The sequence below is a fragment of the Parapedobacter sp. genome, assembly GCF_053550995.1.
The window spans coordinates 1-51,941 of sequence record NZ_JBMQOC010000086.1 but is presented as its reverse complement, the minus strand read 5'-3'; the positions used below and the strand labels follow the sequence as shown (position 1 = coordinate 51,941).

The 51,941-nt window shown below is 48.2% G+C and carries 41 protein-coding genes; 16 read left to right on the top strand and 25 right to left on the bottom strand.

Annotated features, from left to right (window positions below; all coding sequences use genetic code 11):
• The 12 genes from ACO1NT_RS12060 to ACO1NT_RS12005 form a co-directional block, all read right to left on the bottom strand.
• Nucleotides 1–2,765 (bottom strand): SusC/RagA family TonB-linked outer membrane protein (locus ACO1NT_RS12060; RefSeq protein WP_449048882.1); only part of this gene is annotated, 2,765 nt, incomplete at its 3' end.
• Nucleotides 2,766–3,123: 358 nt separating this feature from the next.
• Nucleotides 3,124–4,203: a FecR family protein gene (locus tag ACO1NT_RS12055; RefSeq protein ID WP_449048881.1), complete on the bottom strand. Its 1,080-nt coding sequence runs from the start codon at nucleotides 4,201–4,203 to the stop codon at nucleotides 3,124–3,126.
• A 101-nt stretch (nucleotides 4,204–4,304) separates the two neighbouring features.
• Nucleotides 4,305–4,892, bottom strand: a complete 588-nt coding sequence (locus tag ACO1NT_RS12050) for an RNA polymerase sigma factor (RefSeq protein WP_449048880.1) — start codon at nucleotides 4,890–4,892, stop codon at nucleotides 4,305–4,307.
• A 155-nt stretch (nucleotides 4,893–5,047) separates the two neighbouring features.
• On the bottom strand, nucleotides 5,048–6,934 hold the full coding sequence (locus tag ACO1NT_RS12045; protein WP_449048879.1) for a DUF4838 domain-containing protein: 1,887 nt from the start codon (nucleotides 6,932–6,934) through the stop codon (nucleotides 5,048–5,050).
• A 29-nt stretch (nucleotides 6,935–6,963) separates the two neighbouring features.
• Nucleotides 6,964–8,946 (bottom strand): beta-galactosidase, encoded by a 1,983-nt coding sequence (locus ACO1NT_RS12040; protein WP_449048878.1) that lies wholly within the window; start codon nucleotides 8,944–8,946, stop codon nucleotides 6,964–6,966.
• A 36-nt stretch (nucleotides 8,947–8,982) separates the two neighbouring features.
• Nucleotides 8,983–10,191: a beta-galactosidase gene (locus ACO1NT_RS12035; protein ID WP_449048877.1), complete on the bottom strand. Its 1,209-nt coding sequence runs from the start codon at nucleotides 10,189–10,191 to the stop codon at nucleotides 8,983–8,985.
• A 194-nt stretch (nucleotides 10,192–10,385) separates the two neighbouring features.
• Entirely contained in the window at nucleotides 10,386–11,636 is a 1,251-nt protein-coding gene (locus ACO1NT_RS12030) for a DUF4998 domain-containing protein (protein ID WP_449048876.1), read from the bottom strand.
• Between the two features lie 33 nt (nucleotides 11,637–11,669).
• A complete protein-coding gene (locus tag ACO1NT_RS12025) occupies nucleotides 11,670–12,908 on the bottom strand; it encodes a DUF5000 domain-containing lipoprotein (RefSeq protein WP_449048875.1) in 1,239 nt (412 codons plus the stop codon).
• Between the two features lie 30 nt (nucleotides 12,909–12,938).
• A complete protein-coding gene (locus ACO1NT_RS12020) occupies nucleotides 12,939–14,849 on the bottom strand; it encodes a RagB/SusD family nutrient uptake outer membrane protein (RefSeq protein WP_449048874.1) in 1,911 nt (636 codons plus the stop codon).
• Between the two features lie 14 nt (nucleotides 14,850–14,863).
• Complete coding sequence (locus ACO1NT_RS12015; RefSeq protein WP_449048873.1) at nucleotides 14,864–18,271, bottom strand: TonB-dependent receptor; 3,408 nt, start codon at nucleotides 18,269–18,271, stop codon at nucleotides 14,864–14,866.
• A 247-nt stretch (nucleotides 18,272–18,518) separates the two neighbouring features.
• A complete protein-coding gene (locus ACO1NT_RS12010; protein ID WP_449048872.1) occupies nucleotides 18,519–19,649 on the bottom strand; it encodes a FecR family protein in 1,131 nt (376 codons plus the stop codon).
• A 75-nt stretch (nucleotides 19,650–19,724) separates the two neighbouring features.
• Nucleotides 19,725–20,312, bottom strand: coding sequence for an RNA polymerase sigma factor (locus ACO1NT_RS12005; RefSeq protein WP_449048871.1), 588 nt, complete (start codon nucleotides 20,310–20,312; stop codon nucleotides 19,725–19,727).
• A 325-nt stretch (nucleotides 20,313–20,637) separates the two neighbouring features.
• Here ACO1NT_RS12005 and ACO1NT_RS12000 point away from each other — a divergent pair, with 325 nt between their 5' ends.
• From ACO1NT_RS12000 to ACO1NT_RS11965, 8 genes are all read left to right on the top strand, one after another.
• A complete protein-coding gene (locus tag ACO1NT_RS12000; RefSeq protein WP_449048870.1) occupies nucleotides 20,638–21,741 on the top strand; it encodes a PKD domain-containing protein in 1,104 nt (367 codons plus the stop codon).
• Between the two features lie 27 nt (nucleotides 21,742–21,768).
• On the top strand, nucleotides 21,769–22,599 hold the full coding sequence (locus ACO1NT_RS11995; RefSeq protein ID WP_449048869.1) for a helix-turn-helix domain-containing protein: 831 nt from the start codon (nucleotides 21,769–21,771) through the stop codon (nucleotides 22,597–22,599).
• 69 nt (nucleotides 22,600–22,668) lie between these two features.
• Nucleotides 22,669–23,241, top strand: a complete 573-nt coding sequence (locus ACO1NT_RS11990; protein WP_449048868.1) for a DUF417 family protein — start codon at nucleotides 22,669–22,671, stop codon at nucleotides 23,239–23,241.
• A gap of 188 nt (nucleotides 23,242–23,429) precedes the next feature.
• A complete protein-coding gene (locus ACO1NT_RS11985; protein WP_449048867.1) occupies nucleotides 23,430–24,002 on the top strand; it encodes an RNA polymerase sigma factor in 573 nt (190 codons plus the stop codon).
• Between the two features lie 42 nt (nucleotides 24,003–24,044).
• Nucleotides 24,045–25,184 carry a FecR family protein gene (locus ACO1NT_RS11980; protein WP_449048866.1) on the top strand — a complete coding sequence of 380 codons (1,140 nt, stop codon included), beginning with the start codon at nucleotides 24,045–24,047 and terminating at the stop codon, nucleotides 25,182–25,184.
• Between the two features lie 385 nt (nucleotides 25,185–25,569).
• Nucleotides 25,570–28,902 (top strand): SusC/RagA family TonB-linked outer membrane protein, encoded by a 3,333-nt coding sequence (locus tag ACO1NT_RS11975; protein WP_449048865.1) that lies wholly within the window; start codon nucleotides 25,570–25,572, stop codon nucleotides 28,900–28,902.
• Between the two features lie 93 nt (nucleotides 28,903–28,995).
• A complete protein-coding gene (locus ACO1NT_RS11970; RefSeq protein ID WP_449048864.1) occupies nucleotides 28,996–30,417 on the top strand; it encodes a SusD/RagB family nutrient-binding outer membrane lipoprotein in 1,422 nt (473 codons plus the stop codon).
• Between the two features lie 29 nt (nucleotides 30,418–30,446).
• Nucleotides 30,447–31,349, top strand: coding sequence for an endonuclease/exonuclease/phosphatase family protein (locus tag ACO1NT_RS11965; RefSeq protein ID WP_449048863.1), 903 nt, complete (start codon nucleotides 30,447–30,449; stop codon nucleotides 31,347–31,349).
• Here ACO1NT_RS11965 and ACO1NT_RS11960 read toward each other — a convergent pair.
• From ACO1NT_RS11960 to ACO1NT_RS11950, 3 genes are read right to left on the bottom strand one after another with little or no spacing between them, the layout of a single operon-like run.
• Nucleotides 31,292–32,218 (bottom strand): metallophosphoesterase, encoded by a 927-nt coding sequence (locus ACO1NT_RS11960; RefSeq protein ID WP_449048862.1) that lies wholly within the window; start codon nucleotides 32,216–32,218, stop codon nucleotides 31,292–31,294. The genes ACO1NT_RS11965 and ACO1NT_RS11960 overlap by 58 nt on opposite strands.
• A 9-nt stretch (nucleotides 32,219–32,227) precedes the next feature.
• Nucleotides 32,228–33,937 carry a GMC oxidoreductase gene (locus ACO1NT_RS11955; RefSeq protein ID WP_449048861.1) on the bottom strand — a complete coding sequence of 570 codons (1,710 nt, stop codon included), beginning with the start codon at nucleotides 33,935–33,937 and terminating at the stop codon, nucleotides 32,228–32,230.
• A 2-nt stretch (nucleotides 33,938–33,939) separates the two neighbouring features.
• A complete protein-coding gene (locus tag ACO1NT_RS11950) occupies nucleotides 33,940–34,491 on the bottom strand; it encodes a gluconate 2-dehydrogenase subunit 3 family protein (RefSeq protein WP_449048860.1) in 552 nt (183 codons plus the stop codon).
• 324 nt (nucleotides 34,492–34,815) lie between these two features.
• Between ACO1NT_RS11950 and rhuM the strand changes: the two genes are divergently transcribed.
• Nucleotides 34,816–35,781 (top strand): RhuM family protein, encoded by a 966-nt coding sequence (gene rhuM / locus ACO1NT_RS11945; protein WP_449048859.1) that lies wholly within the window; start codon nucleotides 34,816–34,818, stop codon nucleotides 35,779–35,781.
• A gap of 7 nt (nucleotides 35,782–35,788) precedes the next feature.
• On the opposite strand, the gene ACO1NT_RS11940 is transcribed toward rhuM, so the two are convergent.
• Both ACO1NT_RS11940 and ACO1NT_RS11935 read right to left on the bottom strand, forming a co-directional pair.
• On the bottom strand, nucleotides 35,789–35,923 hold the full coding sequence (locus tag ACO1NT_RS11940; protein WP_449048858.1) for a hypothetical protein: 135 nt from the start codon (nucleotides 35,921–35,923) through the stop codon (nucleotides 35,789–35,791).
• A complete protein-coding gene (locus tag ACO1NT_RS11935) occupies nucleotides 35,899–36,309 on the bottom strand; it encodes a hypothetical protein (RefSeq protein WP_449048857.1) in 411 nt (136 codons plus the stop codon). Before ACO1NT_RS11935 ends, ACO1NT_RS11940 begins: the two co-directional genes overlap by 25 nt.
• 16 nt (nucleotides 36,310–36,325) lie before the next feature.
• Between ACO1NT_RS11935 and ACO1NT_RS11930 the strand changes: the two genes are divergently transcribed.
• On the top strand, nucleotides 36,326–36,469 hold the full coding sequence (locus ACO1NT_RS11930; RefSeq protein ID WP_449048856.1) for a hypothetical protein: 144 nt from the start codon (nucleotides 36,326–36,328) through the stop codon (nucleotides 36,467–36,469).
• Nucleotides 36,470–37,137: 668 nt separating this feature from the next.
• Nucleotides 37,138–37,581, top strand: coding sequence for a DinB family protein (locus ACO1NT_RS11925; RefSeq protein ID WP_449048855.1), 444 nt, complete (start codon nucleotides 37,138–37,140; stop codon nucleotides 37,579–37,581).
• A gap of 5 nt (nucleotides 37,582–37,586) precedes the next feature.
• Here the strand turns inward: ACO1NT_RS11925 and msrA are convergent, their stop codons facing one another.
• From msrA to ACO1NT_RS11895, 6 genes are all read right to left on the bottom strand, one after another.
• Nucleotides 37,587–38,240, bottom strand: coding sequence for a peptide-methionine (S)-S-oxide reductase MsrA (gene msrA / locus ACO1NT_RS11920; protein ID WP_449048854.1), 654 nt, complete (start codon nucleotides 38,238–38,240; stop codon nucleotides 37,587–37,589).
• A gap of 74 nt (nucleotides 38,241–38,314) precedes the next feature.
• Complete coding sequence (locus ACO1NT_RS11915) at nucleotides 38,315–39,337, bottom strand: zinc-binding dehydrogenase (protein ID WP_449048853.1); 1,023 nt, start codon at nucleotides 39,335–39,337, stop codon at nucleotides 38,315–38,317.
• 96 nt (nucleotides 39,338–39,433) lie between these two features.
• On the bottom strand, nucleotides 39,434–40,042 hold the full coding sequence (locus tag ACO1NT_RS11910; protein WP_449048852.1) for a superoxide dismutase: 609 nt from the start codon (nucleotides 40,040–40,042) through the stop codon (nucleotides 39,434–39,436).
• A gap of 167 nt (nucleotides 40,043–40,209) precedes the next feature.
• Nucleotides 40,210–40,686, bottom strand: coding sequence for a nucleoside deaminase (locus tag ACO1NT_RS11905; RefSeq protein ID WP_449048851.1), 477 nt, complete (start codon nucleotides 40,684–40,686; stop codon nucleotides 40,210–40,212).
• 61 nt (nucleotides 40,687–40,747) lie between these two features.
• Nucleotides 40,748–41,086 carry a tRNA-binding protein gene (locus ACO1NT_RS11900; RefSeq protein ID WP_449048850.1) on the bottom strand — a complete coding sequence of 113 codons (339 nt, stop codon included), beginning with the start codon at nucleotides 41,084–41,086 and terminating at the stop codon, nucleotides 40,748–40,750.
• Nucleotides 41,087–41,111: 25 nt separating this feature from the next.
• On the bottom strand, nucleotides 41,112–41,327 hold the full coding sequence (locus tag ACO1NT_RS11895; protein WP_449048849.1) for a hypothetical protein: 216 nt from the start codon (nucleotides 41,325–41,327) through the stop codon (nucleotides 41,112–41,114).
• A gap of 406 nt (nucleotides 41,328–41,733) precedes the next feature.
• Between ACO1NT_RS11895 and ACO1NT_RS11890 the strand changes: the two genes are divergently transcribed.
• From ACO1NT_RS11890 to ACO1NT_RS11870, 5 genes are all read left to right on the top strand, one after another.
• The gene (locus ACO1NT_RS11890; RefSeq protein WP_449048848.1) at nucleotides 41,734–42,330 is read left to right on the top strand and encodes a porin family protein; all 597 of its coding nucleotides are present in this window, start codon (nucleotides 41,734–41,736) and stop codon (nucleotides 42,328–42,330) included.
• 175 nt (nucleotides 42,331–42,505) lie between these two features.
• Nucleotides 42,506–43,279: a succinate dehydrogenase cytochrome b subunit gene (locus ACO1NT_RS11885; RefSeq protein WP_449048847.1), complete on the top strand. Its 774-nt coding sequence runs from the start codon at nucleotides 42,506–42,508 to the stop codon at nucleotides 43,277–43,279.
• A gap of 10 nt (nucleotides 43,280–43,289) precedes the next feature.
• The gene (locus ACO1NT_RS11880; protein ID WP_449048846.1) at nucleotides 43,290–45,221 is read left to right on the top strand and encodes a fumarate reductase/succinate dehydrogenase flavoprotein subunit; all 1,932 of its coding nucleotides are present in this window, start codon (nucleotides 43,290–43,292) and stop codon (nucleotides 45,219–45,221) included.
• A gap of 77 nt (nucleotides 45,222–45,298) precedes the next feature.
• The gene (locus tag ACO1NT_RS11875; RefSeq protein ID WP_449048845.1) at nucleotides 45,299–46,069 is read left to right on the top strand and encodes a succinate dehydrogenase/fumarate reductase iron-sulfur subunit; all 771 of its coding nucleotides are present in this window, start codon (nucleotides 45,299–45,301) and stop codon (nucleotides 46,067–46,069) included.
• Between the two features lie 85 nt (nucleotides 46,070–46,154).
• A complete protein-coding gene (locus ACO1NT_RS11870) occupies nucleotides 46,155–49,913 on the top strand; it encodes an ATP-binding protein (protein ID WP_449048844.1) in 3,759 nt (1,252 codons plus the stop codon).
• An 11-nt stretch (nucleotides 49,914–49,924) separates the two neighbouring features.
• Here the strand turns inward: ACO1NT_RS11870 and ACO1NT_RS11865 are convergent, their stop codons facing one another.
• Nucleotides 49,925–50,866 carry a hypothetical protein gene (locus ACO1NT_RS11865; protein WP_449048843.1) on the bottom strand — a complete coding sequence of 314 codons (942 nt, stop codon included), beginning with the start codon at nucleotides 50,864–50,866 and terminating at the stop codon, nucleotides 49,925–49,927.
• Nucleotides 50,867–50,951: 85 nt separating this feature from the next.
• Nucleotides 50,952–51,941: GDP-mannose 4,6-dehydratase (gene gmd, locus ACO1NT_RS11860; protein WP_449048842.1), on the bottom strand; the 990-nt coding region annotated here is incomplete at its 5' end.

The following is a 51,941-nucleotide window of genomic DNA, read 5'->3' as shown; positions in this document are numbered from 1 at the left end:
CCATTGATATCCTTGTATTTGATATCTCCCGGTTGTACAGTCGAAAACTTCTGTTCTGGGCTGTTAGCTATTTCCTCCGCCGATTCGAATAATCCCAAGGCTACCAAGCCCCGCTGTTGATATAACCGTTGCCCCACTTCAGCCTGGTACGCCCAAATAGGTGTCGGCCGGTCATCAAATAATTTCTTATTACGGTTATACGTAAAATTCCCCCGTCCTTGAAAAGCAAAATCGCCGCTGCGATGCGAAAACTCCAATGAGGCGTCTACACCCTGATTCTTCATACGGCCCAAGTTCACATATTGTTGAACATTCACACCGACAATAGAGGGTACACTTTCCTGGAGAATATAAATGCCTTCGCGTTTCTCGGAAAAGTAATCGGCATTTATGGTCAACTTGTTGAATAAGCCGAGTTCGATGCCAATGTTCTGCTTAATGGCACTTTCCCAAGAGACATTCGGATTTCCCGGATGTCCCGTGGCAATCCCACCTCGCCATTGCTGTCCCGTGCTTCCAAAATGGTATCCTCCCGTCCACGCCATTTCAGAATTATAAGCGAACCGCCTGTCGCCCCCTATTTGATCATTACCAATCTCTCCCATCGATCCACGGATCTTCAAATGGCTAATGGTAGGTAGTAGTCCGCTAAAAAAGTCTTCATTACTGATAATGTATCCCAATGCCAGTGAAGGGAAGAACCCAAAGCGCCTTCCGGGTGCAAAGTTTTCAGAACCGTTATACCCAAAGTTTCCTTCGATAAAATAGCGGTCCAGAAAAGAATAGGTAAGCCGGGATGCCACCCCAATGTTTCGGAATGGAAATGCGGCGATGTAATCGGCGGGAAAATTATTGGTCCGTTGCCGCATACTGAACAGAAACAATCCTCCCACACGGTGTTTGTCTGCCAGCAATCGATCATAGGTCAACGAAGATTCCAGATTAATCGTACGTTCGCCGCGGTTTGAACGTGCCAACGAAAGGTAGTCGCTTCCATCTGCATTTTTATGCAAAATCAAATTTCCTTCCGCATCCCTGCCCGTGGCGTAATAGGTGGCCGGGTTTTTACGCTTGTCTAGGGTAGATCCGTTGAATGCGTCCCATGAAAACTTTACGTTCGCTTTTAAGCCCTCGGTCACCAAATTGGAAAAATCTTGGGTCAGGCTTACCAACGACTGCGCATTATTCCAGAAATCCTCCGAAAACCCGGTACTATTCAGCGCATAATAAGGATTTTGGCCCACCAATGGCTGGGCATGGGTCCCATCGGAATAAACGGTAGGAATAGCAATCGGCGTGGTATGCAACACCATTTCGTACATCTGGGCCATATCGACGCCCAGCCTATTTTTGGTTTCATATTGGTTGGAAAGATTCAAACTCAGGTCGGTGGAGGGCGATAACCGGATATCCAGGTTCGATCGGAAGTTGATTTTGTCGTAGTTTACCGAAGGGTCGTAGTTGGGCGATTTATTCGGTTCGAAAATACCATTCTCCCGAAGATAAGATCCCGACACATAATACCTAACCACATCACCACCCCCGGTTACATTGACATTCAGCCGATCGTTGGTGGTCGTATTTTTAAAAATCTCATCCATCCAATCCACATTTGGATAGATGTCCATATCGACCTTATTTACATAAAGATCTTTTAATTCCTGGGGATAAGCATACCTTGACGAACCTTCAAAATTGATGTCGTTATAGTAATCGATCCATTGGGATGCATTGGCCAATTCAGGTAAACGGGTGGGTTGAAGCACCCCTCTTTCAAAGCGGGCATTGATAATTGGTTTTTCCGTCTTTTTCCCGCGCTTGGTCGTTATCAGAACGATACCATTTGCTCCGCGAACACCGTAGACAGCAGTCGCGGTAGCATCTTTCAAAATGGAGAACGATTCTACATCCTCTGGGTCAACCAAGTCCAAGGGCCGCTCGATACCGTCTACAAGAATCAATGGTCGGTTATTAGCGCCAAAGCTACTGACCCCACGAATCCAGAAAGATGCACCGGAGCCCGGTTCCCCCGAACCCTGTACCGAAACTATACCCGCCATCTGGCCGGCTAGGCTACTGCTGATTTTGGAAACCGGCACCTTTAGGTCATTCGGCGAAATGGTCGTAATCGCCCCGATGACGCTGGCTTTACGCTGAGTACCGAAAGCAACCACCACCGCTTCATCTAAATTATCAACAACGGCGGTCATCACCACATTTATGATGTTTTCTTTATCGATATTTTGCTCTTTCGGTTCAAAGCCGACAATGGTAAAAACCAATCCGGTGCCCCCGTTGGGTATCTCGATCTGGTAATTCCCCGATGCATCGGTCTGTACAGCAGCATTTAAGCCTTGTACCGTTACGGTTACCCCCTCCAACGGGTTTCCGAGTTCATCGGTTACTTTACCGGCGACAATCCGATTCTGGGGAGTTGCCGGTTGATAACCACGGGGTGCGAGCGGCTCGAGCTTCGCCTTGCCGATCAGGATCGTCTTCTCACGTACGTCGAAAGTCAACGACTGGTCTTTCAACACATCACTTAAAAAAGTGAGTAGCGGTACCTGTCCTGCCGCCATTTCGACCGGATGGGTATGTGCTAAAAAGCGAACGTTGTAAACGACGTTGTAGTCCGTTTGCTTTTGGATTGTTTGGAAGATTTCCTTCATTGAATACCTCTTCGCTTCGAACCTGACGGTTTGCGAATACGATGTGGCACTGAGGTGGAGGCACCCGATCAACACGAAAAGTGTTGTCAATTTCATGATTCGAAAAAATTGTTTTCGCTTTGGTCTCACTATTTTCCAATAGTGGGAATGAATTTCCATACTCATGGCATATAATTGCCACCGCCTACTTAGTTAATAAACACACCCGCCATTTGCGCAATACGTGTCTTATGGCTAAGTTTGCAGTGATTGGATAATAAAAAGTTAGCTTCTACTTACTGTTAATGGCGTTATCCAACATTACAGGGAGGATGGTGAAGCGTCTTCCCTGTATGTTTTTCCAAACGCTAGGAGGTATCTTTCATTTTCATACACATGGTTTTATATCGTTAGTGTTTATCCGTATATGTCTTGTTTTTGATTTGTTAGATGGGGTTCTCGGTCATTCATATGATTATTCAATAATCAAATTTTTATCCTCAATACGGTAGTTAATGCCAGAAATGCGCAGCAATTTCAGCACCGTTTGTAACGAAACATCCCGCGACATCGCTCCGCTAAACTGTTCGTTCGGCACGCCGCTTTCATAAATCACTTCCACATCATACCACCTCGACATTTGCTTCATCATGTCTGCTAATGTTGTACTATCAAAATTAAAGTGGCCATCCTTCCAAGCGATATAGGGCCCGACATCCACCGCGCGCTTCGTGATCTTATCCCCCGAAAGCACGCTTTGCTCACTGGGAACTAATGCCATACGCTCACCACTGGCATTCACTTTCAACTCGACACTTCCCGCTACCAAGGTAGTTTTCACATCGTGTTCATCCGCATATGCCGTAACGTTGAACTCCGTACCTAGCACTTCAATTTGCTGGCCGCGACTATATACTTTAAACGGCTTATCCGGATCCTTCATCACGGCAAAATACACTTCACCCTCAATTTCGACCACGCGTTCTTCGCCTGCAAATCGCGAAGGATATTTAAGTGTAGATTCTGCATTTAACCATACTTTAGTCCCATCTGAAAGTGTAATTTGATACGTCCCCCCTTTAGGTGTGGTCAATACCAGCGGAATAATCTCTTCATCTGCTAAATCAACCAATTCTTCCGACCCGCTAGCATACGAAATATGTTCACTGCCCACTACAATCTCCGACTCGGCTTCACTCAAATCAATCGAGCGACCATCAGCCCACGTGAGTGTAGCACGGTTCCCACCCGGTGCAACATCATTCGGTTGCAACACGATTGCCGGCTCCGGCTTTTCGGCCGAATCTTTGGCAACGTACCACACAAATGCGAAGGTGAGTACCGCTACTGCCGCCGCATAAGGAAACCATCGCAGCCACCTCGTTTTTTTTAACGAACGTTCAGCGTGGTACGACTCTTTTAAATCATCAAGCCCCCGAGCTTCGTTTCCTGCATATCGATTAAGCCACGCATGCAAGCGCGCCCGTTCTTCAGGCGTGCATTGACCCGAGCGGTACCGCTCAAATAGTTGCCTGATCTTCTCTCGCTCTTGCATATTATATTTACAATTGGACTCCAAAGGTTCTCATCCCTCTGAACAATTATACCAGTGGCGAAGGGAAAGGTTATAGTTGACTTGGGATTTTTTCTAAAAATCTAAAGGAACAACAACGCCGACACCAATCGCTGCAGTTTGCCGCGCAGAATGCGCATTGCTTGGTGTTTGTGCTGTTTTACGGTACCCTCGCTGATGGACATATGCTCAGCTATCTCTTTATTACTCATATGGTTATGCCATGAAAGCTCATACACCTCTCTCATCTTGGGGGGCAATTGGCTAATTTTTTCTTCCAATAATTGCTCTAGTTCCCGTGCAAGAACGGCTTCCTCTGTAGCACTGACTGATTGCTGTCCAAAGGCAAGATACGAACTAATGTACTCGTCGAAGTGTTTACTGCGGCTCATCGCGGTGAGAATCTTATTACGCAGCACGGTATAAAGATACCCTTTGATGTTACCGGTCGGGTCGATACGGTCGGCATGCTGCCACACCATCACAAATAATTCCTGTACGGCGTCACGGGCATCTTCATCATCGCGTAATAAATGGTAGGCCGATAAATACATCGCGGTACGATGGCGCTCATAAAATAATGCGTACGCCCGCCGATCGCCCTGTTGGATGAGCAGGATAAGCGTTTCGTCTGTAGTAGAAAAATTCCTTTTGTTATAGCTTCGATCCATTTCTTTCCCGTTTTACCAGTGATGAGAACCTCAGGAGTAACGGGTATGGTGCTATGTTTATAATTCTATTCCTGCAAACGTAATCAAACTTTTTCACAAAATCCAAGAATGAGAACAAGAAACCCTGGCAAACCAACCCCACGAGCCCACAGCACCTAATACGTACACGTATTGACCAAAACCTCTTTCAACTCGTGGATATAGTCGGCCGGCTTAACACCCCCCTCCCTTAAACGTACAATCTGATTTTTCTCACAAAGCAGGAGGAACTCATCCATCCGCTCTTGCATTTCGGGTTTTACGACCCATCGGTCGTTGCGTCGCGCAAATGCCCTATGCTCTTGAAGGCCCAACTTCTTCGCCGACTCAAACAAGGCATAACTCAATGGAAGCCGAGCGAGCTTAACCCGATTCAATACCACGCTATCGGATGAGACCGCCTTTTCCGCAAACCGGAAAAGCGCATCGTAACGGTCCCATAGTTCAGGACTTAGAAACCCTTCCAGATGATCCGTCGGGTTACCGTAAATGGTTAATGGGAGATTCGATTTTTTCAATTCTTCGTGGGTCAGGCGTATGTATTCATGGATGTACGGTGCCGCTGATGCGTAATAACCATGCAGGAAGTCGGTTATCTCACGCTCCAAATCGATTTCGGGGTTCCAAAGAAGCTTCGCTATCAAATAGGGCTTAAGCTCCGAAAACTCCCCGCCTTTGGAGATGTTGCCTTGCTGAAAATGTGCGTTAACGTGGTTATCTGTAAAATATTGGATGTTTGGCTGCAATACGTCCAAGTTGGGGAAAGGTGCCATTAAGTTAGCGAACTGAACGACATAATCCCACATCAAGATATTTCCGGTTAACTTACCCCAATCTTCAAAATCTTGGGTGAACGTATCATTTGTCGAGTCCGAAGCAACCGGTATATGACGGTCGCTCTCGATGGTGCACAACATGATGTTCACATTGGGCGCCGGCGTCAGGTGTTCGGGTGCCGACCGACTATATCGGTAAGCCAATGTGGATATGTTGGTTTCGGGGAAGTACGCTGCAACCTTATTGGCGAACGTTACCAAAGAACCACTCGGCGACCCTGTGTACTCGTCAATCGCCGCACACGCTCCACACTCACATTGGTACCCTTTTTCGGGATAGGTATCATTTTGGCTTACCGACCAATACGTGGCTTCGGGGTTATCCGCCATCCGCTCCTTTAATTCGCCCACCACCACTTGCAACACATCCGGATTACTCAAGCACAGCTGTGCGCCGAGATGGCCATCTTGCTGATATGCCGTTCGATGGCCGTCAACCAGCGCGAAATATGCGGGATGCTCAGCAAAATAAGTCTCGGGAGGAACAAGCGTTCGGAACGTATGGACCCACAGCCCCCAATCGGGCTCCATGTTATGTAACCTATGCCAGTCGCGATAAAAATCGTCCATAGCTACATAGTAATAAACGTTTCGATATTTATTCTTCGGCACTTCCCAGTCATCTATGGGCTGTTCGAACTTAATGTCGGTCAGCGTGGGGAATTTGAATACATCGGGTGAATAGCATCGATAGCCCAGGTACTTTTCAAAAAAGGAATAGACTCCATACAAAACCCCTTTGCCACCACCCCCATTTATGAGCAGCAAATCGCTTTTGGATTTGATTAGAAAACCCTCTGCACCCAAAATGCTATCGGCTCCCTCTTCCAGGTATTTTTTCGTCGCACGCCCAATCAGGATTTCAAATGACCCCTTGGATGGACGCTCCCAAACAATCGGTAGGTCGATACCTGTACCGAGCGCAAATAGTCGTTGAAATTCGGTAGCCGCCTTCTTTTCGATAAATGATGTTGTATCCGAAATAACAATCGAATATGGGCTTTTGCCTTGAGCTGCCAACACCAATGGTTCTTTAGCAGCGTGGCTTGACCAAGGGTCAGTGATACCCGTTAGGTTCCGCTGCGGAAAACCGGTGGCTGAAACGCTGTTTAACCATCCAACGATGAACCAACCTATACAGCCAAAATAATAAAAAGGTCGTAACATAGTAAGCATTATCATATTATACCAAAACCTTATCTATTTACCCGAAATAACCGTGTACCTCCGGGAGGAACATCCAATTCGAGTATACCATCATCTGTTTTAACGATATCACCTGAAATCACATCAATGACTTGCGCAGGGAAGGGTAATGATAGGATTCGTTTTCCGCCGATCTCGGAATGGACACAAAGCCAGCCTCGACCTGCATAAACCACATCTTCTTGCTGATTATACCGGTGTACACCGGCCCGCTCCCATAATTCACCCAATTCTTTAGCTGACCATTGGTTTTTTTTTGGATAGTGTTCCACTTCCGCATCCTTGGCTTTCAAGGTGCTTTCGTTGCCGTCCGAAAACAAAAGCCAATTGCCGTGTGCTACCAACCGGTCTGCTAGCCGCTGTTCTTCGTCAGTCAGCCCGCGGATGCCCAACAACCAAACGGCTTTGTATCGTCCCAACTTCACCTTGTCCAAGTCTGTACGCAAGTATAGATCGTACGGCACGCCGCATTTACCCAATGCGTACCGATTGGCCATTAACTCAGCGGTCTGCCTCCCCAAGCTTTTGTCCCAGAATTGCAGTCGCTCGTCAACAACTACCGCTACCTCCGCATGCATAGCCAAATCGTCTTCTGCTGGATACTTCTTGTATAATTCCTGGCCTTTCTGGATGACCTCCATCAACTGTGGATCACTGAACCAACCTCCCCACATGTCGAACCACCAACCGCCATATCCATAGGCCAGCATCCTTCCCAAGTTTTTCCACAGGAAAGATACCGACGTTTCCATATCTTCGGGCCCAACCCACACCCCTTCGCTGTACCAATCGCCCGGCGGATCGATATCGGGTGCCCTATCTTTTAACAACGTGGTGATACTGGTTCGGGTGTCGTTTTCGGCGAGCCACAACTTACCATGAAGCTGCACGGATTTGATAGCAGCAAACGGAGCCCAATCTTCTCCTGCCACACGGTGATAGTCGTTGGGACTAGATAGGTAGTCGAGATTTGGAAAATCCAATAGCTTCGCTAAGGCCCCGTGCCCTCTGCGCGGATCGGTCACGAAATAATGATATCCATAAAACGCACCGGTAAGTAACCTACCGGCGCTGGCATCTTTGACGATATCGCAGAAATACATGATGTGTTCCGCCATCAAGCCAGCGTGGAAATCAAACGTATCGAAATAGGATTGGTCGGCAGCGGTATCTCGCCAACCTTCGTCTCGATTCTTACCACTGATGTCTTCGGGCCACGCGGTTTCAAAGGTAACTGATTGATTGCCCCAAGCCGTGCGTAACATTTCCACGTCTGCTCCATATTTGTCACGAAGCCATATTCGAAAACTTTTCAAGCGGGCCGGGCTCTCATCATAAAAGAAATCGCTGTAATGATAGAACCATTCTTCCGTATATCCGCCCGCCACATGGATACCGACGAGGTAGGGTGCATAGGGCGATTCCAATAGCCAGTCGACGGTATTCCGCAAGACTTCGCCGGCGTCATGCCGCCATTTCATCGATGCAAAACTCGTCCGAATCGAGGTTCCATCGGGCTGCAGGCTCACTTCGTCCGGATGCGTACGTTCCCACCACTCGGGTGGATCAAGATGCAGCCTGATGATGATCCGCGCGCTAGGGTCTACACTGAGAATCTCATTAAAATCGGCACTGATGGTTGAAAAATCATACTGCCCTTCGCCTTGCCAAATAGCTTTTCGGAAGACACCGATGCCAGAAGTGGAATTGATCCCTCGATCACCCAGGTAAGCAGGTATATTAAAGAGATGCAAGCCTGCTTCAGCCATCTCGCGGTAATATTGTTTTTCACCAAGATATGACATGTAAGCAAAGGGGGGCCATTTATCGCCATCCACATACAAAGTGGGCAACTTATTTTCTATACGTATTTCAGCACGGGCGCCTGTCGGTTTGGAAGTACGTTTGAGAACACCGCACCCCGCCAAGAAGAGCGCCCATACTATAGAAAAAAGATATAACCTGCTTCTCATCCCAACAATCTTGATACCCAAAAGCGGGTTCGCACACTATAGCGGCCAGGAATACACCAATATATCACCCGGGGCTACCGGTAAAGTACTGATATAAGCATTGGCATCAACCGTGCTGCCATCTTTCAATACGCGCTTTAGCCGCTCGTCTCCCTCGATGGTGACGGACATACTTTTCTGGAAATCCCGATTCACGATAACCAGATAGGAAACATTCCCCTTGTTCAGTACCGACACGATGGCCCCTGTTCCTTCCGTTTCGAATTTGGTAATCACATCGGGCAGTTGTTCCAGTCGATGTGTTCCGTGTGGAATCGATTCGCCCGTATGGGCTACCGAAATCACCTTAGCGTTCAAAAACACCTCGGACAGGCCTCGGATTTCACTATTCATCTGCGTGATATAGTCATAAATTTCGGTGCGTTTTTGGGTATCATATTCAATTGGTGCGTGATGAAAATCCCATGTGCCAGGCTTCGGTGTCCAATAGGTGAAATATTGGATCCCCTGTGCTCCGTAAGCCAAATTGCTATACACCTGCACGCGTATCTCAGCAGGCGTGGGGATGGGATAAGGCGTGTGGGCCACTGCCAGCGCAAATGCCCAGAAAGGTTTCCCGGCTTTACGGGCTTCATCCGAAAAAATCTCCAAGTTTTCATAAAATCCTGCTCGCATGGTCCGGTTACCCGATTCATCCTCAACAATAGGATAATGATCGAACGATAACAGCTGAAGGGGCACTTCCTTAATAAATAATTGAACATGCTCCCGATAGGTGTCCGTGCCCAACCCTTCCTTAGACGCATAATTGGGCAAAAGATTCAAGTAACAGAAATGTTCGCTATCTACGGCTTGGATGCGCCTTGCCCACTTCGCTAGTGCAGGGAAGTCTGCCCGGCCCGGTTCATCTCGTAAGAAATAACCGGCCAATGCGGGATGGTCTTTAAATCGCTGTACGATCCTCTCGGGGTCGGTTGCCAGTTCGGGGCAATGGATAATCATTCTGACACCTGCTTTTTGTGCCGATTCCATGGCTACGGCGAGTTCGTCTTCGTTATTGAAAAACGTGAAATTATGGGTAATCCCCGACTGCCGTAACTCTTCGTATCGCTCAACCGTGCTTGCTTCCGGAGAAACTCCATACCAAGCGAGAATCGGTATTTGTTCGGCAGGGTTCGTTTTCTGTTGTGCAAACAATCCCATGGAACATGCCATGAGGTTCATGAATAAAAATAGGTACTTCATACTAGTAGCTTATCGTGTTTAATAATGGTTCTCTTCCTTCTAGGCCGTATTGACGACATGAAGGGCCTATAAAGCAGACCCTTCAATATGAAAACAGCCTTCCGATTGGTCATAAAACAACACAAACCGCTAGCGAACATAGCGGTTTGTGTGGGCAGGTGCAACCTGCACCGTGCTGTAGTTCGGGATTTATTTTAAAGATCGTCGCCCCAAAAGGTGATTTCACCGATATTCACGCAATTTGACCCTTGCCAATTGGAATTTTTAATGACCAGTCGTATGTAACGGACCTTTCCCGCTGCATCGCTTATCCCATACTCCCAACCTTCTTTCCATTGATCCGATTGATCGGTTGCATCGGTGGGCTTTATGATTTCAATATCACTCAGCATCGTCCAGTCGTTTTTCCACTCACCGGTCGTCCAATATGAGCTGTCATCGGCCGGTCGCTGCAACTCATCCGTTGCCCAGACCTCGAAGTAACGGGGACTATGTCCCGAAAATGCTCCAGCATCCGTACGGGGCCATAGCCGAAACCGGCTGAGTTCCGCTTCAACACCCATATCAAACGTAAAATGATGAGGAAAATCAAAGCCGGGGGCATTCTCAACCGTATGCAAGATACTCGGATTACTGATACCCCCATCCCATATTTTTGCCAGATCCCTATTGTTGTTTACAGATGTGTTATCACCGGCCAATACGACAGCAGTGAAATTTGCCTTGTTTATTTCACGCTCCAATTTGGGCATGGTATACTCCCTTACCAATGCATTCAGAGGCTCAAGCGCTTTTTCCGGCATATGCGTAGTAGACACGCCTATGATATCGCCTGTTTTCAGGCCAGTCAATACCGTCTGTGTCTCATCGTTCGCCACCTGGATAGACTTTTCGATACCGTCCACTTCATAGCTTACGGTAACATACTGCACCGTATTGCTGGCAATGGCTTCCCATTCGATAAGCATCGTCTCATCCAACTGCTTGGTTATGGCGGCGATGCCTCTATTCCTCAATGACTGGATATAGAATTCGCCAAAAACATCAACTACCAGTTCGGTTGGCATGGAGTAATGGCCTTGGTTATCGCGTGTAATGAACTCAAACGTATACGTACCTTCATCCAAGTTTTCCAGGTCGTACGACAAACTCATCCTTCCATTTTGGGTACGGTTCACATCAATGACTACCGAGTCGGACCGCTGATTCCAGTAGACAACCGTCTTGTTAATTCTTGGGTCCGCACTAATCTCCCAGTCGAACCGAACCTTCTCATACCCAGACAAAGCCTTTAACGAGTCCACTACACCCGTATAAATGCCTTCCCCCATTTCATAATATTCTTGGTGGATACTATTCATATCGTCGCAACTCATCATGCCGAGCTGGATAATGATAGCGTACATGGCCGTGAGCTTCTTCACCATGTTATATCGAATTTTCATGCCTTTGTTCATGTCTAACATCTTATAAAACCATTATTCTTCCCTCGTTCCGTCATCCCCATAGATGGAAACTTCGGCGATGTGCATCGCAGCCGTTCGTGCCCAAGTTTCTTTTACAACAAACCGGATATAGCGCACTTCCCCCACACCGGTTTCAAATATAAATTCACTTCCTGCACGTGTAGCCGCATCGTCATCGGCATCGGTTTGGCCGAGGGGTAGCCCAGATGGCTTGATCTGTTCAAAATCCCCGATCTTTATCCAATCATCTTTCCAGGCATCACTACTCCAGTAGGCATCATTGATGTCGTGGGTGAGTTCATCGGTAGCCCACACCTCAAAATAATGCAAATTATGTTGATTGAAGATAAAACCATCTTGCCGATTCCAAAGCATCAAACGGCTTAACTTGGCCTCCGCGCCCAAATCAATGGTAAATGTCTGCGGAGGTGTGAAACCAGCGGTTGGACTGGTATGCCAGATGACGTTGATGTCACCGTCCCAGATATTGTTGATCGGCCGGCTGACATGAGAAGTATAATTGTCTCCTGCCAAATGCCCGTCCTTGAATTTGCTTTTATCCAGTAATTTTTCGTACAGTGGTACGCTAGTTACCACCAAAGTATCGGTTGTATTACCGAAGCGGTCGATCAAACTCACACCGAATTTCCGTTCATCGGTGTTATATCCCCTAATGGAACGCTTTTCTTCCGCTGTGGAGGAGTAAACCAAATCATACTCTTCCCACTCACCCTCATCGTTCATGGCGTATAAAAAAGCACCTATCAATGCCTTTGACTCATTTTCCCACCGGATAACCACTCCCCCGAAATCCGGCTCAACGGTTATGGTCTTAAATACCGATTGGAAGGGCGGTTCCAGCGGCACGAACGATCCGGCATAGGGCTCAGATTTATTCTCGCTATGATCTACTAGGTAAAGGGTAAAATCGCAAGGAACGATCTCAGCTAGCCCTTCAATGATAACATAGTTATTGTAAATCGAAGATCGAGCTATCTTTTTTTCATTGTTGAACATATATTCGCATGTGATGTACGAGATATCTGTTTCGTCTGGAAGGTCATAACTGATTTTCGCCCCGCCCGGCAATGCCTCAATACTAACATTGCTCACGGCGGAAGGAGGAGTGCTATCAACCGCCGTTTGACCTACTTTCTCTTCTTCACAGGATGTCACAATCAGCATCACTACCAGCATGATATGCCCGATAAGAAGCGATGAAACGCTTATATTTTTCTTGAAGTAATTCATAATTTCTACGATATGTTATTGACAAACAGCCTACCACCCCGGATTCTGCTGCAAATTCGGGTTTTGAATAATGGTGGTCATCCATAACGGCCACAGATAATCCTTAGTGGTATAATTCCTATTGTTGAAATAGGTTACAACCTGGTAGTAGTCTTCTGCCTTCACTCCTTGGTGATCCCAGCCCTGAACAGGCTGATTCATGTACCGCATCGCGTCTTTCCAGCGACGTAAATCAAACATACGTTGTCCTTCGAACGCCAACTCAATCAGCCGCTCGCGTTTGATTATCTCCCGCATTCCCTCCTTGGTCGTGGGTTTCCCGGGAATAGTACCGTACTGGGCCCACGACGCAACTACTCCCTCGAGTCCGGCCCGGAAACGAACGCTATCAACCCATTGATAAACTTCGTTATCTGGACTCGCTTTCACTTCATTCGCCGCTTCCGCGCGCAGCAGGTAAAGATCGCTCAGCCGGATAAGCGGTATCGAAAACCGATAAGGCCCCGGCGAGGCGGTGGTGGTGGCCGACCGGAAACTAACCAACTTTTTGATAAAATATCCCGTTTTAATATGCGCATCGTTGAATACCACGCCATGTGGGTCACCACTACGGTTCTTGATTACAATCGTTTCATCCTCATCTTGGGCCAATGCTTCATAAAAACTGCGATCAAAAGCCAGATGGGCATAGAACCTGGGTTCCCTGTAATAATTAAGGTTTGCCGTCGTCTCGCCTTTACTGATGTAATATCGATGGAAGTCCCCGGTATCTCTCCTCATCTCGTATCGTTCGCCATAGTTCCAGAAACGATCCTCATCAATGGGCACACCATGCTGGGAATAATATTGCTCCGCTATTTTCAGGGTCGCGCTGAGTTCGGATGTACCCCCATAATTATCGAAGAACTTCGGGATGCAATAATTCTGGAACTGGTTGGTGTTGTTATACGCCGGATGCGCCCAGATGATTTCCGGATTGTCAATCGGTCTTTCCGAAACGGCGCCCCTTAATGTATATTTTAAGAGCGTTGTATCAGACATTGCTTCGAAACCCCGCTGAAACTTGAAAAGTGAGTGGCCGTTTTGATGGCTGATCTCAATGGCCTCATCGATGGCTTCCAGCGCCCGTTGCCATTTGGCTGGATCTGCCTGCGAGGGTATGAGCTGTATATTCCGTTTATCTTTGAAGTTTGCATAATCGGGGTTTCCGTTGAGGAGCGGACTGGCAACCCATACCAGGGCTTTAGCTTTCACCGCTGCTGCAATGGGCTTGGTAATCCTTCCCATCTCGGTGGTCGTTTCCTCAATTTTGTCTGGAAGGTTTTCCATCGATTCGTCTAATAACCGAACAACATAGTTGACAACGGAATCTACCGGTTCACGATGCACCCTAACCTCTTCCGGGTTTGCGTTTACCGGTTGGTTTACATCAATAATAGGAATCGGCCCATAGAGTTGTAATAGGAAATAATGTAAATAGGCCTTGATGAACTTTACCTCTGAAATCCAGCGAACCCGTTCCCATGCTTGCAAATCAGGCACCTTATCGATGTTTTCCAAGAAGATATTGCAATCTCGAATACCCACCCACAGGTTCCGTCCGTCGCGCCTGCCGTCCCAATAATTTTGGAATGGATCGGATGCATTTTGGTCATTCGTGGCTATTCTCGATCCACTCCTATTATTCAACCCGCCAACATTCGTGTCCCACCATATCTCATCGAAGCCCACATTTCCCGGATAGACAAAGGGGTCGTTCTGATTTGGAATCATATTATAACAAGAGAAGAGGAATTTCTCGGAATTAATCCGATTTGAAAAAGCATTGTCCAAGGTGGCCACACCATCGGGAACAACATTCAGGTACTCAGAACAGTTGCTCAAGCTGAATAAGCTGAGCACCATGACGAGTTGTTTAGCTATTTTGATTAGATCTTTCATGATGTTTCGTTGTTCTAAAATTCTATATTCACCCCCATGTTGATAACCCGCTGCAACGGATAGTTGAACGCGTTGCCAGCTTGTTCAGGATCCCATAATTTGAACGTGCGCAATTGGAACAGGTTACTGCCTGAAGCGTACACGCGTACCCCCTTCACCCCAAAACGATCTAAATAATGCGCAGGTAATGTATAGCCCATCTCCGCCGTCTTCAGCCGCAAAAATGAGCCGTTCCGCATCCACCAAGTGCTAGTTACGTTATTGTTGCTGATCGCTCGTTCGGATAATCGCGGCCAGAATGCATAGATGTCTCGATTGTCTTCCGACCAATGATCGTCTGCAATAGCTTGCAGTAACGACCGATTGTTTGTACTTGTTGTGATATTGGTACTTCCGGCCACGAATGGTGCAACGGCACCGGGGTCTATCCAGAAGGACGAGCGGTCAGAGCCCTGAAAGAAAACAGAAAGGTCAAAGTTTTTGTAACCCATTGACACCCCGAATCCATAGATGATTTCCGGTGTGGTAGGGTAGCCAATCGGCACCTGATCACTTTCATCTATCCGGCCATCCCTATTGATATCCTTGTATTTTATATCTCCTGCACCGTATTCACCGAATGCCTGGAGTGGCGAGTTTTTCACCTCTTCATCATCCAGGAAAAGCCGTTCGGCGATATACCCCCATCGCTGGGAAATTTTCTGGCCCTCGCGCGATCTCCACGGCGTAGCGGAATAATCGGGTTCTTCGTAGATTTCAAATCTGCTGGAAGCATAGGAAAAGTTGCCTCTCACCATCGCCCAAAATCCCGAGGCAAAAGACTTACTATAGTCGACCGAGATTTCACCCCCTTGGCCGCTTGCTTTCCCGATATTAGCTTTCGGCGTGGCTTGGAGCCCCATGGTAGTGGGAATATCGGCCCGGGTTTGGAGAATATTGCTTCGTTGCTCCTTAAAGTAATCCACCTGTATCTCCAAATCATTCCATAGGTTCAATTCTAGGCCGAAATTGCTCTTATGGCTAATTTCCCAAGTAATATAGGGGTCCTCATACCGCGAGATGGAAATCCCGCTGCGACCATAACCATAGGTGTCTCCAAAGCTGATACCCCTGCCCCCATCATTCATATTCACGTTGGACAAGTAGTAAAAGCGATCTTCCGTCAATCCGATTTCATCATTCCCAACCAGCCCATAGGTAGCCCTCAGCTTTAATTTAGAAATAACATCACTGTACTTCTCCATGAAAGGCTCGTTAGAGATGATCCAGCCCACTCCCGCTGACGGGAAAAAGCCCCACCGTTCATTGCTCGAGAAGCGTTCCGACCCATTGTACCCAAAATTAGCTTCCAAGAAATATCGGTTGTCATAACTATAGGTAGCTCTACCGGCGAGGCCCAAATTCCGTTGGGGCAGGGACAATTGCAATGTATTGTAGGTATTGTTTTTCCGTTCGCGTAGCGTACCAACCAGCAACCCTGAGACCGAATGTTTCTCGGCAATACTGGTCTGGTATTGCAACGCTCCCTCCGCATACATGGTGTTTTCCATCTTACGGTCGCCGGGTACATAGTCGAGGTAGTCGGTACCCCCATCGGGGTTGAGCGCAATAAGGTGGTAATCGTCTAAACCCGCTATCTGCGGCGATAGCGCATAGAAGAACGGACTATATTGCCGCCGCACTTCCAATTGTGCAAAGCGGTTCACGTTAAACAGCCCCCGCGCGGAAAGCCCCTTCGTAATGAAATCCAATTTTTGCTTTAACTCGAATTGGACATACATCGAGGAGCGGTCATTTGACTTATATCCTTTGAGCATCTCGGCATAGGGGTTTAAATAATCGCCCGATGCCGTATTGCCATACAGGATATGCTTCGCGAAAATCGTCGATTCGTCGGGTTCGTAGTACGGCAAAAAGTAAACCGGGTTGGCCAGTACGGCTTTATTATATAGGTCTGTGCCACCAAACAGCGGTCCCTGGTAATCATCAAACACACCATTCAAGCGGACGATGGCCTCTGTCGTTTTCGTCAAATTAATATTTACATTGGACCTGAGTGAATACCTATTGATATCAATGTTATTGTTGAAATTTTGTCGGTCGTCCACGTTTAGAATCCCTTGGTCTTTTGTGTAAGCCGCCGCGACATAATACCGTGCAATATTTCCGCCTCCACTGATGTTTAGGTTGTATCGTTGATTAAATGTGTTCTTATCAAATAATAAATCCTGCCAATCAACTGCGGGATAATACAAAGGATCAATTCCCCGTTCCGTATAATTCACCTTCTTTTCATCATAGGGCAAACGCGTGCCAGGCGTCCTGGTTCGCACCGCTTCGTTGTGTAGCTTCATAAACGTTACCGGGTCAGCGAACTGCACATTTTCGGTGGGCGCTGAAAGCGATCCTTCAGCCCTGAATTGCACCTTCACCTCCCCTGTTCGGCCTTCTTTCGTTGTTACCAAAATTACGCCATTGGCCCCTCTTGCGCCGTATAATGCCGTTGCATTGGCATCTTTCATAATCGAAAAACTGGCGATATCGTCCACGGTCAGACGGGATAGGTCTTCCGTCGTCATTTCCACGTTATCTATTAACACCAGTGGGTCTACCTTTCCTGTTCCGAAAGTGGTGACGCCACGGATGAAAAACTGTGCATTGTCTTGCCCCGGTTCCCCGGTTCGTTGATAGGATATCATACCGGCAATACGTCCGGCAAATGAAGTAGTAAGGTTACTGGAAGGCACCCTTAAATCCGAGGGATTCACCGTGGTAATCGACGCAATTACACTCTCCTTTTTTTGTGTCCCAAATGCCACCACCACGACTTCGTCTACTTGCTGGGATGCTTCCTTGAGGATAACGTCTGGCATGCGATCATTACTGCCCACGGGCACTTCCTGATTTTCATATCCAATCATGGAGAATACCAAGGTTACGCCATTGGGCACATCCAACGAGTACCTGCCATTCTGGTCGGTACTGATTCCTATGGCAGATTGGTCCTTCACCACGACGGACACACCCGGAAGAGGCGCTCCCGCTTCATCAACAACTCGGCCCGATACCACCCGGTTCTGCGGAACTGTTATCGGAAGCAGTTCGACCTTGGGCAACGCGTTTTTAAAAGCACGCCCACTGATTGCTATCGTTTTATCTTTTACTTCATAAATCAATCCCCGCGGCGATAGCATTTTGTCCAACACTACTTCGAGTGGTCGGTCTTTCACATCAAGTGAAACGAGCATGTCTTTCTTTACATATTGGTCGTTATAGATTACCAAGTAATCCGTTTGCAACTCGATGGCTTCAAGGACCTTGATAATCGATTGCTGTTTGACTTTCAACGTGACCGTCTGAGACAACGATGCCGCACTTAGGTGCAAGCATGCAAATGCTAACAACAACGATGTCAATCTCATAATTCGGAGTATTTGGCGAATGCCATTGGGCCCTTTTGCCTTACCCAATGGATAAAATACATAATTTATCATTACGTTTGTACGTTTAGATAGCTTTAAATGGTTTTTCTTTCGATTTTAAACTGTTGCTGTTTGAACAATTAGGGGAGTGTTGGTAGCACTTCCCTTTCTTTTTCGTGATTTGTCATTTTTCCTTCATCATCTCAAATTAATAGTTAACAATTGGTTACACCATGTTGGAAAGCCGTTATCGGACAATCAATGTCCGGTCTTCCAACCGTATTTTTGCCTTCGCAGAAACATCCAGCAAATCCAACGCTGTCATCAGCGACAGTTCCCGCCTCATCTTTCCACTGAATGTCTCTTTGGGAACCGCGCCCTCGTAGATTACCTTCACATCGTACCAGCGGGCAATCTCGCGGATCAGCTCGTCGAAGGGTGTATGTTTAAAATAAAAAAGGCCGTCTTTCCACGCCGTATATTTGTAAACATCTACCATTACCACATCGAATGCGGTTCCGTTTACAATAGCCTGCTCTCCGGGCGAAATGGAACGCTTGAGGCCGGACGATGGGTTGGTCACCGCGACGGATCCTTCTACCAGTGTCGTCTTTTTTGGCTCCGCATGGTAAGCTGAAACATTGAACTCGGTACCTAATACCTCTACGGTTTGCCCATCAACCACTACCCGGAATGGCCAAGGGTGCCCTTCCTTTTTAGTGACGGAAAAATAGGCCTCACCCTCCAGTTCAACTACCCGTTCATCGCTATCAAAACGCGATGGATATCTCAGTCTAGACTCCGAATTGAGCCATACGCGGGTCCCGTCTGCCAATGTAACCTGATAGGTACCCCCTCTCGGTACCGACAGCTCCAACGGAACGGCTTCGTCCATTTTCAAACCCAATAGTTGCTCTGACCCGTCCTCATACAATATGTGCTCTTGCCCAATCACAATGCCCGACTGTGCTTCACTAAGATTAATCTGGCGTCCGTCTGCCAAAGTAAGCTTGGCCCGGTTACCCCCAGATGCCACATCGGCAGATTCCATCGCTACCACTTCAGTTTTCTGATCGGCACTATTGGTATAGAAAATCCATATTATCGAAAGCGGAAGGATGGCCAGTGCAGCCGCATAGGGAAACCAGCGCCATGTCCGGCCTTGTGGGATTCCCCCCTCGTTGGCGAGCCCCGCTCTACGACGAACGTTTTCAAATATCGCATCGCTATCCAGCAAAAACCGTAAATCATCCTCTTTAAGTGGTTGTTTTCGTCCCTGTTGGTAATACCAGTTCTCCAACAACGCGCGCTCCCGCTCAGTCGCTTCGCCCTGCAGATACCTACGGATAATTTGCCTTATGGTTTTCTCAGTTATCACTGTTCATTATCGGTTATATATAGTATAACCGGTAACAACAGCGTTGGGGGTATAGGAATTTAAACTTTTAAAAATTTAGCCAAAAAACAATAATGCCAATATCCCCCCTAAGTTTTGGAACTTTGGTCTGATAATCTTCAATGCATTCTGTACTTGCTTCTTCACCGTCTGTTCGGAAAGCCCAAGCATTTCGGCAATTTGCCGATGCGAATGACCTTCCTTTCGGCTCAATGTAAAAATCTCGCGCATACGCGGGGGAAGTTGATTAATCTCTTGTTCAATGCGAATGGCGATTTCCTTTTCCTCCAATAGATCAACAGCATTCATATCGGCTTGCTCCATAAACTGGGCAATCGAATTGATGTAGTCTCTGCGCACTTGTTGCTTGGCAATCAGATTAAACACCCTGTTTCGTCCCTGCACATACAAAAAAGCCCCCATATTCGTGTCTTCAGCCAATTGCTCGCGCTTAAGCCAAAGGGTACTGAATATCTCCTGTATAATGTCTCGGCTCTCATCATCATCCCGAAGGATACGGTATACCTGTTGATATACGGTAGCCCAGTGCCGTTGATATAAAACGCTAAACGCTTCTTCCTGCCCTTTTCTAAGCAAGTTTACCAGTTCGGGATCAGATAAGTTTTTATAGCTGGTAGCCTCCATCCGTGTTAACTATTATCGTGTCCAAATACACTGTTGAGCAAAATTCCTAAACACTCCCCCACACCGGCAGTGCAGTTATTCGCGATGATTTGACATCCTATTGATCTGTTTGACTTGGATCGTGTTACGAGTAAGTAAGGTCAGCAACGACATGTGCTCGAAACCTCCAACTGGTTTTAATTAGCAAGTCACCACAATAATATCAATTTTATTACATTACGGCAACCCGCGCCATACTGATTTTCAAAACCAGCATGGTACAGGTTGCTTGTTTATATCAATAGGATAACTTTACCTATCGATTGGTTTTGATAACACCAGCAATATGAAAAGGATCCGCATCTCCGTCTGCATTTATCATCGTATTTTATTACTTATCTGTGCCAGCATCGCTACTACTGAAGCGGTCTGGGCACAGCGTCCCAAGGCCTTCGGCATCTACCAATTCCCCTCGCAGCACATCCCTTCGATTGATGGCGATGCGGCCGATTGGCGGCTTATACCCGATAGCCTCGCGATTGGCATATCAGCATTGGTCAACGTAAACGACCCCGAAGGGGGTGTTGATACGGCGAACATGGATGCGGAAGTAAAAGTAGCGTGGGTCAAAGGGCTCAACCGGTTGTATTTCCTTTATGAAGCTTACGATGATTATTGGAATTTCGCACATGCCAGCCTTGCAAGCGACATTTTTGAACTGGTTATTGACGGTGACCGGTCGGGCGGTCCATTTATCGACCGTTTTCACCCCGATACGACCATGAGCCTCATGGAAGCGTATTTCACGTTTCACGGAGTACATGCCCAAAACTACCACATCTTCACCCCTCCCGGCGACAAAGACTGGGCCATGCTGTGGGGGCCACAGACGTGGCTAAAATCTTTGCCTTATGCCCAATCGGCATATACCTATCATTTTGAGTCCGGCGGGCGCGGGCGTCTTACCTTAGAGTTTTACATCACACCGTTCGATTTTGCAAGTGCGGACGGGCCGAAATACTCGGTCCCCTCGAAATTGGAGGAAAACAAAACCATTGGCCTAGGTTGGGGGGTGATTGATTACGACAATAAGCCCGGTGCCCTCCCCGGATTCTGGATTTTGGGGACCGACCGTACGATGTATGGCAACGCATCTCATCTCATCCCGTTTACGTTGCTTCCATTAACACCCAATTGGCTACCAGACCTTCAAAGTGAGTGGAGTTTCCACATCGATCCGAACGATGGGCGAACGGTAACTTTCCACGATGAATCCATCGGCGAAGCAACAACATGGTACTGGGATTTCGGTGATGGTAGCCATTCAACGGAACAACACCCCCTGCACCGGTACGGAGCACCGGGCCTCTATGTTGTGAGCCTCCGCGTGAGCGACGGGATCAAAGAATCTACCCGAACAAGAATCTGGGACGTCGCCATCAGGCAATAGTTGGGACTTTTATGCTATTTTTGGAATATGTTGTTCCATATTGACACAATAGGTTTACAGGCACATCCGCATCCGGAAGACAGCTCATGGTATCAAATCATCTTGCTTTCATCCCCAGTCGAGTTCGTTGTGGACTTCACGGCGCATAAGAGTGAATCGACTGCCCTATTGTTCCTCAGCCCTTACCAACACCTGTCGTGGAAATCTGCCTCCGAGCCGTCTGCCAAACGGGTATTGTTCCATGGCGACTTTTATTGCATCGAATTCCACAAGGAGGAAGTAGCCTGCAATGGGCTACTCTTCAACAACATTTACCTGCAACCCGTCGTCCCTATCGACGAACGTGTTTATCAGGAAATCGAACTTATCGTCCACAAAATGCATGTGGAAGGCTCGACGGGTACCGCGTTTTCCGACTCCGTTATCAAAGCATACCTGCAACTTATTCTGGCACTGGCTAGTAAAGCGAAAAAACAATTAATCGATTCAAGGGCGGTGGCCAACACGAGGCAAAGGGCGGTGGGCACGCTATTTCAACAACTGCTTGAAGACCATTTTATGTCAGAGCACGCTATCCATTTCTATGCGGAAAAGCTAAACCTTAGCCCAAATGCCTTCGGCAAGAAAATAAAACAACAACTTGGCAAAGTACCTTCTTCCTTTATCCAAGAGCGCATCATACTGGAATCAAAAAAGCTGCTGCATCTTACATACCTCTCCATTAAAGAAATCGCTACCAAGTTGGGGTTCGGCGATGAACATTATTTCAGCAGGTATTTTAAGAAATACGTTGGCGTTTCACCTTCCAAATTCAGGGAGCAGGTTGGCATTTCGATCGTTGCGCAAAAAAGTCCATGACTCATCCGCATTTGTCCATGTGATGCAGCGCTGAGACGCCCTATTTTTGTCGCTTAAAGATAGCACATCATGGGCAACCTCATCGATATTTTAGCACGCAGCCAACGGGCCTTCATCCATTTCGCACGAATCGCCATCTTTATTGTCATGGCCTGGATCGGCGGGCTAAAGGCCTTTCAGTACGAAGCGGATGGCATCGTGCCTTTTGTAGCAAATAGCCCTTTGATGAGCTTCTTTTATAACCAGGAGACCCCAGAATACCAGCAATATAAAAATCCGGAGGGCAAGACCGTCACCGAGCATATCCAATGGCACCGGTCGAATAATACGTACCTATTTTCTTACTACTTGGGTGCGGTTATTGTTATTATCGGCCTATTGACCTTAGCTGGTATCTGGTCGCCAAAACTAGGTGTTATCGGTGGCTTACTGACCTTTTTGATGTCTCTGGTTACACTTTCTTTCCTAATTACCACACCCGAAGTGTATGTGCCCAACTTGGGGGGTGATTTCCCCACCCCACGGCACGGATTCCCATACCTTTCGGGTGCCGGCAGGCTGGTATTGAAAGATGTGATTATGATGGCTGCCGGATTGCTCGTTGCCTCAGAGGCGGCCCAGCGGTTGAAGAAAACAGACTAAAATGCCCGTTCCTAATCCGGAATAAGAAACTACCTGCATTCGGCTGTTACTTTTAAATTAAATTTTCGATATTTACAAAGGAATTGCTGTAACCAATTAACTTAAGATACCTCGGTATCCGATTAACAAAAACTTAATTTGGCTTGCGCGCCCCGTTGGGTTACATTTGAACCACCCAATCAACGTCGATGTCGAAATGCGGTTTAAATACTATTAAAGATTTTCGCAAGGGAGATCCCGCTGCATTGGAGGCTTATTTTAATAAATATAAAAGGCGGCTGCATTACTTTGCGACATCATTCCTTCTTAAGCATAACGAAGAGCAGGTTGAGGAGATCGTACTAGACAGTTTCGTGAAGTTGTGGCAGCGGCGCGCTCGTTTCGAAAGTGAAGAAAAAATCAAAGCCTATTTGTATATCGTCACCAAAAATGCCTGCCTATCCTTCATGAACTCTGCCCATGCCAAACAACGTTTTGATGCAGAAATCTCGGCGGATTTACTTATCGAAGAGCCCGAGAGCCACGCCAAACTGATAAAGGCCGAATTATTTGAAATGATTTCAAAAGAAATCCATAAACTACCGAAAACCCAGCAAAAAGTAATTCAGTTAAGCCACTACGAAGGTAAGAACCCGTCAGAGATTTCGGAAGCACTCCATATGTCTAAGAATACGGTTTACGTAAATTATTCCCGCGCTATCACTACGCTTAGAAAGGCGTTCAACAAACGCAAGGATTGGTTATATAATTTTTTTCTGTAAGGTTTTCCGCCCGGTTTAGTTTCTATAAGTAACTGGATAGGAATGGACCGAACAACGCATATACTGCATCTGCTCAACAAGTATCGTCAGCATGCTCTTTCCATCGATGAACTCCGCATATTGCAACAATGGGCGAGTACCCATCCGGCTTATCGCAAACTTTTAGACGACTTCGCACCAGACCGTAACGGCCGCTATGGCATAGCGGACCCGATCTGGGTCGATTATGCGGCATCAGGGCGTTCCTTATCCTTTGAAGATCTATTAGATCGGATAGCGCTTAACAAACGCAATCGTCGAAAAAAATCTATTGCTTGGCTATCTGCCGCGGCATCCATCATCATGGTCGGTCTTTGCAGCTTATATTTCTTTCAGCAACAAACCAATGATGATAAGATAGCCGTGGTACCCGGCTCGAAGCAAGCGGTCATATTAACCGATAACGGGGGCCGGCAGGAGGTTACGGAGGAACGCGGGCTGGTTGTCACAAACGAAGGCATGTTTTATGCCGACGGCCAAGCGGTTGACGGGGACCTCTTTTTGGAAACACAGCACCTTAATTTAGTGGTACCCAAAGGTGGCGAATATCAAATCACCCTATCTGACGGAACCCGCGTATGGCTCAACTCCAATTCCACCTTGAAATTTCCCCAGGAATTTTCACCAGAAGAGCGCTTAGTAGAAATCAGTGGTGAGGCGTATTTTGAGGTATCGCACGATTCGCAAAGGCCTTTCATCGTGAAGAGCAATTACCAGGAAATTACCGTCCTTGGCACCACCTTCAATATCAAAGCCTATTCGGAAGACGGATTAAACACCACCACGCTCATCGAAGGTTCTGTTCGGGTACGCGGCAATGACAGCCGTGATCAACTCCAGCTTCTTCCCGGAGAAGCTGCCATTGCAGGCAAAAGCCGGCAGCTGAAAATCCAAACGGGCGATGTAGAACAAGCTATTTCATGGAAAAAAGGTGAATTCAACTTCAATCGAACCCCCTTTGAGGAGGTGGCGAAACAAATTGCCCGATGGTATAACCTGGAATTGGAGTACAGAGGCCAAATTCCTCAAGAGTACTTTACGGGCCAATTGAGCCGGGCGGTGGACTTTGATATTGTCCTTGCATTTTTAAAAGATTCAGGAATCAACCTGGAACTGGTTGCTAATAAATTAATAATCCAATAAACTAAATGAATGATGAAAAAAGATGGCCAATAAGGTAACGTAAATTATGGAGAAGTGTTTGCCGCACTCCCCCATAAAAATGTTCAGATCAGATCTGTTAACCAGGAATAACTAACAAATTAACTCACCAGAACACTACAAACTTAGGTAAACTAAAAAGGATATACAATTTTTGGTACCAAGTAACGGAGGTAGCGTTCTATTTCCATGTATAACCATGCAAAACGATTTGACTTCTTTAAAAAAACGAAAGAAGATTCACCTGTCATTACGACAAATAGCTTTGAGGATGAAGATACTGTCCTTTTTATTAGTTGTGTGCACACTTCATATAAGTGCAAAGGGTTTGTCACAAACGGTAACGATTCACACCACCAATGAGCGTATGGCTATCGTTCTTCAGCTGGTAAAAAAGCAAACCGGCTATAACTTCCTCTACAACAACAAAGTACTGGAAGCGCTACCACCGGTGACGATTTCAGCTGATGAAATGCCCCTGGCTAACTTCCTTGATTTGTTGTTGACCAGCAAAAGCCTGACATACACCCTTTCTGGCAAAAACATACTGATATCAAAGGATCGGACCCAACCAAACGAACAACCCGCCAAAAGAAAAATAGAACCCCTTCGTTTCGAAAAAGCGCAGCAGCCTATAACCGGTCAAGTGAAAGATTCCTTAGGCACATCGCTGGCAGGTGTCAGTATCTCTGTAAAAAATTCACAGCTAGAGACGATAACAGACAACCAAGGCCGCTTTAGTATCCATGTATCGCCCGAAGATGTGTTGGTATTCAAATATGTTGGTTATGCTACCAAGGAAGTCCCCGTTGGCAGTAAACAGCACATCAATGTTTCGCTCCAACAGACAGTGGCCGATATCGACGAAGTCATCGTGACCGCACTGGGTATTAAACGGGAGGAAAAAGCCTTGGGGTATGCGCAACAGACACTCAACGCCGAACAATTGTCATCTGCCGCATCCGGCAACTGGTCAGAGGGCCTTAAAGGCAAAGTGGCGGGGTTAAACATCATATCCGGTGGCACAGGCCCTATTAATTCACAAAGTATTCAGCTTAGAGGTGCCACTTCACTCGATCCAGGAAGCAATTATGCACTTATTGTGATAGATGGAGTCCCCATGGACCAAGAGACCACGGCTTACGGTAATAATGTCGGTGCAGCCTATGGCACAGAGGCTCCTGTAGATTATGGAAACGCCGTGTCCGAATTGCGCCAGGAAGACATCGCCAGCGTAACGGTATTGAAAGGCCCATCCGCAGCTGCGCTTTACGGTTCGAGAGCGGCCAATGGCGCACTCATCATCACGACCAAATCCGGACAAAAAAATCAAAAGTTAGGGGTTACCGTCTACTCATCGATGTTGTTAGACGATATCATCAACTGGCCCAACTACCAATATGAATATGGGGCGGGGGGTACAAGCCGCAAGGATGCAAACGGTAATCCATATTATTCCTTCGGCGATTCGGAGGACGGACCGAGCACCAATACCCCCGAGGCCTATGGGCCCAAATTCGAAGGGCAATATTACTATCAGTATGACCCCACCACGCAGGAACAAGGAGCCGAACGAACCTTATGGCGTCCTTACAAAAACAATATGAAGGATTTCTTCCGCCTAGGCTCAACCTTCGAAAATGCCGTCTCTTTCCAGGGCGGTGATGATAAGGGGTCGATGCGTTTAAATATCTCACATACGGACAACAATTATATCGCACCCAATACCGGTTTCAAGAAGAACACGATTTCCTTCAATGGCAACTACCAAGTTACCCAACGCGTTAAGCTCACCACATCGCTCAACTACAATAACCGGACGAGCGAAAACTTGCCTGCATTTGGTATCAGTAACGGATCGCTAGGCTATTTCATGATGTTCCTTATGCCCAGCGTGGATATTGATTGGTATAAACCAATATGGCAAAAGGGAAAAGAAAACCTCGAACAATTAAATCCATTTTCTGCCTGGTCCAGCAATCCATACTTCCTGATGTATGTCGATGAAAACCCGTTGACAAGCAACCAGCTTATAGGGAATGTAAAAACGGATATCAAGATTTCCGAGCACTGGGACGTCATGGGGAGGCTATCATTGAATTCATTGACCCAGCTCAGGGAGACACAACGTGGCTACTCCTCCAAGAAGCACCCTCGTGGTTACTATGGCCGCCAAGATGTGGCAAGCCAAGAAATTAATACGGATTTCCTGACCACCTATCAAAATAGCGTTGGGGATGCCTTCCACTACAGCGTGATGGCTGGTGGCAGCAGGATGTCTTACGATCGTAGGAATGTCATGTCATCGGTAGATGCGCTCATCGTCCCGTCGGTCTACAGCCTTGCCAACGGTGTGAACAACCCCTTGGTCACCACCCACGATGTGAGACGGCAGATCAACAGCCTATACGGTATGGCGTCGTTCTCGTGGCAGGATAAGATTTTCCTCGATTTGACGGGCCGCAACGACTGGTCAAGTACCTTGCCCGCCAGTAGCAACTCTTACTTTTATCCCTCGGTTACCTCAAGTTTTATTTTATCGGACTTGTTCGACCTACCGCAATCGATAAACTACCTTAAATACCGCGCCTCCTATGCACGGGTCGGAAGTGATGCCAACCCGTACCAAACCACCAAATATTACAGCCAAAGTGGCTTCCCTAGCTCGGCGGAAGTGCCGTCTACGATGTTTAACGCCAATTTAAAGCCCGAGATCACTTCCAGTTGGGAAACGGGCATTGACCTTAAGCTATTGGGCAGCCGGCTGGGCGTAGACGCCACCTACTATTCGTCAAGCACGAAAAACCAAATCCTGGCACTGCCGGCAGATATCGTGGCGGGCTACAGCAATCGTGTCATCAATGCGGGCGAGGTTCGCAACCGCGGTGTGGAATTGGTGGTAACAGGTACCCCTGTAAAAACCCCAGACTGGGATTGGACGGTAATCGGCAATTGGTCGACTAATGACAACGAGATCATGTCATTAACCGACAATCTCGAACAGCAGACATTAACGACCGTTTGGCAGGGCCGTTTAATTGCCACGGTAGGCGGTAGCACGTCTGATCTTTGGGGAACGAAATTCGTTCGTGATCCCGACGGTAACATCGTCTTCGCCAACGGTGTACCCACCCGCGGTAGCGTGCCCGAATACATCGGGAATACAGCTGCCGATTGGAAAGCCGGATTGACCAATACGGTGAAATATAAGAACCTACGTTTAAGTGTCACACTGGATGGGCAATATGGCGGCCTTATTTTCTCGGGCACATATAATCGTGCGTCATGGGCTGGGACCCTGACAAACACTATCCCCGGGCGAGACGAGGGATTTATCGTCGGTGACGGCGTCGTGAAAAACTCGGATGGCTCTTACGCCCCTAATACCGTCCAGGTGGATCCTCAAGCCTATTACGGCCAGGTTCACCAAACCGCAGAAGCAGGCGTGTTTTCTTCCGACTTCATCAAGCTTCGCGAAGTATCCTTGGGCTATCAGATACCCACCCGACATCTTGAGCGGTTTCGCGTTAGCGGACTATCCATCAGCCTATTCGGCAGGAATCTAGCGGTATTCGATAAATTCCCCATGTTCGACCCTGAAGCAGGGACGATGAATGGAACGGTGTTTATCCCCGGGCTTGAAATCACGCCCATGCCCTACACCGCCGTGTATGGATGCAATTTGAAAATAGATTTTTAATAGAACATCATAAAAAATCCTTCACAGCAACGACTTAACAACGGACCAGTACGCGTGCGAGAAGGATATACAAGACATATAAATTTTCCAAAAATGAAAAGGACAACATTACTGACGATAGCTTGCATTGCATGGCTATCCATGGCATGTGAGAGGAATTTCGACACAATCAATAAAAACCCTAACCTCATCGATCAGATAAGCCCGGGTACTTTATTGAATGAAATCATATACAATATGGCATCAACCAATTTACGGAATAATTACAACATCACCTGCCAGCTGATGCAGGTGCAGTTAAGCTATCCGCAATACTACGGGGGGGTCCAACGTTACGAAATCCTCGAAAATACCGGGCTATCGCAATGGAATGCCTCTTACAAATGGGCAAAGAACGTAAGCGAAATGCTTGCGGCGGCTGAGACAGATGGAGCCTCCAATTATATCAGTATCGCGTTGACCTTACGTGCATGGATATACGCTAACCTGACCGATATTTTCGGAGACGTGCCTTTTTCGGAAGCTTCTCAGGCCGAAAATGGAATTTTGCAACCGGCATACGACAGCCAAGCAGATATCTATACCCAGCTCCTAACCGATCTCGAGCGAGCTAATTCATTATATAATCACGAAGTAGGTATGTCCTATGGCACCGATATCCTGTTTGAAAACGATACACACCTATGGCAAAAATTCACCAATTCCTTACGCTTACGATTGTTGTTAAGGACGTCAAACGTCGACCCGTCAGCTTACGGCAAGATGGTTGCCATCATCACCAACCCAGCCTCGTCACCTATTATAGACCATGTCAATGAGTCGGCAGTCTTCCATGTTACCGGCATCACCCCCAATATATCTCCATGGTCGCGCGCGCTCGATTTCAGCAATCAACATGCCGTATCTGCCTTTTTCATCGATATTCTCAACAAACTCAATGACCCACGGCGCCCGGTTTTTGTCGGCCAAGCCCGGGCGGAAGGGGCCGATATCGGCTATAAGGGTATTCCCAGCGGGTATGACGAATCGTCGTTTTCGTATTCTCCCTCATACATGAATAACCAGCAAGTCATTCCCCCGATGCAGATACCCATTCTTACGTATGCCGAGGTTGCATTTATCAAGGCAGAACTGGCACAAAAAGGGCACCTCTCCGGTGCTGAAGATTTCTATAAGGAAGGCATACGCGCGGCTATCCGCATGGTTACGGGCGAGGACATCGAAGATACCTATTTCCTCGCTCCCATGGCCATTTATGACGGTAGCTTATCGCGTATTATGCTGCACAAATACCTCGCTTTATACTTTACGGATTTTCAGCAATGGTCTGAATATCGCCGAACGGGTTATCCGGTGCTACCCAAAACAAATTCGATGCTGAATGATGGCATCTTGCCTTCACGGCTACTGTATCCCGGTATCCAACAGATTTATAACCCGGAAAACTACCAAGCCGCTGCCGAGCGGATGGGGGGTGATGATATCAACTTCAAACTATGGTGGGATGTTAATTGATGATAGCTTAACCTTAAAAATATAAAACCATGCAAAAAATGTTCATTTACTTATGTGCCGTCCTGTCCCTCGTTTTCGTAAAGTGCGGCAATACCTCAAACGACGAGCAACAGCCTTCCGTTGAGGGCACCCAATTCCGTGCTGCCACGTTTAACATCCGGTACAATGCCGATGCGGACAAAGCCTCGGGGAATGGATGGGACTTGCGGAAAGGGCCGGTCTCGGAGGTGATCCTTACCCACCAATTCGATGTGGTAGGGACGCAGGAAGGCGACGCCGGCCAGCTGGCCGATCTGAAGGCCCTGCTCCCGGGTTTCGACTTTACGGCCTACCCCTACGGCGGCAAAGGGGACTTGCATAATTGCGCCACTTTTTACCGTACCGCCTTATTTGAGGTGCTCGATAGCGGTGTCTTCTGGCTCAGCGAGACGCCCGATGAGCCGAGTATCGGGTGGGACGCCACCGACCGGCGTATCTGCCAGTGGACCAAATTCGAGGTCAAGGAGACAGGAGAAGAATTTTTCTTCTTCAACGCCCATTTCTACTGGCGGCTGGAGGAAGCCAAAAGAGAATCAGGGCCGCTCATTGTTCAGAAAGTCAAGGAAATTGCGGGCGACGCGCCAGTTATTTGTGTAGGCGATTTCAACTCAACCGTGGAGACACCGCAGATTCAGGCCGTAAAATCATTGCTTGGGGATGCCTACGACCGCACTAAAACACCCCGCCAAGGCGTGGAGAACACCAACATGGGCGGCGGCGTGTTCCAAGGCACCCCGAAAAACCGGATCGATTACATTTTCCTCACCTCACATTTCGAAGTGGAAGATTACCAGGTGCTCTCGGATGTTTATAACGGGGATCATTACCCGTCCGATCACTTACCGGTTACGTCATTACTGACACTCAGCGACCGCGACGCTTCCCGTCCATAGCCGGTTACCACGAGTCGATCCGCATACACGTCAACAATAGCGAATGCATTGGGGCTGCTCTCTACCATGCCCTTGAAATTAAGGAAATGGACCCCTTGCGCTAGGTGATAATCGCCTGTGTGGCGATGGCCGTTGAAGTAGGCCATCACGTTTGGGTAACCCAAAATGAGTTCCCTCAACCGCTCGTCGCCCCACAGGTTATGCGCCTCAGCCACCGGGAAAAGTGGGTAGTGGCAAAACAAAATGACCCGTTCGTTGGCGGCGGCTGCCGATTCAAGCTCCGAAACGAGCCAACGGTACTGCTCGTCGCCCAAACCGCCGTTCCACGGCTTTCCATTCGGTGCACCGGCGACCTTCAACGAATCGATCAATGCTTCCGCTCGGATATAAGGGGTACTTCCTGGGGCATTGGCAAATAAACTCACATCATTTCCATCCAGATAAATCAACCGGAGGTTACCCATGCGGTTCGCATAATACCTGCTTTCCATCCCCAGCACGGCCGGCACCTCTTCTAAACGATCCGTTGCAACCGAAAAATCATGGTTGCCCAGCACGTGGTAAACGGGCATCGATAGCCTAGCCAACTTGGCCAGGGCGGGCTGGAAACTGCCGTAGTCACGATCAATCAAATCGCCCAAACTGACCACCATATCGACTTGCCGTTTCTCGAATTCGGCAACAGCCTCGTCCAGCTTTGCCAGCGACTCGCGATAGTGGCGGTTATTTGCCGTTTCACAATCGCAATACTGCGCATCGGCAATGATGCCAAACGAGAGCAGGGGCTCATCGCCTGCCGCCGGCTGCATGGCGAAACTTGCGGCAAACCAAAACAAGAGCGACAGGGTAATTGCTATCGTTTTCTTCATCTTGTAAATTTACGCGATTTTCAATTCCTTCACCGCATGGTCTACCGCACGTGCTGCCAGCGCCATGTAGGTGAGCGTGGGGTTTTGGGTGGCTGTGGACGTCATGCAGGCACCGTCGGTCACATAAACGTTCTTACATAGGTGCAGCTGATTCCACTTGTTCAGCAGCGAGGTCTTCGGGTCATGCCCCATGCGCACACCACCCATCTCATGGATGTCGTTACCTGGCCGGCGGCCATCGTCCTGCGTCTTGATATTGGTGAACCCCGCAGCCTCGTACATTTCCGTCATCCGGTCGTAATAGTCCTGCCGGCGTTGCCAGTCGTCATCGGCATAATCGACGGAAACATGTAACAGGGGCACGCCCCATTTATCTTTTTTATCTGCATCGAGCCACACCCGATTCTGCTCCTTCGGAATCGTCTCGGCCATCATGTGCGAGTGTACCCGCCAGTTGCTCCACGTGCTGTTGAGGAGGCCCTGCTTCAACTCATCGCCTACGCTGCTGCTATCGCGGTTCTCATACCGACTGGCACCGAACGCCGCTGCCCAACCGCGGAGGAAATCGGTTTCCTGCTTCATCACATTCCTGAAATTGGGAATATACCCCCCTCCTGCAGGGTTTCGTCCATCGGTCCGATATTGGAGCAAGCCGTCATATTCGGCACTGATCCGTGCCGTATAATTATGGAAGGCCACAAATTTACCCATCAGCCCGTTGTCGTTCCCCAACCCCTCGGGGAACCGGTTGGAAATTGAGTTGAGCAGGATAAGGTTTGTATTTAAGGTTGACGCGTTCACAAAAACGACCTTTGCATAAAAATCAATTTCTTCCAACGAGTTGGTATCGATCACCTTTACCCCGGTAGCCCTACCCGAGTCTTCATCGTATAATACCGAGTGCGCCACAGAATGGGGGCGGAGTGATAGGTTACCCGTTTTCTGGGCCCAGGGGATGGTGGATGCATTGCTACTGAAGTAGCCGCCGAATGGGCACCCACGCTGGCAAAGCTTGCGGTTCTGGCACTGCACGCGGCCTTGCTCGATATGGATAGGCTGGGGTTGCGACAGGTGCGCACAGCGTGCACTGATGATATGCCGGCCCTTAAAGTGCTGGTTCACCGTGTTCCGGAAATGGTCTTCCACGGCATTCAGCGGATATCCGGGAAGGAATTCCCCATCGGGCAGGGTCGCTAGCCCATCCCGATTGCCAGCGATACCCACAAACCGCTCCACATGGCTGTACCAAGGCGCGATATCCGCATAGCGGATGGGCCAATCTACCACAAAGCCATCACGGGCAGGTCCTTCGAAATCATACTCACTCCATCGCTGGGTCTGCCGGGCCCACAGTAAGGATTTTCCGCCCACTTGGTAGCCCCTTATCCAGTCGAAATCCTTTTCTTGCACATAAGGGTGCTCGTCATCTTTCACAAAAAAATGTTGAGAATCTTCCTTGTAAGCATAGCATCGATTGGCGATAGGGTTGGCCAATTTGTCCGCATGGGTCATTTCCCCACGGTGTTCAAATTCGTAGGGGTAAAGGTTGGTGGTGGGGTAGTCTTTCACATGGACCACATCGCGTCCGCGCTCCAACAACAATGTCTTTAGCCCTTTCTCCGTCAGCTCCTTAGCCGCCCAGCCCCCACTGGCTCCCGACCCGATGACGATGGCATCAAACGTACGTTCCTTTATGCTATCTACTGCGATATTTGCCATGGCTATTGTCCCTCCATTTTAACGATTTCGGCATCGGCTGTCTCCATCGGAAAGTATCCATTGTACCGGCCTGGCACCAGTTCATACTTGACCAAGTTCGTCATTACATATTTCGAGTTCATGTATCCCTGTATTGCCCGCCTTTTCAATATAGCGAAAAACTTACCCACCGCGTCATCGGCCTCCTCAATACGTTTCAGTAGGGACTCGCGGGCTTCCTGTAAGGCGTTTGCAAAAGGTACCCCAAGGGATTTCTCCGTCCAGCCCCGAAAAGCCGTCAACCCCTCGGTAAACGATTGCTGGTCTTCCGGCCCATGGCAGTCATCCACCATCTTCAGTACGAACAGGTGCAACAACAATTCCCGCCCCCCGGGTGTATCCGTTGCGGGGACGAGCGTTTCGACGACTAGCTCTAGTAGCGCTTCATCATCTTCACTCACTTTCAAATTAGTCAGCTCGATGCTGGCCCTACCCGAGGGTCGGAAACAGGCGGGGAGCACCAATGTACCACCGGCAATATACAATAACGTACGTATCGAAGCCCTACGATCCATATTTCTCCTATATTATTTTAAGTTATATAACTTAGCTCGTCGCAAATGTACATCATTGTTATATAAAAAGCGTCGTTAATTAACAAACCGTGCCCATACATCCGTGCAGGGCACCGATGCCAAAAGGGCGCCGTATTCATTCTTTGAGTTACTGATAATGACCACAACCTCCATAATCTCTTACCTGCTTGTGCAAAATTCGTCGCGAATCATTCGTAAAACCAAATACTAAAAATATTATCATATTGAGATTATTTTATGTACCTTTGGTTCATCGTGAAACCATAACATATCATAATTTATCACTCAACAAATATAAACCTCATGACCGAAAACCAAATCGAAATTTATCAAGGCAGTGACGGAAAAACACTGGTAGAAGTTAAGTTTGAAGAGGATACTATTTGGCTGACACAAGCTCAAATGGTTGTGTTATTTGACCGGGAACGCTCTGTAATAACGAAGCACGTAAATAATATATTTAAGGAACAGGAATTGAAAAAGGAGGCAGTATGTGCAAAATTTGCACATACTGCTGATGATGGAAAAGCATACCAAGTGGAACACTACAATTTGGACGTTGTCATATCGGTAGGCTACCGGGTGAAATCAACGCAAGGTACCCGATTCCGCATTTGGGCTACGCAACGACTTAAAGAATATCTTATTCGAGGTTATGCAATCAACGAGCAGCGGCTTACCCAGAAACAGCAAGAGGTCCGAACACTGAAAGACGGTATTCGTATACTAAGCCGCGCAATTGAAGAGCAGCGAACGGATAGCCATTTAGGTTGGTTGGCACATTTTGCGATGGGGCTCGAATTGTTAGATGATTATGATCACGAACAGTTGGATGAAAGCGGCATGACCAAAAAACCCGCCGCCTACCCCACCACAGAAGAGTACAAAGAACTGGTTGATACGATGAGAGCCGATTTTGCATCTGCCATATTCGGCAAAGAAAAAGACGGGGGGTTCCAGAGTGCCATTGTTCAAATCAGCAAAGGCTTTGCCGACAAAGATTTTTATCCATCGATAGAGGAAAAGGCTGCGACCCTTCTTTATCTGGTGATTAAGAACCATGCTTTTGTCGATGGCAATAAACGGATTGCGGCAGCTTGCTTTCTGCTATTCTTGGAAAGGAATAATTTACTATATCATTACTTAGATACGCCCACTATTAGTAATGAAGGATTAGCAACGTTAACACTTTTCGTTGCGTCGAGCAAACCAGAAGAGATGGAAACCGTGAAGAAATTAATCATCAGTGTATTGAATAGAGGAAGGTAGGCAACCACTATCCATAGACCTTCTCCTTTTCGATACCGATTTTGCTTAGCACCCACCCTTTAATCTGGCTGGCGTAGCCATCGGAAACTACGACTACCTCATCATTTGGTGCTAGGGTCAGTTCCAGTTGTGTGCCACGCAACGCTTGAGTCGATGGTGTGGAATCGCCCGGTTGCGGTTTACTTTTCTAAAATAGCCCCCAGTGGCGATCTCCACCGCCTTTAAGGATCGTTGCTTGACCGTTTCGTTGTCTTGTGCTTCTCGAAGCATGAATACCGTTCTCGAAACAAGCACGAACTCCAAAATTTCATGGTAGTGTAGCCATTCCGTTTTAAACGGGGTAATGTGATGGTATCGACCATCCGAAGGATCGTCAGGCAACGCGACTACCTCCTTTTTAAACGCCGGTCTCGCGTCGATAAATGGTCCGCCCGTTGTATCATGCTCGTCCTGCAGCATTCGGCAGGGAATGAGACCCTGGCGTGCCAGCAGGACCAATCGCAATCCCTGTTGGGCATTTCGTTGCAAACGTCGACACAATGCAATGAAGTATGCGCATATATACGCGATATTAATCGAAAGCCAAAACGAAAACATCAAGATAACCGCCGTTTCCCTGAAGTCTGTGGTGGAGTTGGCCAACCGGGTAAGTTGGGGTAAATCCAGTACCAACCATGCCAATGCATAGACGAGCAAAACGGGAATCAACCAACAGCAAAACAATTGGGATATTAGGCGACTAACCGGAAAACCGGGCCAGGGAAACAGCGATCCAGCAACACGGTGAAAATTTTTATCCAGAGCAGACCTACGTAGGCGATAAAAAAATAAACAGCCACCAGCGCCACAAATTGGCCTCGGAAAAACCTTCGAAGGTCGCTGACAAATGACGAGAAAGATTGGTAATCAGATAATCACCGTAACCTGCCGAGTTGGGCCATTTTGTACTAAAAGGCAATGTGAGATTGGGGAATGAATCTTAGCTGTGTGCCTTATCCAAATGGCGGTAAATCAAGCTCGACAATGACTGTAGCTTTGCTTAACAGAGCGTCAGGAGTATAAAAGATGTAATCCTAAAAATGCGAGAGTATTTCAATGATGGCTACAAATACATCCTAGAAGCGGATATCAAAGGGTAAGAGAGAAAAATAGTCCGAAAGTACCGAAAGAAAAATAGCGGATACTACGGCTCAAATGGTGTCAGTTATTTCGGTTCAAATGATGCCATTTTAGGTTGATATTGGTGATTGCATTCCAATTCGAATGGTGCCACTATCAATCTAAGAGAGGTGTCTCGTTGACGAAATTACCCTTCGTGACCACCATTAACCACCTATTTTCATATTTTTGTCCTGTATGAGACCATTCTTTGAAGACCTATTTAAGTATAACCAGCATTGCAACCAGCAATTAGCGATTATCTATGCGCATGAATCCACACACCTTGATACCAAATCCATCGCATTATTCAGCCACATACTGAATGCACATCACATTTGGAACCATCGGATATTGGGAAAAAAAGGGGAATACGGTGTGTGGGACGACCACGCTATCGATACGTTTGCAACGATAGATCGGCTCAACCATGAGGAAACCCAGCGCATCCTTCAGACGGGCGATCTTGCAAGCGAAATTGCCTACCGAACGACCGCCGGCAAACCAATCGTCAACACGATAAAGGACACGTTGTTCCACGTCATCAACCACTCCACCTACCATCGCGGGCAAATAGCCTCGCTATTCAGACAGCAGGGCATTGAACCGCTGGTCACAGATTATATACGTTTTAAACATTAGGATACTTATTTCTTTAACCGCTCTTTGAATACCTTTTTGAATTTCTCCAACTTGGGTACAATGACGTACCGGCAATACGCCTGCTCCGGATTGAGGTTATAGTAATTTTGATGGTAATCTTCCGCGATGTAGAAACCGGTATAAGGTTCCAACTTGGTGACAATGGGTTGGTCGTACACCTTTTCCTCTGCCAACCGACGGATGTAATATTCGGCCTTTTCTTTCTCGGCATCATCGTGGTAAAAAATGGCCGACCGGTATTGGGTACCGATATCGTTGCCCTGCCGGTTAAGCTGTGTGGGGTCGTGGGCGATGAAGAATGCTTCGAGCAATTCGTCATAGGAAATCTCATTGGGCCGATATACCACATTGATGGCTTCGGCATGGCCTGTACGCCCGGTGGTTACCTGCTTATACGTGGGGTTGGCTACCTTTCCACCAGTATAACCGGAGATAACCGTATCAACACCGGCCAACTGCCGGAATTGGACTTCGGTACACCAAAAGCACCCGCCCGCAAACGTAGCGGTATCCACGTCGGATAGCGAATCCTTACTAGCCGTGAACCGCTGCGTTGGGCTAGTCGTCGAGTCGGTAGCTTGCAAGCACGCCGCTAGGAGCATCACACCGCCCATCCATACAGTCAATAACCTCATCATCTTCCTTCCTTTCTATAAACAAAGGTACGAAGGCTGAGATGGCTTTTCGAGCGAAATACGCAAAATACACCATTTTAGGTAGTTGATACCGTTAATATGATTTTACCGAACTGGGTCGACTTATCCATTTGGCGTAATGCTGCCTCCGCTTCTTCTATGGGGTACGTGGCATCGATAACCGGTACGGCGCCATGCCTGTTCACAAAAGCTAGCATTGCGGCGAAATCGGTCGGTGAGCCCATGGTGGTGCCCAATAACGACAGTTGTTTCCAAAAGATTTTCCTGGCATTCAATGCAGGCAGATTTCCTGCCGTGCCCCCAAAAAAAACAATTCGACCACCGGGATTAGCCATGTCGGGATGGTGCGCGGCACCCTCGCCCAAGGCGCTGTCGACAATGACATCGAAACCGCCGGCTTGTTCGTTCAGCTGCTGGGACCAGTCATCATCGGTATATAAAACACCTCCCGCCGCGCCCAAGGCCATGGCTTGCCCAATCTTGGCTGATGTACTTGAGGTAACGTATACCGTAGCCCCGGCATGCACGGCCCATTGCAACGCAAAGGTGGCTACGCCGCCGCCTGCCCCCACGACCAGTACTTTCTCGCCGCTTTTTAGGGCGGCGCGGCTGAAGAGCGCACGGTAAGCCGTTAGTCCGCCCAAGGGCAGCGCCGCTGCTTCTTCAAACGAGAGGTGTATCGGCTTTTCATGCAAATTACCGATGGGCACGCGCACGAACTCCGCGAAGGTACCGTCTTGGGGTAATCCGAGGATGTGAAACGATGTTCCTTGATAAGCTTCCTTATCGCCCCATCGCAAAGATGGATTGATCACAACGTCCCGGCCTTCCCAATGGCGATGGCTATCGCTACCCACCTGTTCTACAATGCCCGCACCATCCGAGCCCAGCACGATGGGAAATTGAAGGCCCGCATATTGCCCCTGTTGTATCCACCAGTCCCGCCGGTTGAGCGCGGCAGCTTTGATACGTACAAGGGCCTCGTCCGGGCCAATGGATGGAATCGGCATTGCCGTTAATACCAACGGCTCCTTGACGCCGTGGAGGACAATTGCTTTTTGGGTTGAAACGTTAGACATAAGACACTAGACGTTAGACATGAGAGAACAGACCTTACACAAAAAAAGCGGCGCATATACCGTATGTCGCCGCCTTCTTATTGCAGTTCCTATTTACTATTTCGCATCGGCGTAGCGCTTGGCTACGGCATCCCAATCGATTACATTGAAAATGGCCTCCAAATAGCCCGGGCGCTTGTTTTGGTATTTCAGATAATAGGCATGTTCCCACACGTCGATTCCCAAGATAGGCGTACCTTTCACTTCAGCAATATCAAAAAGAGGGTTATCCTGATTGGGTGTGGAAGTTACTTGCAATTTGCCGGAGCCATCCGCCACGAGCCCTGCCCAGCCTGATCCGAACCGTGTAGCACCGGCTCCCTGCAGCTTTTTCTTCAACTCGTCAAACGAGCCGAAAGCTTCGTCTATCGCCGCAGCCAAGTCCCCCGAGGGTGAACCCCCACCATTTGGCGACAGCACGGTCCAAAACAAGGAGTGGTTATAATGGCCGCCACCGTTGTTGCGTACGGCACCGCTATATTTCGAGATATTTTTGCAGATGTCCTCGAGAGAAAGATTCTCAGCGTCGGTCCCCGCAATCGCCTTGTTGAGGTTATCTACATAACCCTTATGATGGCGGCCATGGTGGATTTCCATCGTTTCTTTATCGATATGGGGTTCCAGTGCATCTGTGGCGTAGGGTAACGCCGGTAATTCAAAAGCCATAGTATGTATTGTTTTAAGTTAAAAATTAAAAATTTCGTGTTGGACAAACTTAGTCAAAGTTGCAGATAATTGCAACCACCCGACCGCCCTACCCGAACTAATTCCGGTAAGAACGGCGTAAGGTCAACATTTGTTGGGACCGTTTTGTTTGCCCCCGTAATTTCAAATCACCGATGGGTGCGTTTATTACGGAAAAATGACGTAATCAATGCGGCACATTCCTGTTCCAGCACGCCATGGGTTAAGGTTGTCCTGGGGTGTAATACGTTATTGCCTAATTTCGAATAACCACGCTTCTCATCCATTGCGCCAAATACGATGCGGCCTACTTGCGCCCAATAAGCGGCACCGGCACACATCACACAGGGCTCGATGGTAACATACAACGTGCAATCGCGCAAATATTTGCCGCCGACGTAACTTGCGGCAGCAGTGAATGCCTGCATTTCTGCATGGGCTGTCACATCGTTCAACCGCTCGGTAAGGTTATGGCCACGCCCGACAATCCGTCCACCCGCAACGACCACGGCACCGATGGGCACTTCCCCCATGTCAAACGCTTTTTGCGCCTCACGGAGTGCCTCCCTCATATATACCTCGTCGGGGATAGCGTCTCCGGAATCTTCAAAGTTGACGTATTTCATATAGACTTGAGATACTTGATGCGAGATATGAGGTGTGAGAAACCATTCGGTGAGCGCCAGCTTACATTAACTTGGCTCCATTTGGCACAGGGCGCTCCACCGTGTTCAGTACAATATCGCCATTTTCATCGGCAAAACCGGTCACCAAGCACTCCGACATGAAATCAGCGATCTGCTTCTTCGGGAAATTGACCACGCCGACAATCTGCTTTCCGACCAATTCTTCCTTACCGTAATGTTTGGTTATCTGTGCGCTGCTTTGGCGTACCCCGATTTCTGCGCCAAAATCAATGGTCAGCTTATAGGCCGGCTTACGTGCTTTAGGAAATTCATTGATGGCTACGATGGTGCCTACACGCAGTTCCACCTTCTCAAAATCATGCCACGAAATTTCATCCATCGACTTACGTTCAGGGTTTCGATCGTTATAACCGGTTACTTTCGAGATCGGCGATTCCTTTTTTCAGGGTAAATAAGATATAGTCGGGGCTTCGCCGCACGCGCTCCGCCAACCGGCTGATCAACGCGTCTTCTTTCCCTGGCTCGAATGCAAGGTCTTCATCAGAAAGATGATTGTATTTACGCCGGAACTTCGCTTTCGCTATTTCCCATTCCTCCAAGGTCATTTTGATATCAGCCATATACCATTGATTTGCTACAAAACTAGCGAATGTTGCTTTGATGTGCAAATGGCCACTGTTTTTACGGCGCAACCTTAGCCATTCCTTACCCGTTCCTTACCTTTTTCTTACCATTCACTTAGTACTGCCTTACTTCTCCCTTACCTATTCCTTACCTATTCTTTACCTATTCCTTACCTATTCCTTACCTATTCCTTACCTATTCCTTACCAAAGCTTTACCTATTCCTTACCAAAGCTTTACCTATGTGGTAAATAACAGGTAAAGAATGGGTAGACCTACGGTAAGGGAAGCCTAAATCAGTCTTGAAGGCACCCTATGCCACCGGTATTGCAACAATTTTCGGCTTGAAATTTGCTGCGGTTGCGAAACAGTATACGAATAGACATTTAAAAATGATTATGCTATGAAAAAGTATTTTATTATTGCATTTCTCGTAACCGCCACGATTTTCGGCGCCAACGCCCAATTGCTGCCGAGCCTCCAATTCGGGGTAAAAGCGGGCCTCAACTTTTCCAGCTTGAAGTCTGACGAAGGTAATTGGCTAGATGCAAGTACCCGTACCGGCTACCAAGCGGGTGTTTGGGCACGTGTTGGCGGAGCGGGGATACACTTTCAGCCTGAGTTATATTTAACCGGTAAAAGCTCGGAAGCCAAGCTAGTCGAAGAAAACGAAGAAGGTAAAGTGAGTTTTACCTCGCTGGACCTGCCCTTGCTGTTGGGCACGCGTATTGGCTTTGGACCTGCCGGATTACGTATCGTTGCCGGTCCGGTAGTGTCATTCGTTGTCGACAAAAATATTGGTGATGCGTTGGCACAAGTTCCTGAATTCAGTGAATACAAAAACCAAGCATGGGCTGTAACCGGCGGACTTGGGCTCGACATCAGCAACTTCCGCATCGATGCACGTTATGAGCATGGGCTAAGTGAATTGAGCAAGAATGACAGTGCGCCGCAGAAGGTTAATCTTTGGACCGTAGGCATTGGCTACCGGTTATTTTAACCCTCGCTGTTAGCAACAGAAGATACATTCCGCGCCATGCGAACTCCCGCATGGCGCTTTTATTTTGCCCCCAAAACATTAGAACAGTTCTAAATTAAGGATTTTGCTTGTTTGTTTTCCCGTGTATTGAATCAATTGGTAGATTTGCTTACCAAAATTAAATACTCAGAGGAGAATGAATAAGTCCAAACCACTACTTTCCTCATCGCTTGGGAAGAAGCTTGTCATGAGCTTAACCGGTCTGTTTTTGTGCACATTTCTGATTGTCCACCTCATCGGCAACCTTCAGCTCTTTTATAACGACCAAGGGAAAGCTTTTAATGACTACGCCCATTTCATGACGCACTTCACACCGATTAAGGTGGTGTCGTACCTGCTCTATGCGTCCATCGTTATTCACGCTATTTACGCGTTGATTTTAACCATCCACAACAAAAGAGCAAGGCCGGTGGGTTATGCGGTCTACCACGGATCGGCCAACAGCGCCTGGAATTCCCGCAATATGGGCATACTGGGCACCGTACTGCTTGTATTTATCGTAACCCACATGAGTAACTTCTGGTGGAAGTACCACAATGATGGGGTGCCTTACGTAGAATATCGGACCGATCTCGCCACCCAGGAGACTAAGGTGACGGAGCTGATTGGAGAAGAATACACCGACTATGTAAAATATGTAGACAACGATATCGAGGTACTTAAAGCCAAGGACCTATATAAACAGGTGCAATTTGCATTCAGCAACTGGATACTCGTTGCATTTTATGTGGTTGCCATGGGTGCACTCTCATTCCATCTCATCCACGGATTCAAAAGTGCGTTTCAAACCTTGGGTTGGGATCATAAAAAATATGCTCCCCTTATCCGTTTTATTGGCATTTGGTTGTTCGGCGTAGCTATCCCCATCGGGTTTGCGGCCATGCCACTATACTTCTTTTTTGCAAACTAGCTATTTTGTGATGTTAGATTCGAAAGTACCAGCAGGGCCGTTGGCCGAAAAATGGTCGAAACATAAGTTTAACCTGAAGTTGGTGAACCCGGCCAACAAGCGGAAATACACCATCATCGTGGTGGGTACCGGCTTGGCAGGCTCTTCGGCGGCAGCCTCGCTTGCCGAGCTCGGCTATAATGTAAAGACATTTTGCTACCAGGACAGTCCGCGCCGGGCGCACTCTATCGCTGCACAAGGCGGTATCAACGCCGCCAAGAATTATCAAAACGATGGCGACAGCGTTTACCGGCTGTTTTATGACACCGTAAAAGGGGGCGATTACCGCTCGCGCGAAGCCAATGTACACCGCTTGGCGGAAGTATCGGTAAATATCATCGACCAATGTGTGGCGCAGGGAGTGCCGTTTGCTCGTGAATACGGCGGATTGCTCGACAACCGCTCATTTGGTGGTGCACAAGTTTCACGGACGTTCTATGCACGTGGCCAAACGGGGCAACAACTCTTGTTAGGCGCCTATTCGGCATTGAACCGCCAAATCCATAAAGGTACGGTGAAAACGTATAACCGGCATGAAATGCTGGATTTGGTCACCATCGACGGCCACGCCCGCGGTATTATTACGCGCGATATGGTCACAGGGGCGGTCGAGGCGCACGAAGGCCATGCGGTACTGTTGTGCACGGGGGGGTACGGCAACGTGTTTTACCTGTCTACCAACGCCATGGGCTGTAACGTGACCGCAGCGTGGCGGGCCCATAAACGGGGTGCCTTTTTTGCCAACCCTTGCTATACGCAAATACACCCCACCTGCATCCCGGTAACGGGCGACCATCAATCCAAGCTGACATTGATGTCTGAATCGCTGCGTAATGATGGCCGCGTGTGGGTACCGAAAACCGTAGAGCTCGCACAAAAGCTGCGCAAGGGCGAAATTAAAATTGCAGATATTAAAGAAGGCGACCGCGATTACTACTTGGAACGCAAATACCCTTCTTTCGGTAACCTCGTGCCGCGTGATGTCGCATCCCGCAACGCGAAAGAGGTCGTAGACGAGGGTCGTGGCGTCGGGGCATCCGGCGTGGCTGTATTCCTCGATTTCGAAGACGCTATCAAGCGACTAGGGGAAGATGCTGTACGGGCAAAATACGGCAACCTGTTTGACATGTACTACCAGATCACCGACGAAAACCCGTATAAACAACCCATGCGCATCTATCCGGCCGTACATTACACCATGGGCGGGATTTGGGTAGACTACAACCTGATGACAACCGTGCCTGGATTATATGCCCTGGGCGAATGTAATTTCTCCGACCACGGGGCCAACCGGCTGGGCGCATCTGCACTGATGCAGGGCTTGGCCGATGGGTATTTCGTCATCCCCTACACCGTGGGTGATTACCTGGCAGGTCTAGGCTTCGCTCCCGTTGATAAAAACCATCCGAATTTCGAAAAAACCCGTAAAGAGGTCGAAGAGCGCATCAATCGCTTGCTTTCATTGAAAGGGAACAAAACAGTGGATGACATCCACAAAAAGCTCGGCCACATCATGTGGGAATACTGTGGCATGGCGCGCAATGAAGCGGGCCTCACCAAGGCCAAGGGGCTTATCAGGGAACTACGGCAGGAGTTTTGGGACGATGTAACTGTATTAGGCGAGAACGAAGAAATGAACCAGTCGCTTGAAAAAGCCGGGCGGGTAGCGGATTTCCTTGAGCTGGGTGAACTGATGGTAGACGATGCCCTCACCCGCCGTGAATCATGTGGTGGCCACTTCCGCGAAGAAAGCCAGACTGACGAGGGCGAAGCAAAGCGCGACGATGAGCGCTTCAGTTATGTGTCTGCGTGGGAGTATAAAGGTGCCGACCAACCGGAAGCGCTGCACAAGGAGACCTTACAGTTCGAATACGTTAAATTGACACAACGAAGTTATAAGTAAACGATAGGCGCTAGCATTCGGCATAAGGCGTAAAGCATATAGCCAAGCACGCGAAGCAAAGCATAAAGCAAAAAACCATGAGTGGAAACATGAACCTGACGCTCAAAGTATGGCGTCAAAAAAATAGTGATACCAGGGGTAAGTTTGTAACGTACCAAGCAGATGGTATATCGCCAGATATGTCCTTTCTCGAAATGCTAGACGTGGTGAACGAAGAGCTGGTACGGAAAGGTGAAGACCCCATCCACTTTGACCACGACTGCCGTGAGGGCATATGCGGCATGTGCTCGCTATATATCAATGGCCGGCCGCACGGCCCGAAACAATTGACCACTACCTGCCAACTCCATATGCGGAGTTTCCATGATGGCCAGACGATTGTCATCGAGCCTTGGCGCGCATCCGCGTTCCCGGTAATTAAGGATTTGGCGGTAGACAGGACCGCCTTCGACCGAATCCAGCAAGCAGGTGGCTATGTCAATGTAAACACGGGGGGCGTTCCCGATGCAAACGGTATCCCCATCCCGAAGGTGGTAGCCGACGAGGCGTTCGAATCGGCGACGTGCATTGGCTGCGGGGCGTGTGTTGCCGCTTGTAAAAATTCATCAGCTATGCTGTTTGTGTCGGCCAAGATATCGCAATATGCCTTATTGCCCCAGGGCCAAACCGAGCGGTATAGCCGGGCCCAAGCCATGGTTGACCAAATGGATGCAGAAGGCTTTGGCAGTTGTACCAATACCGGGGCCTGCGAAGCCGAATGCCCTGTGGGCATCAAACTGACCAATATCGCGCGGATGAACCGTGAATACCTCACCGCCAAAATATTCAAGGAAATAGAAGTGCATTAGGCCACGGCCAACGCTTCCCGAAACCCTCACAATTACGTTGTATTGTGGGGGTTTCTATTTTTACGTAAATTAGCGGCAATAAACGGTGAGTACAGTTGTCAAAATACGGCTATTGTTGTTGGTGTTGACGTTATGCTTCATAGGCACCGCCGTCACCATTAATCTGACATTTAACGAAGAGGAAATCCTGCTCCTCGATGGCCGACACCTCCAAAATAACCTTCACAAGAAAGAACAGATTGTATTCGATTTCTTGAACGACACCAGCCGTTTCCAAGCACTCAAGGCGCTGGAAACCGATGTGAGCCAAGCCGAAGGCATTATCGAATATTTCGTGGACCGGCATCAGATCTATCCGTTCATCTATATCAATAGCGAGCTGGTTTTCTGGGGTACCGATAAGGTTGTTCCGAAAACGGATGCGGGGATTGCCGATGGCGTGGATATCATCGACCAAACCGGAAACGGATGGTACGAAACCATCAAAAAAACCTCTGGTAACTTCTCGGTATTATTTCTGGTCCCCATAAAATCGGAGTTCCAGAAGAACAATGAATACCTGCAAGATAGGTTCTCTAAAAGCCTGATCGAAACCAATAACCTCGAAATTGCCAATTACGATGACCACCTGATTTACAATATCAGAAGCATCACCGGCGAGTACCTTTTTTCGGTGAAACTGGGCGAGGGCCGCCATGATACTTTTTTCTCGAAGCTTGAACTGGCCATGTGGATGCTCGCTGGGCTCTCCGTCGTACTTCTGCTCAATATCATGTGCATCTGGCTGGGCAGGAAAGGATGGGTTTGGTCTTCGATAGCACTGTTTGCCTGCTGCCTGGCCTGCATACGTTATCTGGACCTGCACTACGGTTGGCTCTCCTCCCATTTCTATACGGGGTTATTCGACTCCCGGAATTTCGCATCCAGCTTCCTCTTCCCGCATCTGGGAGGACTCCTGCTCAACATCATCGCTTTCACGTGGTTCATCGGCTACGTATACACGTTCAGGAAACAGCTCCGCTTCCCAACGATAGGGCATACCAAAATGGGGAGCATCCTGATCATCTTTATCCTGGGCGCTGTGATTTATGGTGTTAGTCATGCGATGGCTAATGTATTCTCCGGATTGGTGACCAATTCCGACATTAATTTTGACGTGACCAACATATTGGGTCTCAGTCTTTACAGCTGGATTGGCATATTTGCATTGTGTTTGAGCATGTTGTCGCTGCTGCTGCTCATTGATTTATTGGTAGAGGCCGCGCATGCCCTCATTCCCCATCAAAAACGGCTACTCCTTATCGGCATCGCCGTAGTGGTCATCGCCGGAATAACCATCTGCCTGGATGGCTTTTCATTCCGCAACCCACCCCTCACCTTCCTCTTGCTGAGCGCACTGATCGGATTGCGGGCGTGGTATACCCAACGGAAACGTAGGTTCGACCTGGCTGTATTTATTGCTACTTTATTGCTGTTGGCCTCCATTACGGCAATAAAGCATGGCCAATTCCAACGTTATAAAAAGGAGGAAAAGCAAAAAATTGCCATTTCTCGATTGGAGGCCGTCGATGATGCAAATGCCATTGCACTTTTCCACGATTTGGAAAAGGAAATCGTGAAAGACCCTACCCTTATCGATTATTTCAGGAGACCACGGAACGAAAGCCGGGAACTGCTCAACGAACACCTGAAGAGGACCTACCTCAGCGGGTATCTCTCGCGCTATGAATTTGTGGCAAACGAATACGACCCCGATTGGGTACCGATAGGCAGCAGCTCCGCCCGCAAGCGGCAAGCTTACCGCGAAAAGGTTATTTCGGGCGCAATCAAGGTATCCGAAAACTTCTACCGCGGAAACAGCCGCTTCGGAAATTTTGAATACTTTGCCCAATTACCCGTACATGAAAACGGTGAATTATTGGGTATTTTGCTGATCGAACTCCAAAATAGGTCGTTTAGCCAGCTATCTTCCTATCCGGACATACTGGCGGATAGTAGGATCGACCAACAGCAGACGGAATTGATTGCCGATTATGCCTACGCTTTTTATCGCCACGGCAATTTGGTTAGCCAATACGGCGACTACGTCTATCCGCTATCGGCAGACGCCTATCCCACAGAACAACGCAAGTTCATCTCACTCGGTACCGACGGCAACTACGAGCATATGATGCGGCGGCCAAATAGCCGCACCTTGATTGTGGTAAGCAGCCCGCAACGCAGCAGTTGGATGCAACTGGCCGGATTATCGTTTATCTTCCTCGTATTCCTGCTATTTGCCATACTGGCGTTCATCGCACGCTGGCTGGTACTGACGCTCAACAGTAATGATTTCAGCTTGCGGAACCTCCGCTGGAGCTTCCTGATCCTATCCAACAGGATACTGTACAGTACCCGTATCCAGACATTTATGGTGGTGGCAGTGGTAACCACATTGATTGTGGCCGGAATCATCACATTTTTCAGCATAAGCAGCCAGTTCAAGAAGCAGCAGGAAAATGGGGTATTGAAGTATGTGGTGGATATCGCTTCAAGGCTGGAATCTCGTTGGCTCAAGGAGCTTGATCTGAACAGGGGATTATCGGCGGATGAACAATTCAACACCATCGCCGAATCAGTTGCAGCCGACCTCAATCTATATGATACCGATGGGCAGCTGATTTATTCCACGCAACCGCGCATCTATGACCTCCGTCTCCTATCGCGCTACATGCATCCGCGCGCGTGGCTCCATATGGCCCGGCACCAACGATCCGAGTTTTTACAGCACGAGCATATCGGCGGGCTGAATTTCATCGCTGCATATGCCCCCATCAGGAACGATGAATATGAGGCGGTGGCCTTCCTCAGTTTGCCCCATTACAGTTACCGCAACGAATTCGACCAGAATGTCGGTCTACTGCTCAATACCCTCATCAACATCTATGCATTGGTTATCCTGGTACTCGGTCTATTCGCCGTGTTTGTGGCCAACAAGATTACGGCGCCACTCGCGCTGGTACAGCGAAGCCTCGCCAAGACCAGCATCGGCCAGCCGAACGAGCCTATCTTTTGGAAGCGGCACGACGAAATCGGTAGCCTCATCAAGGAATACAACCTGATGATTGTTGCGCTCGAACAAAGTGCGAATACCATTATGCGCTCCGAGCGCGAATCGGCATGGCGTGAAATGGCCAAACAAGTAGCCCACGAAATCAAAAACCCGTTAACGCCATTGAAACTCGGCATCCAGCAGCTGGAACGTTCCTGGAAGGAAAAAGATCCCAGGTTTGAAGAACGTTTCGAGAAATTCAGCGAATCGTTCATCGAGCAGATAGATAGCCTCTCTCTCATCGCATCCGAATTTTCGGAATTCGCCAAAATGCCCGACACACAGCTCAAAGAAGTCGACGTGCTCGATATCTTGGCGAAGGCGGTCGAAGTGTTCCGCAATAACGTGGGCGTGCGGATTGCAATTACAAATGCCTGCGGCGAAAATGCCATCACGATACAGGGCGACCGCGACCAGCTCCTGAGGTCTTTCAATAATCTAATAAAAAACTCCATCGAAGCTGCAATCACCAAGCGACGGTGCCAGATCAATATCGCAATCAGTTATGACGCAGAACGCTATGTGGCGATAGCCATACAAGACAATGGCGAAGGCATCAATCCCGAAGCCAGAGAAAAACTGTTCCAGCCCAATTTCACCACAAAAAGTTCGGGCACGGGATTGGGATTAGCATTCGTCAAACAGGCTGTGGAAGGGATGGGAGGCAGCATCAGGTACGAAACTTTTGTTGGTAGGGGGACAACATTCTACCTGCGCATTCCATCGATAAACACGAAGCAATCGGCAGTCTGAACCAGCTAAGGTTATTTCAATACGACGCTGCTTTGCCCCATGACCGCATTATCCGCATAGAGTAAAATCGTATAGGTCCCTTTCTGGAAACCTCGGTTATCGGCCCACGCCATGGTGTAAGCGGCTCCGTCGTTCTTAAAACCGATCGTTGTTTTATAGGTATACTGCATCTGTCGGCCATCTACCTCAAAAAGTCCGTAGTCATCCGCAATCCGCAGGTTGCCACTGGGGTCAATTACGCGCATATATACATCGTGGTCACCGATTTCAGCAAGTGGGTTATCTGCCAGCGTGAAATCAATACGGAATTTATCTACCCTTTTCGCTCTCGATTCCACACTTTCCCTATCATTACTCCGTTGCCGTATGCCATTGATGGATATACTCGAGACCTTGATGGCCGAAGCCAGTTTCACCATTCCAACCAAATCGGTGTGCTGTGCCTCCAGCTCGGCCAATCGATCGGAAGATGTTGAGATTTCTTCCTTTAGCTCGTCGCGCTCAGACATCAGCTGTGCATTCCGATTACGGAGGAGTTCAACTTCATGCATGTAACTTGATACCTGATGCTTCAATTGGTTGATTTCCTGCTGTGCCTTGCCCAACTGCTCACGGGTAAGGTTGCTCTTGGCCAGTTCCGAACGCAAGGCAGCAATCGTAGACCGTACACTATCCTGTGCACTTTTCAGTGCGGCGTTGAGTTCCATATTATCGTCGGTCAGCCGATCCAGTTCCGCCTCGATACGGTCTATCTCAGCTTCCATACTTACTTTTTCATCCGTGAGCTCGTACACCTTATCGTCACTGCTTTTGTATTTAACGTAAAAATACACATTGGTTGCAAGCAACGCAGCAATCGCTACCACAAAGAAGTAAATCTTCGTGGAATCCTTTCTCGATTCCTCCGGAACGGATTCGGTATCTTTTTCTTGCATCGTATGTATTTCTTGCATGGTTTATAGACCAAAAACCGCCGTTAACACAGCATTACATCATAATGCAAAAATTGTTCCAACATATAAAACGCTATCCAACGGGCTAGAAACCACCGTTGCGGAGGTATTCTTCCTTACGCATCAGCTGGAGATCGGCATGCACCATATCTTTTACCAATCCATCAAGATTATATTTCGGCTTCCAACCAAGTTGGTGTTGGGCTTTGGTCGCATCGCCGATTAGCATATCCACTTCAGTGGGCCTGAAGTAGGTAGGATCCACTTTTACCACGGTTTGCCCAAACTTGATGCCCGCGCCATCGATGCCCAGTGAAGCAAGCCGCGATTCATCAACATCGATAATTACCCCTTTTTCACGCTCCCCTTTTCCACTGAATTCAACCTCGATACCCAATTCAGCAAAACTCAGCCGCACGAAATCGCGCACCGTGGTGGTAATGCCGGTGGCCACCACATAGTCTTCCGGCATGTCCTGCTGCAGCATGAGCCACATCGCCTCCACGTAATCCTTGGCATGGCCCCAATCGCGCTGTGCCGACAGGTTCCCCAGGAAAAGCTTATCCTGCAAACCCAGTGCGATACGGGCAACGGCACGGGTAATCTTCCGCGTTACAAACGTTTCGCCGCGCACCGGACTTTCATGATTAAAAAGGATGCCGTTACAAGCGAACATATTGTAAGCTTCCCGGTAATTCACTGTCATCCAATAAGCGTACAACTTTGCTACTGCATAGGGAGAGCGTGGATAGAAAGGTGTTTTTTCGTTTTGGGGAACCGCCTGGACTAAGCCGTACAGTTCCGAGGTAGAAGCCTGGTAGATCTTCGTTTTGGCAGTTAATCCTAGTAATCTTACCGCCTCCAAAATTCGAAGCGTTCCAAGGCCATCGGCATTGCCGGTGTACTCCGGCGTTTCAAAACTTACCTGAACATGGCTCATTGCTGCCAGGTTATAAATCTCATCCGGCTGCGTTTCCTGAATTATGCGGATAAGGTTGGTTGAAACCGTCAGATCCCCGTAGTGTAATTTTAATTTGACATCTTTTTCATGTTGATCCTGATACAGATGGTCAAT

Bases quoted from the DNA above. Each gene is read 5' to 3' on its own strand.
- ACO1NT_RS11930 (WP_449048856.1), top strand. From the start codon at position 36,326: ATGAAGTATGCGCATATATACGCGATATTAATCGAAAGCCAAAACGAA.
- ACO1NT_RS11990 (WP_449048868.1), top strand. From the start codon at position 22,669: ATGGGCAACCTCATCGATATTTTAGCACGCAGCCAACGGGCCTTCATC.
- ACO1NT_RS11925 (WP_449048855.1), top strand. From the start codon at position 37,138: ATGAGACCATTCTTTGAAGACCTATTTAAGTATAACCAGCATTGCAAC.
- rhuM (WP_449048859.1), top strand. From the start codon at position 34,816: ATGACCGAAAACCAAATCGAAATTTATCAAGGCAGTGACGGAAAAACA.
- ACO1NT_RS12015 (WP_449048873.1), bottom strand. From the start codon at position 18,271: ATGAGATTGACATCGTTGTTGTTAGCATTTGCATGCTTGCACCTAAGT.
- ACO1NT_RS11955 (WP_449048861.1), bottom strand. From the start codon at position 33,937: ATGGCAAATATCGCAGTAGATAGCATAAAGGAACGTACGTTTGATGCC.
- ACO1NT_RS11885 (WP_449048847.1), top strand. From the start codon at position 42,506: ATGAATAAGTCCAAACCACTACTTTCCTCATCGCTTGGGAAGAAGCTT.
- ACO1NT_RS12025 (WP_449048875.1), bottom strand. From the start codon at position 12,908: ATGAATTACTTCAAGAAAAATATAAGCGTTTCATCGCTTCTTATCGGG.
- ACO1NT_RS11900 (WP_449048850.1), bottom strand. From the start codon at position 41,086: ATGGATGAAATTTCGTGGCATGATTTTGAGAAGGTGGAACTGCGTGTA.
- ACO1NT_RS11915 (WP_449048853.1), bottom strand. From the start codon at position 39,337: ATGTCTAACGTTTCAACCCAAAAAGCAATTGTCCTCCACGGCGTCAAG.
- ACO1NT_RS11975 (WP_449048865.1), top strand. From the start codon at position 25,570: ATGGCTATCGTTCTTCAGCTGGTAAAAAAGCAAACCGGCTATAACTTC.
- ACO1NT_RS11880 (WP_449048846.1), top strand. From the start codon at position 43,290: ATGTTAGATTCGAAAGTACCAGCAGGGCCGTTGGCCGAAAAATGGTCG.
- ACO1NT_RS11950 (WP_449048860.1), bottom strand. From the start codon at position 34,491: ATGGATCGTAGGGCTTCGATACGTACGTTATTGTATATTGCCGGTGGT.
- ACO1NT_RS12035 (WP_449048877.1), bottom strand. From the start codon at position 10,191: ATGAAGTACCTATTTTTATTCATGAACCTCATGGCATGTTCCATGGGA.
- ACO1NT_RS12055 (WP_449048881.1), bottom strand. From the start codon at position 4,203: ATGCAAGAGCGAGAGAAGATCAGGCAACTATTTGAGCGGTACCGCTCG.
- ACO1NT_RS11970 (WP_449048864.1), top strand. From the start codon at position 28,996: ATGAAAAGGACAACATTACTGACGATAGCTTGCATTGCATGGCTATCC.
- msrA (WP_449048854.1), bottom strand. From the start codon at position 38,240: ATGATGAGGTTATTGACTGTATGGATGGGCGGTGTGATGCTCCTAGCG.
- ACO1NT_RS11995 (WP_449048869.1), top strand. From the start codon at position 21,769: ATGTTGTTCCATATTGACACAATAGGTTTACAGGCACATCCGCATCCG.
- ACO1NT_RS12000 (WP_449048870.1), top strand. From the start codon at position 20,638: ATGAAAAGGATCCGCATCTCCGTCTGCATTTATCATCGTATTTTATTA.
- ACO1NT_RS12045 (WP_449048879.1), bottom strand. From the start codon at position 6,934: ATGTTACGACCTTTTTATTATTTTGGCTGTATAGGTTGGTTCATCGTT.
- ACO1NT_RS11895 (WP_449048849.1), bottom strand. From the start codon at position 41,327: ATGGCTGATATCAAAATGACCTTGGAGGAATGGGAAATAGCGAAAGCG.
- ACO1NT_RS11910 (WP_449048852.1), bottom strand. From the start codon at position 40,042: ATGGCTTTTGAATTACCGGCGTTACCCTACGCCACAGATGCACTGGAA.
- ACO1NT_RS11985 (WP_449048867.1), top strand. From the start codon at position 23,430: ATGTCGAAATGCGGTTTAAATACTATTAAAGATTTTCGCAAGGGAGAT.
- ACO1NT_RS11865 (WP_449048843.1), bottom strand. From the start codon at position 50,866: ATGCAAGAAATACATACGATGCAAGAAAAAGATACCGAATCCGTTCCG.
- ACO1NT_RS11875 (WP_449048845.1), top strand. From the start codon at position 45,299: ATGAGTGGAAACATGAACCTGACGCTCAAAGTATGGCGTCAAAAAAAT.
- ACO1NT_RS11905 (WP_449048851.1), bottom strand. From the start codon at position 40,686: ATGAAATACGTCAACTTTGAAGATTCCGGAGACGCTATCCCCGACGAG.
- ACO1NT_RS12005 (WP_449048871.1), bottom strand. From the start codon at position 20,312: ATGGAGGCTACCAGCTATAAAAACTTATCTGATCCCGAACTGGTAAAC.
- ACO1NT_RS12030 (WP_449048876.1), bottom strand. From the start codon at position 11,636: ATGAAAATTCGATATAACATGGTGAAGAAGCTCACGGCCATGTACGCT.
- ACO1NT_RS12040 (WP_449048878.1), bottom strand. From the start codon at position 8,946: ATGAGAAGCAGGTTATATCTTTTTTCTATAGTATGGGCGCTCTTCTTG.
- ACO1NT_RS12020 (WP_449048874.1), bottom strand. From the start codon at position 14,849: ATGAAAGATCTAATCAAAATAGCTAAACAACTCGTCATGGTGCTCAGC.
- ACO1NT_RS11980 (WP_449048866.1), top strand. From the start codon at position 24,045: ATGGACCGAACAACGCATATACTGCATCTGCTCAACAAGTATCGTCAG.
- ACO1NT_RS11890 (WP_449048848.1), top strand. From the start codon at position 41,734: ATGAAAAAGTATTTTATTATTGCATTTCTCGTAACCGCCACGATTTTC.
- ACO1NT_RS11960 (WP_449048862.1), bottom strand. From the start codon at position 32,218: ATGAAGAAAACGATAGCAATTACCCTGTCGCTCTTGTTTTGGTTTGCC.
- ACO1NT_RS11965 (WP_449048863.1), top strand. From the start codon at position 30,447: ATGCAAAAAATGTTCATTTACTTATGTGCCGTCCTGTCCCTCGTTTTC.
- ACO1NT_RS12050 (WP_449048880.1), bottom strand. From the start codon at position 4,892: ATGGATCGAAGCTATAACAAAAGGAATTTTTCTACTACAGACGAAACG.